Origin of the sequence: Cupriavidus campinensis (assembly GCF_905397395.1) — a bacterium.
Lineage (GTDB): Bacteria > Pseudomonadota > Gammaproteobacteria > Burkholderiales > Burkholderiaceae > Cupriavidus > Cupriavidus campinensis.
Genome location: NZ_CAJPVH010000035.1, coordinates 1 through 55,790 on the forward strand (window position 1 = coordinate 1; position 55,790 = coordinate 55,790).

General features: G+C 65.0%; 56 protein-coding genes and 1 tRNA gene (1 of these 57 running past the window's edge). 4 read left to right on the forward strand and 53 right to left on the reverse strand.

The genetic code is table 11. From position 1 onward, the window contains the following. Positions 1-408: 408 nt before the first annotated feature. Positions 409-1,350 (reverse strand): LysR family transcriptional regulator, encoded by a 942-nt coding sequence (locus KHO18_RS18360; RefSeq protein WP_144201489.1) that lies wholly within the window; start codon positions 1,348-1,350, stop codon positions 409-411. Positions 1,351-1,506: 156 nt separating this feature from the next. Between KHO18_RS18360 and KHO18_RS18365 the strand changes: the two genes are divergently transcribed. Both KHO18_RS18365 and KHO18_RS18370 read left to right on the forward strand, forming a co-directional pair. After that, positions 1,507-2,769, forward strand: a complete 1,263-nt coding sequence (locus KHO18_RS18365; protein WP_211943670.1) for an acyl-CoA dehydrogenase family protein — start codon at positions 1,507-1,509, stop codon at positions 2,767-2,769. Positions 2,770-2,988: 219 nt separating this feature from the next. After that, a complete protein-coding gene (locus KHO18_RS18370) occupies positions 2,989-3,681 on the forward strand; it encodes a glutathione binding-like protein (RefSeq protein WP_144201493.1) in 693 nt (230 codons plus the stop codon). A 22-nt stretch (positions 3,682-3,703) separates the two neighbouring features. Here KHO18_RS18370 and KHO18_RS18375 read toward each other — a convergent pair whose 3' ends face one another. Then, positions 3,704-4,357 carry a hypothetical protein gene (locus KHO18_RS18375; RefSeq protein WP_144201495.1) on the reverse strand — a complete coding sequence of 218 codons (654 nt, stop codon included), beginning with the start codon at positions 4,355-4,357 and terminating at the stop codon, positions 3,704-3,706. A gap of 289 nt (positions 4,358-4,646) precedes the next feature. On the opposite strand from KHO18_RS18375, the gene KHO18_RS18380 reads away from it, so the two are divergent. Further along, positions 4,647-5,027, forward strand: a complete 381-nt coding sequence (locus KHO18_RS18380; RefSeq protein ID WP_092292459.1) for a helix-turn-helix domain-containing protein — start codon at positions 4,647-4,649, stop codon at positions 5,025-5,027. A gap of 21 nt (positions 5,028-5,048) precedes the next feature. Here KHO18_RS18380 and ureG read toward each other — a convergent pair whose 3' ends face one another. From ureG to KHO18_RS18605, 45 genes are all read right to left on the reverse strand, one after another. Further along, entirely contained in the window at positions 5,049-5,672 is a 624-nt protein-coding gene (gene ureG, locus KHO18_RS18385; protein WP_144201497.1) for an urease accessory protein UreG, read from the reverse strand. A 13-nt stretch (positions 5,673-5,685) separates the two neighbouring features. After that, complete coding sequence (locus tag KHO18_RS18390) at positions 5,686-6,378, reverse strand: urease accessory protein UreF (protein ID WP_211943671.1); 693 nt, start codon at positions 6,376-6,378, stop codon at positions 5,686-5,688. Positions 6,379-6,396: 18 nt separating this feature from the next. Further along, the gene (gene ureE / locus KHO18_RS18395; protein WP_211943672.1) at positions 6,397-7,005 is read right to left on the reverse strand and encodes an urease accessory protein UreE; all 609 of its coding nucleotides are present in this window, start codon (positions 7,003-7,005) and stop codon (positions 6,397-6,399) included. A 12-nt stretch (positions 7,006-7,017) separates the two neighbouring features. Further along, entirely contained in the window at positions 7,018-8,736 is a 1,719-nt protein-coding gene (ureC, locus tag KHO18_RS18400) for an urease subunit alpha (RefSeq protein ID WP_144201504.1), read from the reverse strand. After that, on the reverse strand, positions 8,736-9,041 hold the full coding sequence (locus tag KHO18_RS18405) for an urease subunit beta (protein ID WP_144201506.1): 306 nt from the start codon (positions 9,039-9,041) through the stop codon (positions 8,736-8,738). The genes ureC and KHO18_RS18405 overlap by 1 nt, the downstream gene beginning before the upstream one ends. A 31-nt stretch (positions 9,042-9,072) precedes the next feature. Next, a complete protein-coding gene (locus KHO18_RS18410; protein WP_144201508.1) occupies positions 9,073-9,711 on the reverse strand; it encodes a HupE/UreJ family protein in 639 nt (212 codons plus the stop codon). 28 nt (positions 9,712-9,739) lie between these two features. Further along, complete coding sequence (locus KHO18_RS18415) at positions 9,740-10,042, reverse strand: urease subunit gamma (RefSeq protein WP_144201510.1); 303 nt, start codon at positions 10,040-10,042, stop codon at positions 9,740-9,742. 33 nt (positions 10,043-10,075) lie between these two features. Next, complete coding sequence (locus KHO18_RS18420) at positions 10,076-10,948, reverse strand: urease accessory protein UreD (RefSeq protein ID WP_186296951.1); 873 nt, start codon at positions 10,946-10,948, stop codon at positions 10,076-10,078. 9 nt (positions 10,949-10,957) lie between these two features. Next, positions 10,958-11,650, reverse strand: coding sequence for an urea ABC transporter ATP-binding subunit UrtE (gene urtE, locus KHO18_RS18425; protein WP_092292439.1), 693 nt, complete (start codon positions 11,648-11,650; stop codon positions 10,958-10,960). A 2-nt stretch (positions 11,651-11,652) separates the two neighbouring features. Continuing rightward, a complete protein-coding gene (urtD, locus tag KHO18_RS18430) occupies positions 11,653-12,534 on the reverse strand; it encodes an urea ABC transporter ATP-binding protein UrtD (protein WP_144201512.1) in 882 nt (293 codons plus the stop codon). Further along, the gene (gene urtC, locus KHO18_RS18435; RefSeq protein WP_144201514.1) at positions 12,531-13,748 is read right to left on the reverse strand and encodes an urea ABC transporter permease subunit UrtC; all 1,218 of its coding nucleotides are present in this window, start codon (positions 13,746-13,748) and stop codon (positions 12,531-12,533) included. Before urtC ends, urtD begins: the two co-directional genes overlap by 4 nt. Position 13,749: 1 nt before the next feature. Next, positions 13,750-15,393: an urea ABC transporter permease subunit UrtB gene (urtB, locus tag KHO18_RS18440; protein ID WP_144201516.1), complete on the reverse strand. Its 1,644-nt coding sequence runs from the start codon at positions 15,391-15,393 to the stop codon at positions 13,750-13,752. A gap of 117 nt (positions 15,394-15,510) precedes the next feature. Further along, positions 15,511-16,773, reverse strand: a complete 1,263-nt coding sequence (gene urtA, locus KHO18_RS18445; RefSeq protein WP_211943673.1) for an urea ABC transporter substrate-binding protein — start codon at positions 16,771-16,773, stop codon at positions 15,511-15,513. Between the two features lie 304 nt (positions 16,774-17,077). Then, on the reverse strand, positions 17,078-17,425 hold the full coding sequence (cyoD, locus tag KHO18_RS18450; RefSeq protein ID WP_092292429.1) for a cytochrome o ubiquinol oxidase subunit IV: 348 nt from the start codon (positions 17,423-17,425) through the stop codon (positions 17,078-17,080). Next, positions 17,425-18,075 (reverse strand): cytochrome o ubiquinol oxidase subunit III, encoded by a 651-nt coding sequence (gene cyoC, locus KHO18_RS18455; RefSeq protein WP_144201523.1) that lies wholly within the window; start codon positions 18,073-18,075, stop codon positions 17,425-17,427. The genes cyoD and cyoC overlap by 1 nt, the downstream gene beginning before the upstream one ends. Before the next feature lie 5 nt (positions 18,076-18,080). Next, the gene (cyoB, locus tag KHO18_RS18460; protein ID WP_144201711.1) at positions 18,081-20,054 is read right to left on the reverse strand and encodes a cytochrome o ubiquinol oxidase subunit I; all 1,974 of its coding nucleotides are present in this window, start codon (positions 20,052-20,054) and stop codon (positions 18,081-18,083) included. An 8-nt stretch (positions 20,055-20,062) separates the two neighbouring features. Next, complete coding sequence (gene cyoA / locus KHO18_RS18465; RefSeq protein WP_211943674.1) at positions 20,063-21,031, reverse strand: ubiquinol oxidase subunit II; 969 nt, start codon at positions 21,029-21,031, stop codon at positions 20,063-20,065. Between the two features lie 615 nt (positions 21,032-21,646). Further along, complete coding sequence (locus tag KHO18_RS18470; RefSeq protein WP_144201527.1) at positions 21,647-22,120, reverse strand: MaoC family dehydratase; 474 nt, start codon at positions 22,118-22,120, stop codon at positions 21,647-21,649. A gap of 40 nt (positions 22,121-22,160) precedes the next feature. Beyond that, positions 22,161-22,610, reverse strand: coding sequence for a MaoC family dehydratase (locus KHO18_RS18475; RefSeq protein ID WP_149136404.1), 450 nt, complete (start codon positions 22,608-22,610; stop codon positions 22,161-22,163). Positions 22,611-22,689: 79 nt separating this feature from the next. Beyond that, a complete protein-coding gene (locus KHO18_RS18480; protein WP_144201531.1) occupies positions 22,690-23,808 on the reverse strand; it encodes an acyl-CoA dehydrogenase family protein in 1,119 nt (372 codons plus the stop codon). 13 nt (positions 23,809-23,821) lie between these two features. After that, a complete protein-coding gene (locus KHO18_RS18485; protein ID WP_144201533.1) occupies positions 23,822-25,024 on the reverse strand; it encodes an acyl-CoA dehydrogenase family protein in 1,203 nt (400 codons plus the stop codon). 96 nt (positions 25,025-25,120) lie between these two features. Continuing rightward, entirely contained in the window at positions 25,121-25,591 is a 471-nt protein-coding gene (locus tag KHO18_RS18490) for a DUF1178 family protein (RefSeq protein ID WP_144201535.1), read from the reverse strand. A 205-nt stretch (positions 25,592-25,796) separates the two neighbouring features. Next, positions 25,797-26,438: an NUDIX domain-containing protein gene (locus tag KHO18_RS18495; protein ID WP_144201537.1), complete on the reverse strand. Its 642-nt coding sequence runs from the start codon at positions 26,436-26,438 to the stop codon at positions 25,797-25,799. Between the two features lie 44 nt (positions 26,439-26,482). Next, complete coding sequence (locus KHO18_RS18500) at positions 26,483-26,797, reverse strand: DUF2818 family protein (RefSeq protein ID WP_144201539.1); 315 nt, start codon at positions 26,795-26,797, stop codon at positions 26,483-26,485. 28 nt (positions 26,798-26,825) lie between these two features. Continuing rightward, positions 26,826-28,301 (reverse strand): NADH-quinone oxidoreductase subunit NuoN, encoded by a 1,476-nt coding sequence (gene nuoN, locus KHO18_RS18505; RefSeq protein ID WP_211943675.1) that lies wholly within the window; start codon positions 28,299-28,301, stop codon positions 26,826-26,828. Between the two features lie 21 nt (positions 28,302-28,322). Continuing rightward, the gene (locus tag KHO18_RS18510; RefSeq protein WP_149136410.1) at positions 28,323-29,789 is read right to left on the reverse strand and encodes an NADH-quinone oxidoreductase subunit M; all 1,467 of its coding nucleotides are present in this window, start codon (positions 29,787-29,789) and stop codon (positions 28,323-28,325) included. Between the two features lie 27 nt (positions 29,790-29,816). Then, positions 29,817-31,901, reverse strand: coding sequence for an NADH-quinone oxidoreductase subunit L (gene nuoL / locus KHO18_RS18515; protein WP_144201545.1), 2,085 nt, complete (start codon positions 31,899-31,901; stop codon positions 29,817-29,819). Positions 31,902-31,956: 55 nt separating this feature from the next. Further along, the gene (gene nuoK, locus KHO18_RS18520) at positions 31,957-32,262 is read right to left on the reverse strand and encodes an NADH-quinone oxidoreductase subunit NuoK (RefSeq protein ID WP_029050842.1); all 306 of its coding nucleotides are present in this window, start codon (positions 32,260-32,262) and stop codon (positions 31,957-31,959) included. Positions 32,263-32,279: 17 nt separating this feature from the next. After that, a complete protein-coding gene (locus KHO18_RS18525; protein ID WP_144201547.1) occupies positions 32,280-32,921 on the reverse strand; it encodes an NADH-quinone oxidoreductase subunit J in 642 nt (213 codons plus the stop codon). Positions 32,922-33,092: 171 nt separating this feature from the next. Next, positions 33,093-33,581, reverse strand: coding sequence for an NADH-quinone oxidoreductase subunit NuoI (gene nuoI, locus KHO18_RS18530; protein ID WP_186296954.1), 489 nt, complete (start codon positions 33,579-33,581; stop codon positions 33,093-33,095). Between the two features lie 74 nt (positions 33,582-33,655). After that, on the reverse strand, positions 33,656-34,720 hold the full coding sequence (nuoH, locus tag KHO18_RS18535; RefSeq protein WP_144201551.1) for an NADH-quinone oxidoreductase subunit NuoH: 1,065 nt from the start codon (positions 34,718-34,720) through the stop codon (positions 33,656-33,658). Positions 34,721-34,738: 18 nt separating this feature from the next. Then, positions 34,739-37,111, reverse strand: coding sequence for an NADH-quinone oxidoreductase subunit NuoG (gene nuoG, locus KHO18_RS18540; RefSeq protein WP_149136412.1), 2,373 nt, complete (start codon positions 37,109-37,111; stop codon positions 34,739-34,741). A gap of 12 nt (positions 37,112-37,123) precedes the next feature. Then, entirely contained in the window at positions 37,124-38,419 is a 1,296-nt protein-coding gene (gene nuoF, locus KHO18_RS18545) for an NADH-quinone oxidoreductase subunit NuoF (RefSeq protein WP_144201555.1), read from the reverse strand. Position 38,420: 1 nt separating this feature from the next. Further along, the gene (gene nuoE / locus KHO18_RS18550; RefSeq protein WP_144201713.1) at positions 38,421-38,918 is read right to left on the reverse strand and encodes an NADH-quinone oxidoreductase subunit NuoE; all 498 of its coding nucleotides are present in this window, start codon (positions 38,916-38,918) and stop codon (positions 38,421-38,423) included. A gap of 225 nt (positions 38,919-39,143) precedes the next feature. After that, on the reverse strand, positions 39,144-40,397 hold the full coding sequence (locus tag KHO18_RS18555) for an NADH-quinone oxidoreductase subunit D (protein ID WP_144201557.1): 1,254 nt from the start codon (positions 40,395-40,397) through the stop codon (positions 39,144-39,146). A 10-nt stretch (positions 40,398-40,407) separates the two neighbouring features. Then, positions 40,408-41,010 carry an NADH-quinone oxidoreductase subunit C gene (locus KHO18_RS18560; RefSeq protein WP_144201559.1) on the reverse strand — a complete coding sequence of 201 codons (603 nt, stop codon included), beginning with the start codon at positions 41,008-41,010 and terminating at the stop codon, positions 40,408-40,410. A gap of 1 nt (position 41,011) precedes the next feature. Further along, entirely contained in the window at positions 41,012-41,494 is a 483-nt protein-coding gene (locus KHO18_RS18565) for a NuoB/complex I 20 kDa subunit family protein (protein WP_008643342.1), read from the reverse strand. Positions 41,495-41,500: 6 nt separating this feature from the next. Then, on the reverse strand, positions 41,501-41,860 hold the full coding sequence (locus KHO18_RS18570; protein WP_144201561.1) for an NADH-quinone oxidoreductase subunit A: 360 nt from the start codon (positions 41,858-41,860) through the stop codon (positions 41,501-41,503). A gap of 173 nt (positions 41,861-42,033) precedes the next feature. Then, positions 42,034-42,118, reverse strand: a tRNA-Leu gene (locus KHO18_RS18575). 189 nt (positions 42,119-42,307) lie between these two features. Beyond that, positions 42,308-42,673 carry a preprotein translocase subunit SecG gene (gene secG, locus KHO18_RS18580; RefSeq protein WP_144201563.1) on the reverse strand — a complete coding sequence of 122 codons (366 nt, stop codon included), beginning with the start codon at positions 42,671-42,673 and terminating at the stop codon, positions 42,308-42,310. Positions 42,674-42,722: 49 nt separating this feature from the next. Then, positions 42,723-43,460 carry a triose-phosphate isomerase gene (gene tpiA, locus KHO18_RS18585; RefSeq protein ID WP_211943676.1) on the reverse strand — a complete coding sequence of 246 codons (738 nt, stop codon included), beginning with the start codon at positions 43,458-43,460 and terminating at the stop codon, positions 42,723-42,725. A gap of 133 nt (positions 43,461-43,593) precedes the next feature. Beyond that, positions 43,594-44,598: an NAD(P)H-quinone oxidoreductase gene (locus KHO18_RS18590; RefSeq protein ID WP_144201567.1), complete on the reverse strand. Its 1,005-nt coding sequence runs from the start codon at positions 44,596-44,598 to the stop codon at positions 43,594-43,596. Between the two features lie 150 nt (positions 44,599-44,748). Continuing rightward, complete coding sequence (pnp, locus tag KHO18_RS18595) at positions 44,749-46,911, reverse strand: polyribonucleotide nucleotidyltransferase (protein WP_144201569.1); 2,163 nt, start codon at positions 46,909-46,911, stop codon at positions 44,749-44,751. A 442-nt stretch (positions 46,912-47,353) separates the two neighbouring features. Further along, on the reverse strand, positions 47,354-47,617 hold the full coding sequence (gene rpsO / locus KHO18_RS18600; protein ID WP_144201571.1) for a 30S ribosomal protein S15: 264 nt from the start codon (positions 47,615-47,617) through the stop codon (positions 47,354-47,356). Between the two features lie 172 nt (positions 47,618-47,789). Further along, entirely contained in the window at positions 47,790-49,082 is a 1,293-nt protein-coding gene (locus tag KHO18_RS18605) for a branched-chain amino acid ABC transporter substrate-binding protein (protein ID WP_144201573.1), read from the reverse strand. Between the two features lie 156 nt (positions 49,083-49,238). Here KHO18_RS18605 and KHO18_RS18610 point away from each other — a divergent pair, with 156 nt between their 5' ends. Then, on the forward strand, positions 49,239-49,775 hold the full coding sequence (locus KHO18_RS18610; protein WP_211943677.1) for a hypothetical protein: 537 nt from the start codon (positions 49,239-49,241) through the stop codon (positions 49,773-49,775). Positions 49,776-49,901: 126 nt separating this feature from the next. On the opposite strand, the gene KHO18_RS18615 is transcribed toward KHO18_RS18610, so the two are convergent. From KHO18_RS18615 to ilvN, 6 genes are all read right to left on the reverse strand, one after another. Beyond that, positions 49,902-51,440, reverse strand: coding sequence for a 2-isopropylmalate synthase (locus KHO18_RS18615; protein ID WP_144201576.1), 1,539 nt, complete (start codon positions 51,438-51,440; stop codon positions 49,902-49,904). A 316-nt stretch (positions 51,441-51,756) separates the two neighbouring features. Continuing rightward, the gene (gene lysM / locus KHO18_RS18620) at positions 51,757-52,260 is read right to left on the reverse strand and encodes a peptidoglycan-binding protein LysM (protein WP_144201578.1); all 504 of its coding nucleotides are present in this window, start codon (positions 52,258-52,260) and stop codon (positions 51,757-51,759) included. Between the two features lie 106 nt (positions 52,261-52,366). Then, a complete protein-coding gene (pssA, locus tag KHO18_RS18625; protein WP_144201580.1) occupies positions 52,367-53,272 on the reverse strand; it encodes a CDP-diacylglycerol--serine O-phosphatidyltransferase in 906 nt (301 codons plus the stop codon). A 34-nt stretch (positions 53,273-53,306) separates the two neighbouring features. After that, a complete protein-coding gene (locus KHO18_RS18630) occupies positions 53,307-53,969 on the reverse strand; it encodes a phosphatidylserine decarboxylase (protein WP_144201582.1) in 663 nt (220 codons plus the stop codon). 266 nt (positions 53,970-54,235) lie between these two features. Continuing rightward, positions 54,236-55,252 carry a ketol-acid reductoisomerase gene (gene ilvC / locus KHO18_RS18635; RefSeq protein ID WP_144201584.1) on the reverse strand — a complete coding sequence of 339 codons (1,017 nt, stop codon included), beginning with the start codon at positions 55,250-55,252 and terminating at the stop codon, positions 54,236-54,238. Positions 55,253-55,380: 128 nt separating this feature from the next. Next, positions 55,381-55,790 carry the 3' portion of an acetolactate synthase small subunit gene (gene ilvN, locus KHO18_RS18640; protein ID WP_008643328.1) on the reverse strand. It continues 82 nt past the right edge of the window, so the window shows 410 of its 492 coding nt (coding positions 83-492); its start codon lies off the right edge, out of view — the gene reads right to left on this strand; it ends in the stop codon at positions 55,381-55,383.

The following is a 55,790-nucleotide window of genomic DNA, read 5'->3' on the forward strand; positions in this document are numbered from 1 at the left end:
GACGCCGCCTGGCTCGCATTGGCGCCACCGGCTGCCGGAGCGGCGCTGGTACCGGCGCTGGGCGCGCCATCGCCGCCGCCGCCACAGGCACTGAGCGCGAGGGCGGCGCAGGCCGCCAGGATCGTCATCGGCATGGGTCGCGCGAAGGCGTTCGCGCGGGAGGGCATGGAATCGTTACGCAAGTGTTTCCCTGGCATCGGAATGCGGCTCTGTAGTCGTGGATGGAGGGGACTGCCGGGTGTGGACGCGCGCGCGGGGGCGCGGTGTCATGCGGGCATGGGCGTCCGGGGCAGGTGGAACGGGACGATGTTAGGGAGCGCCTCCCGCATCGTCCAGCCTGCTAACAATGCCTTACGTTGTGACCCGCGCGCGGCGCACGGGGGTGCAATAGGCGTTACGCGTTACGCGTTACGCGTCGGCGGGCGGGACGTCGCCCATGCCGTTCCCGAGCGACGTCATCACCGCCATCAGCTGCTCACGCAGCCAGCGGTTGGCGCCGTCGTTCTCGCCGCCGGCATGCCAATAGAGATGCAGTTCCAGCGCCGGCACCTTGAACGGCAGCGCCAGCAGCCGGTTGGCGTAGGGCTCATTGGCGATGCGCGCGTAACGCATCGGCAAGGTGGCGAGCAGGTCCGTGCAGCTGACCACGCGGCAGGCCGCCGCATAGTGCTGGCAACGCAGCCGCACGCGGCGCGTCAGGCCCATTCGGTGCAGCGCCTGATCCTCCAGCCCCGCCCCGCGCCGACGTGACGATACGTGCACATGTTCGGCCGCCAGATAGCGCTCCAGCGTCAGCTCCTTCTTGACCAGCGGATGGTCGCGCCGGGCCAGCACCACCATCGGATCGGACATGAACGCGGCATGGTGAATCGCCGGCGAGACCGGCAGCAGGATGTCGATGGCCGCATCCAGCGTGCCGGCGAGCAGTTCGGACTCCATCTCGCGGCGGTCGAAGCGGATCGCCGCAATCTCCACATGCGGTGCCATGGCCGTCACACGCGCCATCAGCGGCGGCAGCAGCGTAGATTCCAGCGCGTCGCGCATGCCGATGGTGAAGCGGCGCGTGGTGGCGGTGGGGTCGAAGTGCGGCGTATCCTGCAGCGTGCGCGCGAACGACTGCAGCGCGCCGCGCACCTCGCCCGCCAGCGAGCGCGCCAGCGGCGTGGGCGCCATGCCCTGCCCGCGCCGCTCGAACAGCGGATCGTCGAACAGCGTGCGAAGCCGCCCCAGCGCATGGCTGACGGCGGGCTGCGTCAGGTTGAGCTGACGCGCGGCTGCGGTGATGCTGCCTTCGCTGTAGATGGCATCGAACACCACGAAGAGGTTCAGGTCGATCCGGGATAGCTGCATGGCAGGCATTCTGGCATGGAAATGCAGGACATTGATACTGTCCAATCCAGAAAATTCATTTTTCTTATTACGCGCAGTCCGCTAGAGTAGGCCCCAGTCGGCATCCGTCCCAAGCGATGCCTGCCGTCACACCCCCGAATGTAGCGAGGAGACCCCATGCAATTCGAGTACACGCCCAAGGTCAAGGACATGCAGGCCCGGCTGCTGGCCTTTTTCGACAAGCATATCTATCCGAACGAAAAGCGCTTCTACGCCGAGATCCAGGCCAACCGCGAAGCCGGCAACGCCTGGATTCCCACCAAGGTGGTCGAGGAACTGAAGCCGCTGGCGCGCGAGGCCGGGCTGTGGAACCTGTTCCTGCCGCGCTCCAAGCGGGCACCGGAGGGGCTGTCGAACCTCGAATACGCGCCGATGTGCGAGATCATGGGCCGCGCGCCCTGGTCGCCCGAGGTGTTCAACTGCGCCGCGCCGGACACCGGCAACATGGAAACGCTGGAGCGCTACGCCTCCGAAGAACTCAAGGACCAGTGGCTGGAACCGCTGCTGCGCGGCGAGATCCGCTCGGCCTTCCTGATGACGGAGCCGGACGTGGCCTCGTCGGACGCCACCAATATCAGCTGCCGCATCGCGCGCGATGGCGACCATTACGTGATCAACGGCACCAAGTGGTGGTCGTCGGGCGCCGGCGACCCCCGCTGCAAGGTCTACATCGTGATGGGCAAGACCAATCCCGATGCGGGCCGCCACGAGCAGCAGTCGATGATCGTCGTGCCGGCGGACACCCCGGGCATCACGATCAAGCGCTTCCTGCCCGTGTTCGGCTATGACGATGCGCCGCACGGCCATATGGAGATCGAACTCAAGAATGTGCGCGTGCCGGCTGCCAACATCCTGCTGGGCGAAGGGCGCGGCTTCGAGATCGCCCAGGGCCGCCTCGGCCCGGGCCGGATCCACCACTGCATGCGCAGTATCGGCGTGGCCGAGCGCGCGCTGGAACTGATGTGCAAGCGCAGCCTGGACCGCGTGGCCTTCGGCAAGCAGATCGCCCGCCAGGGCGTGACGCAGGAGCGCATCGCCGAAGCCCGTTGCGACATCGAGATGGCACGCCTGCTGACGCTGAAGGCCGCCTACATGATGGACACCGTGGGCAACAAGGTGGCCAAGGCCGAGATCGCCATGATCAAGGTGGTGGCGCCGAACGTGGCGCTGCGCGTGATCGACTGGGCGATCCAGGTGCACGGCGCCGCAGGTGTCTCGGGTGACTTCCCGCTGGCCAACTGGTGGGCGCACCAGCGTACGCTGCGCCTGGCCGATGGTCCGGACGAGGTGCACCGCAACGCCATCGCCAAGCTGGAACTGGCCAAGCACATGAGCCTGAACCCGGACAGCATCCAGATGCCGGTGACACGCGGCTCCTGAGCCACGGCACCCCGGCAACTGCTGGACGTCGTAGTTTGCCGAAGCGCGCGGCCCGTGGGCCGCGCGTTTTTTCATTGGTGCGGCTGCGATGACCGCACCGCCAGCAGGCTTATTTCTTCTGTGCTCTAATCGCTCGGACCCTGGCGACGCTGGTCGCCGGGCCCCTTCCCCATCGGAATTTTCCGAACATTTCCGAAGCAGCCAGGAGAGCGCTCCCTCATGATCGACGTCTACACCTGGGCGACGCCCAACGGTCACAAGGTTCACATCATGCTCGAGGAATGCGGCCTCGAGTACAAGGTCCATCCGATCAACATCGGTGCTGGCGACCAGTTCGGCGAGGACTTCCTCAAGATCAGCCCGAACAACAAGATCCCGGCCATCGTCGATCCCGACGGGCCGGACGGCAAGCCCATCTCGCTGTTCGAGTCGGGCGCCATCCTGCTGTACCTGGCCGGCAAGACCGGCAAGTTCCTGCCCGAGGACGTGCGCGGCAAGTACGAAGCCCTGCAGTGGCTGATGTTCCAGATGGGCGGCGTGGGGCCGATGCTGGGACAGGCGCACCACTTCCGCATCTACGCGCCGGAGAAGATCGAGTACGCGGTGAACCGCTACACCAACGAGGCCAAACGGCTCTATGGCGTGATCGACAAGCAGTTGTCGCAGCACCCCTGGCTGGCCGGCGACAGCTACAGCGTGGCGGACATCGCCACCTTCCCCTGGCTGCGCAGCTGGCAGAACCAGGGCGTGGAGCTGGACGACTATCCGCACCTCAAGCGCTGGTTCAACGAGATTGCCGAGCGCCCCGCCGTGAAGCGCGGCGTGGAAGTGCTCGCCAAGGAGCGCAAGCCGATGCGGACCGATGCGGAGCGCGAGATCCTGTTCGGCGCCACGCAGTACCAGCGCCGCTGATCGCTGGCATCCCGGTCAGCCGTCAGGCCGCCCGGGGCAGCACGAGCGCAGGTTCGGCTTCGCCGACCGGCGAGCGCGCACAGCACAGCAGGCCCGCGCCGGGCACCATGGCATCGATGCAGTAGTCGTCGTAACGCTCCGGCGCGAAGGCCATGCCGGGTTGCAGGTAGACGGTACGCACGCCGGCCGTACCGCGTGTGGCACGCCATTGCAGGCACAGCGTGCCGCGGTAGCAGGTGGCCCATATCGTGTCATGGGCGTGCAGCCGCTGGGCCCAGTCGGGCTCGCCGGGCTCGATCACGACGAAACTCGGGGTGCCGGGCCGGCTGCCGGCCTGCGGCACGGTGCGCACCAGCACGCTGTCCAGCACGGCCTGGAGCATGACCGGCTGCCCAGACTGGGGCGTGAAGACATCGCCCCCGGCCAGCGCGGCCAGTTCCTGGCCGGCGGACAGCACGCGCAGGCCGCCGCGCAGGCAGGCCCACCACTCGGCCGGGGCGGAAACGATGCCGGATTGCATGTCGCCGGCACGCAGGAACACGTGGTGGCAGGCGTGACCGAGCCCGGCCGTTGCCGGAATGACACATAACTGTAAACCGACGCTCAGGTCCGGAAAGTCCGGCAGGGGCGGCGTTGCACCGCACAACCCGGCGTCGAAAAACGAAAAAATCTGCATGGCATTCCCCAAAACGGAGCCTGGGACGCATGGGTCCCACGGAATGCGCAATGTCGGCAGGCCACGATGCGGCGCGGATTTCCGCCCGCCGACCTCCCCCCTCACTGCGCGACTGCCCCGTTTCGGTACGGCTTAAGTGCCGTCCGGTAATACCATCGCTTCCGTACCCGTTTTGGGTACATCCCTTATGATGCGGATCTGGTACCGATAGAACGACGAACTATAGGTTGTCGTGACGCTTGGGTCAAACCCTTAGGCTCTGAGCGACTTAAAATCCACAAAGCAGCATATGACAGGCGACCCTCTCAAGCTGTTCGGGCGACATCTGACCTGGTTGCGCAAGCAGCGCGGCTGGTCTCAGGAAGCCCTGTCGCTGGAAAGCGGTCTGGCAAGATCGTACCTCAGCGGCATCGAACGCGGCACACGTAATGTGGCTCTTTATAACATATGTACTCTAGCTGACACACTCGGCGTGGCACCGCCCGAGATGCTGGATTTTTCGCGCCACGAAACCGCCGCCGCGCCCGTGGAGGCGCCGCGTTCGCCGTATCAGGCCGACACCTCGCCGGCCGTGCAGGCGACGATGCGCTACATGGCCGAACTGAGCGATTTCGAGCGCGACGTGGTGGCCGGCGTAGCCCGCGCGCTGGCCCGCAAGCAGCCGCGCTGAGCCTGCCCCACCCGCCGCACCTTATACCGTCAGCAAGCCCTGGCGTTCGATAAAGGCGATGACCTGATCGAGCCCCTGCCCGGCCTTGACACTCCCCATCACGAATGGCCGCTCCCCGCGCATCTTGCGGGCGTCGGCTTCCATGATCTCGAGTGAGGCACCCACGTACGGCGCCAGATCGGTCTTGTTGATGACCAGCAGGTCAGACTTCGTGATTCCCGGCCCGCCCTTGCGCGGGATCTTCTCCCCGCCGGCCACGTCGATCACGTAGATCGTCAGGTCGGACAATTCCGGGCTGAAGGTGGCGGCCAGATTGTCGCCGCCAGACTCGATGAAGACGATGTCGGCATCGGGGAACTTCGCCAGCATGCGGTCCACGGCCTCGAGGTTGATCGAGGCATCCTCGCGGATCGCCGTGTGCGGGCAGCCGCCCGTCTCCACCCCCATGATCCGCTCCGCCGGCAGCGCGCCGGAGATCGTCAGCAGGCGCTGGTCTTCCTTTGTATAGATGTCATTGGTAATGGCGACCAGGTCATAGCGGTCGCGCATGGCCTTGCAGAGCATTTCCAGCAGCGTGGTCTTGCCGGAGCCCACGGGGCCGCCCACGCCAACGCGCAGGGGCGGATTTTTCTTGGTTCGGGTCATGTTTGTGGCTGGGTCAGGAACGGAACAGCCGGGAGTACTGCGTCTCGTGGCGTGCAGAGAGCAGCCCCAGCATTGGGGAAAACGTGGACAGGCGGGGCGGATCGGCGTCGGCGCGTTGCACCGCTTCATCGACCACGGCCAGCACGGCCGGGTGCAGCCCGCGCAGGATGTGCTGGCCGGCCACCTGGCCGAGCGGCACCGCCTTGATCGCGGCGGCGACCTGGTTTTCGGTCCAGTTGAAAGCATAGGCCGCCAGGCCGTCACGCGCGTCCACGCCCAGCGCCACGCAGGCGGCCGTGAACGCGGTGGGCAGGCAGATTGGCGCCAATTCGGACAAGTCCGATGCCATGGCGGCACCGCCCCACCCCATCTGGCCGATCAGCTTCGACAGCGACCAGCCCATCTGCTCGGTTTCGAGCCGAAGCTCGGCCGTCTCGCGCGTGGCGTGGAACCAGTCGTTCCAGTGCCGCACGGCGGCCAGGTCGCGCGCCAGCCAGGCACGATGAAGCAGCAGCCAGACCGGCGCCTCGCAGTGCGCCTGCACATGCGTGAGGTTGTCCCGGATCCACCGCTCGGCGCTGGCCGCATCGGTCACCAGCCCGCAGTCGATGGCCGCCTCGAGCCCCTGCGAATAGCTGAAACCGCCAATCGGCAACGCCGGCGACGCCAGATGCAGCAGCGAGATCAGTTGGGGGAGCGCGGTCATGGGGCGGTTGGGGCGGATTCAGTGCTTGTGGCCACAGTGCTCATCATGAACGTGGCCATGGTCATGCCCGTGGTCATGGCTGTGACCGTGGTCATGCCCGTGGTCATGCCCATGATGGTCATGGAACACCGCCTGCGCCGCCGCGTAATCCTCAGCGAAGGTGGCGTCGTGGCCGTGTTTGTGGCCGCCGCCGTAGGCACCGGCCTCGGGCTCGAAGGGTAGTTCGGCGCGGGTGGCCTGCACGCCGAGGCGGGCCAGCATGTCCGCCAGCACGGCGTCGAATTCCAGCCGCAGGTAGTCGCGGCCGACTTCCACCGGGGTGTGGCGGTTGCCCAGGTGGTAGGCGGCGCGCATCAGGGCCAGCGGATCGGTTGCCGTCACTTCCAGTACGGACTCGGGGGCCGCCTGCACCTCGACGAAGGTACCGTCCTCGGCCACCAGCAGGTCGCCGCCACGCAGCACGGTGCCGCGCGGCAGGAACAGCGCGGCTTCCGCCCCGTTGTCTAGCACGGCGCGCAGGCGGCTCTTGCTGCGCTCGCCGAACGGCAGCACGAGCTTGGGGGCGCGCCGCACCAGCACCGGCGCAATGCCGTGCGGGGCGGGGAGGAGTTTGTCGATCTTGATCACAATCAGGGGCCGTCAGAACAGGAAATAGCGCTGCGCCATCGGCAGCACGGTGGCGGGTTCGCACATCAGCAGCTGGCCATCGGCGACTACCTGATAGGTCTCCGGGTCCACGGTGACGTGCGGCTGCCAGTCATTGTGGACCATATCGCGCTTGCTCACCGTACGCGTGCCGCGCACCGCCGCCAGCGTCTTGGCCAGCCCGTAGCGCCCGCCCACGTCCGCCGCCAGCGCGGCCTGCGACACGAAGGTCAGCGACGAGCGCGGCAGCGCCCCGCCCGCCGAGGCGAACATCGGCCGGTAGTGCACCGGCTGCGGCGTGGGGATGGACGCGTTGGGGTCGCCCATCGCCGCCGCCGCGATCATCCCGCCCTTCAGGATCAGGCTCGGCTTCACGCCGAAGAAGGCCGGCTTCCACAGCACCAGATCGGCCCATTTGCCCACCTCGATCGAGCCCACCTCGTGCGCGATGCCATGCGTCAGCGCCGGGTTGATCGTGTACTTGGCGATGTAGCGCTTCACACGGAAGTTGTCGTGGCCGCCGCGCGCGTCGTGCGGGTCGCCCGGCAGCTTGCCGCGCTGCGCCGCCATCTTGTGCGCGGTCTGCCAGGTGCGGATGATGACTTCGCCCACGCGGCCCATGGCCTGCGAATCGCTCGAGATCATCGAGAAGGCGCCCAGGTCGTGGAGGATGTCCTCGGCCGCGATGGTCTCGCGGCGGATGCGCGACTCCGCGAAGGCGATGTCCTCGGCAATCGCCGGGTCCAGGTGATGGCACACCATCAGCATGTCCAGGTGCTCGTCCAGCGTGTTCACGGTGTACGGGCGCGTGGGATTGGTCGACGACGGCAGCACGTTGGCCTCGCCGCAGACCTTGATGATGTCCGGCGCGTGGCCGCCGCCGGCGCCCTCCGTGTGATAGGTGTGGATCGTGCGCCCCTTGAAGGCGGCGATGGTGGCCTCCACGAAGCCGCCCTCGTTGAGCGTGTCCGTGTGGATGGCCACCTGGGTGTCGGTGGCATCCGCCACGGTCAGGCAGGTGTCGATGGCCTGCGGCGTGGTGCCCCAGTCCTCGTGCAGCTTCAGGCCGATGGCGCCCGCCTCGACCTGCTCGGTCAGCGGGCCGGCCTGGCTGGCATTGCCCTTGCCGAGGAAGCCGATGTTCATCGGGTAGGCGTCGGCCGCCTGCAGCATGCGCTCCATGTACCACGGCCCCGGCGTGACGGTGGTGGCGAAAGTGCCCGTGGCCGGGCCGGTGCCGCCGCCGATCATCGTCGTCACGCCACTCATCAGCGCTTCCTCGATCTGCTGCGGGCAGATGAAGTGGATGTGGCTGTCGATGCCGCCGGCGGTGACGATCATGCCCTCGCCCGCGATGACCTCCGTGCCGGGCCCCACGACGATGGTCACGCCGGGCTGGATGTCCGGATTGCCGGCCTTGCCGATCGATGCGATGCGGCCGTGCTTGAGGCCGATGTCGGCCTTGACGATGCCCCAGTGGTCCACGATCAGCGCGTTGGTGATGACGGTATCGACGCAATCCTTGGCCATGCGCTGGCTCTGGCCCATGCCGTCGCGGATCACCTTGCCGCCGCCGAACTTCACTTCCTCGCCGTAGATCGTGTAGTCACGTTCGACCTCGATCACCAGCCCGGTGTCGGCCAGCCGCAGGCGGTCGCCGGTGGTGGGGCCGAACATCTCGGCATAGGCCTGCCTGGAGATTTTCACGCTCATCACAGCGCTCCCATGATCTTGCCGTTGAAGCCGTAGACGATGCGGTCGCCGGCGAGCGCCACCAGTTGCACCGTGCGCGACTGGCCGGGCTCGAAGCGCACCGCCGTGCCGGCGGCGATATCCAGCCGGAAGCCGCGCGCGGCCTCGCGGTCGAAGTCGAGCGCGGCATTGGTTTCGTAGAAGTGGAAGTGCGAACCCACCTGCACGGGGCGGTCGCCGGTGTTGGCCACCGTGACGTTCACCGTGGCGCGGCCCGCGTTCAGTTCGATTTCGCCGTCGAGCGGCATCAGTTCACCGGGAATCATCGCAAGGCTCCTTGAGGGTGACGTCCGCCGCTCAGGCGACCAGCAGGCCGGCGCCGTACAGCGCCACGCCAGCCCCGGCCACGCGGGCGATCCAGCCCGCATGGCGGCGCAGGAACAGGCCCGCGCCGATGCCCAGGCCGTGCAGCACCATCGTCGCCACCGCGAAGCCGCCCACGTAGGCCAGCACCGCGGGCATGGCGCCAGCCGTGGCCGGCAGCTCGGCGCCGTGCGCGTAGCCGTGGAACAGCGCGAAGCCGCCGACGACGGCCATCCCGGCCATGGCCGACAGGCGCGCCCGCACGGCCACCAGCAGGCCGATCACCAGCAGCGACACCGCGATCATCGGCTCCACGGCCGGCAGCGTCACGCCGGCAAGACCCAGCGCCGCGCCCACCAGCATCATGGCGACGAAGGCCAGCGGCAGGCGCAGCAGGTCGGCCTTGGCCGGCGCGCCTTGCCCGAAGGCGCCGCGTGAACTGGTGGCGAGCGCGCTCCACACGCCCACGGCGGCCATCGCCAGCAGGTGGTCCGCGCCGGTGAACGGGTGCAGCAGGCCGGCCCAGAGGCTGGCGCCTACGGTGGCGGCGTCATGGCCGGGATGGGCGAAGGCGGACGCGGTGGCCAGGGTCAGCACGGTGCCCGTGGCGGCGCGATGGAGGAATCGGTGCATGGTTGCTCTCTTGTTGTGGAATCGGGTGTCAGACGATGGGATGGTGCACGGTGACGAGCTTGGTGCCGTCCGGGAAGGTGGCCTCGACCTGGATCTCGGGGATCAGTTCGGCCACGCCATCCATGACGTCCTCGCGGCTGAGCACGGTGGTGCCCTCGTGCATCAGGTCGGCCACGGTGCGGCCGTCGCGCGCGCCTTCCATGATCGCGGCGGTGATCAGGGCCACGGCCTCGGGATAGTTGAGCTTGAGCCCGCGTGCGCGGCGGCGCTCGGCCAGCAGGGCGGCGGTGAAGATCAGCAGCTTGTCCTTCTCGCGCGGCGTCAGTTCCATCGTTCTGTTCCTCGTTCTTTGCTTGTCTTGTTGTCAGGTGGCCCAGAGGCGCAGCGGCCGGGCCGCCACGCCGTGGATCGGCGCGCGCAGCGCGGACCAGGCGCCGGTCATCACGCGCCGCACGGCTTCCATGTCACGCCCCAGGACGCGCAGGAGCAGCATGGACTGCCCTGCAGACCCGGCAAGGCAGGTCACGCCGGCGCGCAGGTCCGGCGCGTAGGGTAATGGTTCGGCCAGGGTTTCGGCCAGTGCCGGCGTGGCGCCCTGCCCCACCGCCCAGAGCGTGCCGAGGATGTGCAGGCCGTCCATGCCCGCCACGGCGGGGCGCAGCGGCGAGGTGGCATCGACCTGCGATTGCTCGATCCACAGCGCGCGGTCCGGGCCGGCCACGCGGGTGTCCAGCCACAGCGCGCCGCTCGACCAGCGCTCGCCCGAGGCCTGCCGGCCCAGCACCACGGCATCCCAGCCGATGGCGCTGCCGGTGGGCGCCACGACGACGTCCGTGGCAATGCGGGCGCGCGCATCGTCGAACACGATGTTCTCCTGCGGCAGCCAGTCCAGCCGGGCGCCGTCGGCCACATCGATGCGCACCTGCTGGGCGGCCTCGCGGCCGAGCGACTTGTACCATTTGGTGGCGCCCGGCGTGGCCAGCACGGCATGGGCGCCGGCTTCCACGGCGATGTCGATGTCGAGCCTGTCACCGCCGGCCACGCCGGCGGGCGGATGCAGCACCACCACGTGGCAGATGTCGCCCTCCGGATAGAGGGGCTTCTGCACCAGCAGCGGCCCCTGATGGCGGCGCTCGACCAAGGCGGTGCGGCCCGCGCGCGCGGCGAAGCGCAGGCGCAGGCTGGCATGCCAGGCGGCGGGCATGGCGAGTTGGGATGGGAAATCGGGGTGACGCATGGGCGAAGATTACACCGCGATCAGCTCCCGCACACCATCCTGTTCCATGGTGGCGCCCTCGCCCCGGGCCACCACCTCGCCCCGGCTCATCACGACGTAGTGATCGGCCAGATGACGGGCGAACTCGTAGTACTGCTCCACCAGCAGCACCGTCATGCCGAACTCGTCCACCAGCAGGCGCAGTGCGCGGCCGATGTCCTGGATGATGGACGGCTGGATGCCTTCGGTGGGCTCGTCGAGGATCAGCAGCTGCGGCTCGCTCATCAGCGCCCGGCCGATGGCCAGTTGCTGCTGCTGGCCGCCGGAGAGGTCGCCGCCGCGGCGCGAGCGCATCGTGCGCAGCACCGGGAACAGCTGGTAGATGCGGTCCGGCACGCCGTTCGGGCGCGCGCGGCTGGCGGCGCCGATCAGCAGGTTCTCCTCGACGGTCAGGCGCGGGAAGATCTCGCGGCCCTGCGGCACGTAGGCGAGCCCGGCCGAGACGCGCTCGTACGGGGCCTTCTTCTCGAGGGCCTTGCCCTCCCAGCTGATGTGGCCGCTACGCGTGGGCACCACGCCCATCAGGCATTTGAGCAGCGTGCTCTTGCCCACGCCGTTACGGCCGAGCAGCGTGGTCAGCTTGCCCTGGGGCACCTCGAACGAGATGTCGCGCAGGATGTGGCTGCCGCCGTAGAACTGGTTCAGTGCATTGACCTGCAGCATGGTTACCTTCCCAGATAGGACTCGATCACGCGCTCGTCGCGCTTCACGGCGTCTAGCGTGCCTTCGGCCAGCAGGCTGCCCTCGGCCAGCACCGAGACCTTGCCGGACGGTCCGGCCAGCGCCGCCACGAATTCCATGTCGTGCTCCACGACCATCATCGAGCAACTGCCGCGCAGGCTGTTCAGCAGGCCGGCCAGCTGCATCGTCTCTTCGTCCGTCATGCCGGCCACGGGTTCATCGAGCAGCAGCAGTTGCGGCTGCTGCATCAGCAACATGCCGATCTCCAGCCGCTGCTTCTGGCCGTGGGACAGCAGGCCGGCCGGGCGATACGCCTCGTCTTCGAGCCCGGTCAGCGCCAGCGTTTCCTCGATGCGGCGATGGCCCTCGCCGGTCAGCCGCGCGCGCAGCGACGACCACCAGCGCTTGTCCGCCTTCATCGCCAGTTCCAGGTTCTCCCATACTTCGTGCTGCTCGAACACCGTGGGCTTCTGGAACTTGCGGCCGATGCCGACCTGCGCGATGCGCGGTTCGGTCATCCGCATCAGGTCGATGGACTGCCCGAGGAAGACGCGCCCGCTGACGTTGGCGTTGCGCGGGCCGGTCTTGCCGGTGATGACGTCCATCATCGTGGTCTTGCCGGCGCCGTTCGGGCCGATCACGCAGCGCAGCTCGCCGTGATCGATGGACAGCGACAGCTTGTTGAGCGCGCGGAAACCGTCGAACTGCACGGTCAGGTCCTCCAGGTAGAGGATGGGACCGTGCGAGGTGTCGATGACGCCGGGCTCCAGCACGCGGCCCAGGCCGGTGGCGTCGCCGCTCTCCGCCTGATCCGCGCCGCGCTGTGCACTGTGTTGTGCGCCAGGTTGTGAGGTGGCCGCGTTCATGCCTCGCTCCCTTGTTGCGGGGTCACGGCGGCCGGGTTCACCGCCTCGCCCGTGGCCGCCTGGATCTTCTGGGCGGCCGTGCGCTTGCCGCGCAGGCGGCGCCACAGGCCCACCACGCCATCGGGCAGGTACAGCGTCACGAGCACGAACATCGCGCCAAGCAGGAACAGCCAGTACTCGGCGAAGTAGGCCGTGAACATGGTCTTGGCACCGTTGACCAGGAAGGCGCCGACGATCGGCCCGATCAGCGTGCCGCGGCCGCCCACGGCCACCCAGACCGCCATCTCGATGGAGTTGGCTGGCGACATCTCGCCCGGGTTGATGATGCCCACCTGCGGCACGTAGAGCGCGCCGGCAATCCCGCACAGCACGGCCGAGAAGGTCCAGACGAACAGCTTGTAGCCGAGCGGGTTGTAGCCGGAGAACATCACACGCATCTCGGCATCCCGCACGGCGGTGACCACCCGGCCCAGCTTCGACGTGACGATGTAGCGGCACGCCACGAACCCGGCCAGCAGCGCCAGGAAGGTCAGCACGAACAGCGCGGCGCGGGTTTCCGGCGCGGCCACGGCGTAGCCGGCGATGCGCTTGAAGTCCGTGAAGCCGTTGTTGCCGCCGAAGCCGGTCTCGTTGCGGAAGAACAGCAGCATCGCCGCGTAAGTCATGGCCTGCGTGATGATCGACAGGTACACGCCCTTGATGCGCGAGCGGAACGCGAAGAAGCCGAACAGCCACGCCAGCACGCCCGGCACCAGCACCACCAGCAGCAGCGCGTACGGCAGGTGCTCGGTGCCGTGCCAGAACCAGGGCAGTTCCTTCCAGTCGAGGAACACCATGAAGTCGGGCAGGTCGCTCTTGTACACGCCTTCACGGCCGATCGACCGCATCAGGTACATGCCCATCGCATAGCCGCCCAGCGCGAAGAACAGGCCGTGGCCGAGGCTCAGGATGCCGCAGTAGCCCCACACCAGGTCCAGCGCAATGGCCGCCAGCGCGAAGCACATGATCTTGCCGATCAGCGTCAGCGCGTAGGCCGACAGGTGCAGCGGGTGGCCCTCCGGAATCACCAGCGCGCAGATCGGCACGCCGACCGCGACCACCAGCGTGAGGATGACCAGCGCCAGCCACACCTTGCGCGAGAAGAGCGGCTGGCGCTCGGGAACCGAGAGGCGGAACGGCGCCCCGTTCGAGGAGTTCGATTGAAAGCTACGCATGTCATGCCTCCGCGCTGCGCCCTTTGAGCGCGAACAGGCCCTGCGGGCGTTTCTGGATAAACAGCACGATCAGCACCAGGACGAAGATCTTGGCCAGCACCGCGCCGTAGAACGGCTCGATGAACTTGTTGATGAGGCCGAGCCCGAAGGCGCCGACGATGGTGCCGGCCAGCTGGCCTACACCGCCGAGCACCACCACCATGAACGAATCGATGATGTAGGCCTGCCCGAGGTCCGGCCCTACGTTGCCGATCTGGGACAGCGCGCAGCCGCCCAGCCCGGCGATGCCGGCACCGAACGCGAAGGCGTAGCTGTCCACCTTCCACGTGCGCACACCCACGCAGGCCGCCATGGTGCGGTTCTGCGTGGTGGCGCGCACGAACAGGCCGAGCCGGGTGCGGTTCAGCACGGCCCACGCCACGGCCACCACGGCCAGCGCGAAGGCGATGATGACGATGCGGTTGTACGGAATCACGAGGCCGGCCATCGCGGTGACGCCTCCGCTCATCCAGTTGGGATTGGCCACTTCCACGTTCTGGGCGCCGAAGATGGTGCGCACGGCCTGCATCAGCAGCAGGCTGATACCGAAGGTGGCCAGCAGCGTCTCGAGCGGGCGGCCGTACAGGTGGCGCAGCACAATCCGCTCGATGGCGAAGCCGACGACGCCCGCCGCCAGGAACGACGCCGGCAGCGCCGCCAGCAGGTACCAGTCGAACGCGTTGGGCGCATAGGCGCGGAACAGCGTCTGCACCACGTAGGTGGCGTAGGCGCCGATCATCAGGAACTCCCCGTGCGCCATGTTGATGACGCCGATCAGCCCATAGGTGATGGCCAGGCCCAGCGCGGCCAGCAGCAGCACGCTGCCAAGGCTCAGGCCGGCAAACAGGTTGCCGAGCAGCTCGGCGCGACCCTGCTCGCCACGCATCTTGTCGATGGCCTGCTGCGCGGCGGCGCGTACATCGGCATCGGGCTCCTTGAACTTGCCCGCTTCATCGCGCTCCACCAGCGGCGTCAGCTTCTGGCGGATCTGCGGATTGCTGTCCTGGCCGAGGATGCGGATGGCTTCCAGCCGCGCGTCGCGCGTGGCGTCGGTGCCCTGCGCCAGCACGGTGCTGGCCCAGATCACGTCGAGCCGGGCGCGCAGGCCGGCGTCGGCCTCGGCCTTGCGGGCCGCTTCCACGGCTTCACGCGAGGCATTCTCGGGTTGATCGGACAAGGTGTTGATGGCCTGCGTGCGCACCGCGATGTCCGGCGATTGCAGCAGCAGGCTGCTCGCGGCGCTATCGACGATGGCCCGCAGGCTGTTGTTCAGCGTGAGCGACTCGAGTTCATCGGCCTTCACGGTCACCGGCTTGCCGGTGACGGCATCGACGGTTTTGCCATCGTCCTGGCGCACCATGCCCACTGATGGCGCATATTGCAGCGTGTCGTCCTGGAGCGCGCGCAGGATCGGCCCAGCCTGTTCGGGCGGCGCCTGCGTCAGCGCGGCGAGCGCAGCCGTCTTGGCGTCGAAGTCGTCTTCAACCAACGGCTTGAGGTCAGCCTGCGTGAGCGGTGCCGCCCACAGCGGCGCGGCGGCCAGCAACAGCACAGCCAGCATGGCGCGCAGCCACGGCAAGGCGGACGGGAATGGAGATCGGTGCATAGGGCTGGCTGGCGTCTGATATGGCGCGATGGTTCGCGTCTTTTATGCGTGGAACGACCGAGGGAGGGCTCCCCTCCCCCAAGGGAGAGGGGCAAAACACCATGGATACGCTGAAGATCAGCGGCCGGCGACAACCTTGTCCGGCTTGCCTTCGTTACCCGCGATGAACGGGCTCCACGGCTGCGCGCGCACCGGCTTCGCCGTCTTCCACACCACGGAGAACTGGCCGTCGCCCTTCACTTCGCCGATCATCACCGGCTTGTACAGGTGGTGGTTCTCGCCCATGGTCAGCGTGAAGCCGTCCGGCGACTTGAAGGTCTGGCCGTACATGGCCTGGCGCACCTTGTCCGCATCGGTGGTGCCGGCCTTCTTGACCGCCTGCGCCCACATGTGGATGCCGACGTAGGTGGCTTCCATCGGGTCGTTGGTCACACGCTTGTCGCCGCCGGGCAGGTTGTTGGCCTTGACCCACGCCGCCCATTGCTTCTTGAACGCGTCGTTCTCGGGGTTCTTCACGGACATGAAGTAGTTCCAGGCGGCCAGATGGCCGACCAGCGGCTTGGTGTCGATGCCGCGCAGTTCTTCCTCGCCCACGGAGAAGGCCACCACCGGCACGTCCTTGGCCTTCAGGCCGGCGTTGCCCAGTTCCTTGTAGAACGGCACGTTGGAGTCGCCGTTGATCGTCGAGATCACGGCCGTCTTGCCGCCTTGCGAGAACTTCTTGATGTTGGCGACGATGGTCTGGTAGTCGCTATGTCCGAACGGGGTGTAGACCTCCTCGATGTCCTTGTCGGCCACGCCCTTGCTCTTCAGGAACGCGCGCAGGATCTTGTTGGTCGTGCGCGGGTACACGTAGTCGGTGCCGAGCAGGAAGAAGCGCTTGGCGCCGCCGCCTTCCTTGCTCATCAGGTATTCCACGGCCGGGATGGCCTGCTGGTTAGGCGCGGCACCGGTGTAGAACACGTTTTTCGACATCTCCTCGCCCTCGTACTGCACCGGGTAGAACAGCAGCGAGTTCAGTTCCTCGTAGACCGGGAGCACGGACTTGCGCGATACCGAGGTCCAGCACCCAAACGTGACGGCGACCTTGTCCTGCGTGATCAGCTGACGCGCCTTTTCGGCGAACAGCGGCCAGTTGGAGGCGGGGTCCACCACCACCGGCTCGAGCTTGCGGCCGAGCACGCCGCCGCTCTTGTTGATCTCGTCGATGGTCATCAGCGCCACATCCTTGAGCGAGGTCTCGGAGATGGCCATCGTGCCCGACAGCGAATGCAGGATGCCGACCTTGATCGGATCCTTCGACTGCGCCAGCAGCGGGCTGGTACCGATCATCGCCGCGGCGGCTACCGCCGACAGCTTCAGCATGTCACGTCGTTTCATTGCAGCTCCCAGTTTGTCGTATATGGTCAGGGACTCTACGCACCCCGGGTGATCCTTCTGCAACTAGCGTGCCATGGACTGCCAGGCCGGGAACGATCAAAGGTGGGAGGAAACGTCACGGCGGGTGATGCCGACGCACCATTGCGGTGCCAACCGGGCCGCCGGTGCCGCGCCCGGCGCCGCACCGGCATCGTGCACGGCCGCAAATCAGTGCAGGATGCAGGCCGGCGGCAGTGCATCGCGCACCGTCGGCAATAAAAAACGGGGCCCGAGGGCCCCGTCTTCGCTGCATGCCTGACGATGCTTACTTCATCATCGGCATCATGTTGGCATTCATGTTGTGCATGATCCAGAGGGAACCGGCCAGCACGATGAACAGGATCAGCAGCGTGAACAGAAACGCCATGACGTTCCAGCGCTGACCCTTGGAGCCATCCATATGGAGGAAGTACTTCAGGTGGACCACGATCTGGACCACGGCCATGCCGAGGATGATCCAGAGGATCGTGCCGCGGTCCATGGTGCCGTCCATCACGATCTTGAACGGGATCACCGTCAGGATCACGGCCAGCACGAAGCCGATCACATACGACTTGACGCTGCTGTGGCCGTGCGACTCGCCGTGGGCAGCCGTTGCATGTTGTTGTGCCATTACAGTGCTCCCATCAGGTAGACCACGGTGAAGACGCCAATCCAGACGATGTCCAAGAAGTGCCAGAACAGGCTCAGGCAGTTCAGGCGCTTTTCCATCGTCGCGGTCATGCCCTTCTTGTTCAGCTGCCACATCAGCACGAGCATCCAGACCATGCCGCTGGCCACGTGCAGCCCGTGGGTACCCACGAGCGTGAAGAACGACGACAGGAACGCGCTGCGGCCGGGGCCGGCGCCTTCGTGGATCAGGTGATGGAACTCATAGATTTCCATCGACATGAACGCGGCACCCAGCAGGAACGTCACGCCGAGCCAGAACAGCACGCGACCCTTGCTGCGGTTCTGCAGCGAGATCATGGCGAAGCCGTACGTGATCGACGAGAACAGCAGGATGAACGTCTCGACCAGCACGAAGTTGAGCTCGAACAGCTCCTTGCCCGACGGGCCGCCCGCCACTTCGCCGCGCAGCACGGCGTAGGCGGCGAACAGGCACGCGAACAAGATGCAGTCGCTCATCAGGTACAGCCAGAAACCGAAGACGGTGTTCTCGCTGGTGTCGTGATGGGCGTGGTCGTGGTCATGCGCGGCATCGTGCGCGTGGCCGTGGGCGGGGGCTTGCGCCCCGAAACGGTCTAGAACTTCAGTCGACATGATGATCAGCCCTGCGTGGCGATGCGCTGCTGGTGCAGCGTTTCGATCTGCTCGACCTGCTTGGCCGGCACGTAGTAATCGATATGGTCGTCGTTGGCGCGGCGGATGAACGCCACCACCATGCCAACCAGGCCCACGGCGGCAAGCCACCAGATATGCCAGGTCAGCGCGAAGCCCAGCACGAGGCTGAAGGCACCCATGTAGAAGCCTGCGCCAGTGTTCTTCGGCATGTGGATCTGCTCGTAGCCGTCCGTGCGGATGGTCTCGCCACGGGCCTTCATGTCGGCAAACGCGTCCAGGTCACGCACCACCGGGGTGTGCGCGAAGTTGTAGAACGCGGGCGGCGACGACGTGGCCCACTCCAGCGTACGGCCACCCCACGGATCGCCCGTGACGTCGGCCAGCGCCTTGCGGTTGCGGATCGACACGACGATCTGCAGCACCTGGAAGCCGATACCCATGGCGATGAACACCACGCCAATCACGGCCGCGTACAGGAACGGGGTCCAGGCCGGGTTGTCGGTATGGTTCAGGCGGCGGGTCATGCCCATCAGGCCCAGCACGTACAACGGCATGAACGCGAAGTAGAAGCCAACCAGCCAGCACCAGAACGCGCACTTGCCCAGACGCTCGTCCAGCTTGAAGCCGAACGCCTTCGGCCACCAGTAGGTCACGCCGGCCAGGTAGCCGAACAGCACGCCACCGATGATCACGTTGTGGAAGTGGGCAATCAGGAACAGGCTGTTATGCAGCACGAAATCGGCTGCCGGCACGGCCATCAGCACCCCGGTCATGCCGCCGATCACGAAGGTGATCATGAAGCCCAGCGTCCACAGCACCGGCGACGTGAACTGCACGCGGCCACGGTACATCGTGAACAGCCAGTTGAAGATCTTCACCCCGGTGGGGATGGAGATGATCATCGTGGTGATGCCGAAGAACGCATTCACGCTGGCGCCGGAGCCCATCGTGAAGAAGTGGTGCAGCCAGACGATGAACGACAGCACCATGATGGCGGCGGTGGCGTAGACCATGCCCTTGTAGCCGAACAGCTTCTTGCCCGAAAACGTCGAGATGATCTCCGAGAAGATACCGAACGCCGGCAGGATCAGGATGTACACCTCGGGGTGGCCCCAGATCCAGATCAGGTTCACGTACATCATGGCGTTGCCGCCACCGTCGTTCGTGAAGAAGTGCATGCCGAAGTAACGGTCCAGGCCCAGCAGCGCCAGCGACACCGTCAGCACCGGGAAGGCAGCCACGATCAGCACGTTGGTGCACAGGGCGGTCCAGGTGAACACCGGCATGCGCATCAGGGTCATGCCTGGGGCGCGCATCTTGAGGATGGTCACGAGGAAGTTCACGCCGGTCAGCAGCGTGCCCAGCCCTGATATCTGCAAGGACCAGAGGTAGTAGTCCACCCCTACGCCAGGACTGTAGTCGATGCCCGACAGCGGCGGATAGGCCAGCCAGCCGGTACGCGCGAATTCACCAACGCCCAGGGAGATGTTGACCAGCATCGCGCCGGCCACGAACAGCCAGAAGCTCAGCGTGTTCAGGAACGGGAACGCCACGTCGCGCGCGCCGATCTGCAGCGGCACCACAAGGTTCATCAGGCCCGTCATCAGCGGCATGGCCACGAAGAAGATCATGATCACGCCGTGGGCGGTGAAGATCTGGTCGTAGTGCTCAGGGGGCAGGATGCCGGGGTCGCCATTGGTGGCTAGCGCCAGCTGGGTACGCATCATGATGGCGTCGGCGAAGCCGCGCAGCAGCATGATCAGCGCCACCAGCGAGTACATCACGCCGATACGCTTGTGGTCGACGGACGTGATCCACTCGCTCCACAGGTAGTTCCACTTCTTGAAGTACGTGATCCCGCCGAGCAGCGCCAGCCCGCCAAGGGCCACGCAGCTCAGCGTGATCATGATGATCGGCTCATGAAACGGAATCGCCGACAAAGTCAATTTGCCAAACATCATTGCTCCTAGGATTGCGCGCCCAGCGCCGGCTTGGCCGGCGTGGTCATGGACACCCGCTCTTCGCCGAGCGTGTTACGCGACGTGCAGACCGGGCCACCATCGAAGCCCTCGCGGGCCATGGCGCGGCCGTCGGCGCCCATGTACTGATGCAGGATGCCGGTGTACAGGCCGTCTTCGACCTTGCCGTAGAGGGCAACCGGCTCCGCTTCGCTCGGCTTGGCCAGGACCTTGTAGTCCGCAGCGTCGAGCTGGCGGTCAGACGCGCGCACCTTGGCCACCCACGCGTCGAAGTCGAAGTTCGACATCGCAACGGCCTTGAACTTCATGCCCGAGAAGCCGCCGCCGCTATAGTTGGCGGACATGCCGTCATACGTGCCGGCTTCGTTGGCGATGAGGTGCAGCTTGGTCTCCATCCCGGCCATGGCGTACACCTGGCTGCCCAGCTGGGGGATGAAGAACGAATTCATGATCGAATCCGAGGTGATCTTGAAGTTCACCGGGGTACCCACCGGCAGCGCCAGCTGGTTGACCGTGGCGATCTTCAGTTCCGGATAGATGAACAGCCATTTCCAGTTCAGCGCGACCGCTTCCACGGTAATCGGCTTGACGCTCGATTCCAGCGGCTTGTACGGGTCCAGGTCGTGCGACGACTTCCAGGTGATGTAGCCCAGCACCGCGATGATGATGCAGGGGATCAGCCAGACCACCACCTCGATCTTGGTCGAGTGCGACCAGTCCGGCTCGTACCGGGCAGCCTTGTTGGTGGCGCGGTACTTCCAGGCGAAGACCAGCGTCAGGACGATCACCGGCACCACCACCAGCAGCATGAGCCAGGTAGCGATCAGGATGATGCCCTTGATGTCGACACCGACCTGACCCTTCGGGTCGAGCAGCGTCATGTTGCAGCCGGCCAGCAACAGCAAGCCAAGGCTAGGCAGGAACCGCGTCCAGCGCGGCATTATGGGTTTTTTCATGTCACGACGGTCTGGTTGGGCCGCTCCCGACATGCAGGCGCGGCACCGCCATCCGCTGCACGGGGCAACTGGCTGGCTGGGCTGGGAAAAACCGGAGGACGTGTCCAAAGCTGGCGTTGCGGAACTGGCGATGCAAGCGCCTGCGGACCATGCGGCCGGGCAACGCCATGAACGCGGCTGGACAGCAACTGACGACTGCGTGCGCGGGATGCCGGAGGGGGCGGTGCGTGCGCTGAGGTAACCGACTGCCTGAACTGCGATCGATCCCGGCTCAAGACTGCCGCCGGGACGAGCGTTGTGTCACGATGCTCACGCGATTTCCACCGGTTTCGACCACCCCGCCAGCGCAGCGGGCACGGTCTTCGCGCGGATACCGCATAACATAAAACATCGTGGGCGCGACTGTACCGCAACGCAACATTAGGGGTAAACCCACGGGGTGCGGAAACACTGTTCGGAAAATCGGACAATGACATCGGCCGCCCGAAAGTGTCGCGCGCAGGGGACAGCCATGTCGTGATGGATCGTTTTTCAACGATTCCACTGGACAAACGACGAGGGCCGCGTTCTAGCGGCCCTCGTATTTTTCCGATTCAGATCGGAACTGGCTGGCGCTCAGGAGTAGCGTCGGCTGATCGATTCTGCCACGCAGACCGGGCGGTCGCTGCCCTCCCGCTCCACCGTCACCTCCCAGGTGGACTGGGCGCCGATCAGGCCGTTGGGCATCGGGTCGAGCCGCTCCACCTTGAGCAGCTTCACGCGGGCGCGCAGGCGACTGCCCACCGGCACCGGCGAGGTGAACCGCACCCGGTTCAGGCCATAGTTGACACCCATCTTGACGCCTTCCATGTGGATCGCGTTCTGCATGAACTGCGGCAGCAGCGACAGGGTCAGGAAGCCATGGGCCACCGGGGCGCCGAACGGCGACTCGCGCTTGGCGCGCTCCACGTCGATGTGGATCCACTGGTGGTCGCCAGTGGCCTCGGCAAACAGGTTGACCTGCTGCTGCGTGATCTCGGTCCAGTCGCTGACGGCCACTTCCTGGCCTTGCAGGCTTTCCAGCTCTTCCAGCGATGCGATGGTGCGCATGGTGTCTCCTCTTTTGCGTCGTCTCGATTCGGGGTTCGTATTATGCCGGCCGCCGGCCGTACATGCCCATGCCCTTGACCGTGCAGACCAGCTCGCCGTGCTGGTTGGTGGCTTGCCACTGGGTCAGCACCACGCCGCGGTCCGGCTTGGACGAGGACGGGCGCGTCTCCAGCACCTTCAGCACGGCCGTCAGCGTGTCGCCCGCATAGACGGGCTTGATCCAGCGGATCTCGTCCACGCCCGGCGAGCCCATGCTGCTGCTCCGGTCGCCCATGGACTTCACCAGCAGCTTCATCATGATCGCGCAGGTCATCCACCCGCTCGAAATCAGCCCGCCGTAGATGCTCTTGGCGGCGGCGTCCTTGTCGATATGGAACGGCTGCGGGTCGTACTGGCTCGCAAACGCCACGATCTCCGCCTCGGTGACCGTGTAGCTGCCCAGCGGATGCTCGCTGCCAACCTGGTAATCCTCGAAATACATCTTTGACATGTTCGCTCCGTAGATGGCGTTACCAGAAGCAAAAAACCGCGCCGGGGACAACGGGCGCGGTTTCTGTACAACGTGGGGCTCAGGCGGCTGCCTGGAAGCCCGGCTGGCTGGCGAAGCGGCCCAGGTGGTGGTCCACATCGCCAAACGTGGTGTTGATCAGCGTCAGCCGCTTGAACATGTGCGCGGCCGGCAGTTCGTCCGTCACGCCCATGCCGCCGTGGATCTGCACCGCCTCCTGGCCAACCGTGCGGGCGGCCTGCCCCACGCGCGCCTTGGCGGCGGACACGTAGCGGCGGCGCTCCTCGGGGTTCGACTCCTCGAAGCGGGCCGCAGCCAGCAGCGTGATCGAACGAGCCTGCTCGGCATGGATGAACATCTCGACCATGCGGTGCTGGAGCGCCTGGAAGCGGGCGATGGGCATGCCAAACTGCTGGCGCGTCTTGGCGTACTCGAGCGTGGCGGCGTTCAGCGTGTCGATCACGCCCACGGCTTCGGCGCACAGCAGCACCGCGCCGTAGTCGGCCGTGGCTTCGAGCACGTCCCAGCCCTGCCCCTCGGCGCCCAGCAGCGTGGCCGGGGCGTCCTGGAAGGTCACGTCAGCAGCGCGCAGATTGTCGATGGTGCGGTAGTCGGTCACGCTCACGCCGGCGCCGTTCGTATCGACCAGGAACAGCGAGATGCCAATCGTGTCGGCATCGGCGCCGCTGGTGCGGGCGGACACCACGAGCTTATCGGCCTGTGCACCGTGGATCACCACCACCTTGCGGCCGTTCAGCTTGCCACCCTTGGCCGTCACGCGCACATCATTCAGCGCGTAGCGCGACTGCGGCTCGTTGAACGCCGTGGCCAGCTTGACCTCACCGCCAGCTACCTGCTCGAGCAGGGCGTCCTGGCCGCCGGCCAGCTTCAGCGCATGCGCGGCGACCACGGTGGCGAAGTACGGCTCCACCACCAGGCCACGGCCCAGTTCCTGCTGCACCACCATCATGTCGACGGCCGTGCCCGAGAAGCCGCCCTGCGCTTCCGGCACCGGCAGCGCGGTCAGGCCCAGTTCGACCAGCGCGCCCCAGGTGCCCTCGCCGTAACCAGCCTCGGCCTTGATGTTTTTCTTGCGCGACTCGAAGTCGTAGCTCTTGTCGATGAAGCGGCGGACGGCGTCGGCCAGTTGCTTCTGTTCGTCGCTGAGATTGAAGTTCATGTTGCGTGTCTCCTCACAGCCCCAGAATCATCTGGCTGATGATGTTCTTCTGAATTTCGTTGGACCCGCCGTAGATGGAGGTCTTGCGATAGTTGAAGTAGTACGCGGCCAGCGGCGCGGCGTCGTCGAAACCGGTCACCGCGTGCGGCTGCTCGCACTCGAGGTAGGCCGTATCGAACGGCTGTGCGTACGGGCCGACGGCTTCCACCATCAGTTCGGTCAGCATCTGCTGGATCTCGGTGCCCTTGATCTTGAGCATCGATGCCTCAGGGCCGGGACCCTTCCCTGCCGCCTCGCTGGACACCACGCGCAGCACGGTCAACTCCAGCGCCATCAGTTCGATCTCGAGCGCAGCCACCTTGGCGCCGAATACCGGATCTTCCAGCAGCGGCTTGCCGTTCTTCTGCTGCTGGCGCGCCACGCGCTTCAGGAAGCCCAGTTCGCGCTTGGAGTTGCCCACGCGGGCAATGCCGGTGCGCTCATGGCCGAGCAGGTACTTGGCGTAGGTCCAGCCACGGTTTTCCTCGCCCACGCGGTTCTCGACGGGCACCTTCACGTTGTCGAAGAAGACCTCGTTCACTTCGTGCTCTTCGTCGAGCATGATGATCGGGCGCACGGTAATGCCGGGCGTCTTCATGTCGATCAGCAGGAACGAGATGCCTTCCTGCTTCTTGGCCTCGGGGTCCGTGCGGACCAGGCAGAAAATCATGTCGGCGTGCTGGCCGAGCGTGGTCCAGGTCTTCTGGCCGTTGACGATGTAGTGCTTGCCGTCCGACGTCAGTTCGGCGCGCGTCTTCAGCGAGGCGAGGTCCGAACCCGAACCTGGCTCGGAGTAGCCCTGGCACCACCAGTCCGTGCAATCGAGGATACGCGGCAGGTAGTAGGACTTCTGCTCGGCATTGCCGTACTTCATGATCACGGGCGCGACCATCGCCACGCCGAACGGCAGCACGCCGGGCGCGCCGACGCGGGCATTTTCCTCGTCCCAGATATGGCGCTGCGTGGCGTTCCAGCCCGTGCCGCCGAACTCCACCGGCCAGTGCGGGGCCGACCAGCCCTTGCCGGCCAGCAGCTTGTGCCACGTCTTGAAGTCATCGCGGTTGGGGCGGCGATGATTGAGAACCTTCTCGCGGATTTGCGCCGGCAGGTTGGCTTCGAGCCAGCTACGCACTTCCTGCCGGAAGGCGTTGTCGGCCGCCGAGTAGTTGAGATCCATGCCCGTCTCCAGTGGTGCCGGCTCCCTAGTTGAGCGCGCGGCGAGTTGTTTTACCTGCGCATCGCTGCGCGGGAAAACCGGGCACAGGATGCTTGTTCAGTGGGCCGTCTGCTTCAGTGCGTCCGGCACGATGAGCGGAAAGGTCTCGATGCCCTCCTCGGCCAGCGCCTGCACATCCTCCGCCGAGGCCGAACCGCGAATACCGCGTTCCGGTGCCTCTTCGTAGTGCATGCGCCGCGCCTCCTCGGCAAAGCGATCGCCCACGTCCTCGGTCTGTGCCAGCACCTGCCGTACCGCCGACAGGTAGCGTGCCTGCAGCGCCTGCAACGCCTGCTGGACTTCGGCGTTCACCGCGCCCGGCGCATTGGCCGGCTTGGGTGTCTCCTGCCTGGCGGTGGCGCCCGAGAGATTCAGGCGCGGCGCGCTCGGCAGGCGACTGACCGCGTGGTCGCCACAGACCGGGCATTGGACGAGGTCGCGCGAGAACTGCGATTGCGCATCTTCCTCCGAGGCGAACCAGCCCTCGAAACGATGGTCTTGCGCACAGCGCAGGTCGAGCACCTTCATGATCTTTCCAGCCCGTCGGGCAAATATTAGCCGTGAATCGAAATTTTGTGAACGGTCGTGCTAATTTTTTCTGTGACCGTTTCGCCTAGCAGGATGCGTGGGAAACACAAACTGCCAAGGCGGGCCCGCGAGACTGGGAAAACCAAGGGAAAACCCCGGGATGTCCGCCTCGCGGCCGCCGCAAGCTTAACAGTAATGTGCGAATTCAGCCGACGCCACTGAGCGGGAACGGTGGCTCGGCTTGCTCGCCCGGCTGCCACGCGCCCGAGAGGATTTTTTCAAGCCAGAACGCGCCGATGATCGTCTTGACGTCGGTGATCCGGCCCTGCCGGACCCAGTCGATGACCTGGCCCGCCGGCGTGATGAACGTCTCGAGGAATTCGCCGTCATCGAGCTTCGATTCGCCGGCCGTGAGGTCGCGTGCCAGGAACAGGTCGATGAATTCGGTGGAGTAGGAGATGACCGGGTGGATCCGGGTCAGATAGTCCCAGCGCTGGGCGGTATAGCCGGTCTCCTCGAGCAGCTCGCGCTGGCCGCAACGCAGCGCGCCCTCCTCCGGATCGAGCTTGCCGGCCGGAAACTCGAGCATGACCTCGCCCACCGGATAGCGGAACTGGCGTTCCATCAACACGGTGCCGTCATCGAACAGCGGGATCATCATGACCGCACCCGGATGCAGCACGTACTCCCGCCCGGCCTGCTTGCCATCTGGCAGCCTGACGATGTCTTGCTTGAGGGTGAGAAATTTACCGCGATGGAGGGTGGCGGACGCCACGCAGGTTTCGCTGAGATGCTCGTCGGCACCGCTTGCGGGCGCCGGGGGGGCCTTGTGGGTCTTGTCCGTCATGAACGCTCCGGTGAGGAAAGCACGGCCGGGGCGCAGGCAAGCCGTCAGGCCGTGCGATGTTTGACCAGGTATTGCCAGGTGAAGCCGGGGAAGGCAAACACCAGCATCATGCAAGCCGTGATGGCGTAGAACTGCCAGCCCTGCGGGAAGGTGTTGCCGAGGCCGGCCTCCACCGCGAAACCGGCGGCACCGGCCACCGCGTACCACACGATCAGTTCCGCCACCCGCACCCACAGCGGCTTGCGGGCATCCTTCCAGCGAAGGCCCACCGCCGCAAACAGGCGCTGGTTGACGAACGGCAGGTTGGCACACACCAGTGCCAGCAAGATGACAAACCAACCGCCCGCCGAGGAACTCATGATCCGGTGCCTATTCTATGGGTGACGATCAGGACGCCAGCGTGGCGCGGATTGCCTGGTAGCACAGGTTCATCAGCGCTGCCGGGAAGAGACCCAGCAGGATGATGGCCAGGCCATTCAGGCTCAGCACCGAGCGCAGGCCAACCGATGCTTCCAGTGGCTCTTCACCCACCGGCGCATCGAAGTACATCAGCTTGATCACGCGCAGGTAGTAGAACGCGCCGATCAGCGAGAACAGCACCGCGACGATCGCCAGCCAGCTCATGCCTGCCGCAACCACCGCCTCCAGCACGGCCAGCTTGGCGTAGAAGCCAACGGTCGGCGGAATGCCGCTCATCGAGAACATCATCACCAGCATCAGCAGCGCAAACCACGGATGACGGCGCGACATACCCTTCAGGTCATCGAGCGTCTCGGCCTCGAAGCCCTTGCGGGTGCGGACCAGGATCAGGCCGAACGTGCCAAGCGTGGTCAGCATGTACGTCACCGAGTAGAACATCGACGCGCTGTACGCATCAGCGGCGCCATCCGTCTTGTTCGCCACCACGCCGGACAGCAGGCCCAGCAGGATGAAACCCATGTGCGAGATGGTCGAGTACGCCAGCATCCGCTTCAGGTTGGTCTGCACGATGGCGGTCAGATTACCGATCGCCAGCGACAGCACCGACAGCACGACCAGCATCATCTGCCAGTCGTTGGCCAGCGGCAGCAGGCCCTCGACCAGCACGCGCATGAACAGCGCGAAGGCCGCGACCTTCGGGCCGGCCGCGATCAGCAGCGTCACGGCAGTCGGCGAACCCTGATAGATGTCCGGAATCCACATGTGGAACGGGGCGGCGCCGAGCTTGAACGACAGGCCGGCAACAATGAACACCACGCCGAAGGCCAGCATCGTCGTATTGATGCGACCCGATTCCACGGCACGGAACACCTCGCCCAGGTTCAGCGAACCGGTGGCACCGTACATCATCGACACGCCGTAGAGCAGGAAGCCAGAAGCCAGCGCGCCCAGCACGAAGTACTTCATCGCCGACTCCGACGTCACGCGCGACTCGCGGCGCAGGGCCACCAGCGCATAGGACGACAGCGACAGCAGTTCCAGACCCAGGTACAGGGTCAGGAAGTTGTTGCCTGTGATCATGACGATCTGGCCGCCCAGCGTGAACAGCGCGAGCATGTAGAACTCGCCCGCGAACATGTCGCGCTCGCCGAGGTAGCTGCGCGTATAGACCAGTGTCAGGAACATGCCGGCTGCGCAGAACGCCGACAGCACGTTGGCCATCGGGTCGATCACGACCATGTTGGCAAACGCGTAGTGCGTTTCGCCGGCGGCGGCGTTCATGCCGAACCAGACGGTGAGGACCAGCGTGGTCAGCAGCGACAGCGGGTACGCCACGCTCTTGCTGCCCTTGCCGCGGGCAAGGTCGATCCAGTTGATCGCCGCGACGGCAATCGCCAGGAAGATGATTGGCGCCACCGGAGCCAGGCTAGAAGACGGTTGCATGTTGATTTCTCTCCCCCGCTGTTACAGCTTGGACTGCGCCACGTGGGACAGCAGGTTCGCGACCGACGCGTGCATCACATCGGTAAAGGGTTTCGGGTACAGGCCCATGTACAGCGTCATGATGGCCAGCAGGCCCAGCATGAAGAACTCGCGCTTGTTCAGGTCGATCAGTTCGCGCACGTGCTGGTGCACGATGTCGCCAAAGATCACGCGCTTGACCATCCACAGCGAGTACGCCGCGCCAAGGATCAGGGCCGTGGCGGCCAGCAGGCCAATCCAGAAGTTGTACTTCACGGCACCCAGGATGACCATGAACTCGCCCACGAAGCCCGACGTGGCCGGCAGGCCGCAGTTGGCCATCGCGAAGAACACCGAGAGTGCTGCGAACTTCGGCATGGTATTCACCACGCCGCCGTAGTCGGCGATCTGGCGCGAGTGCACGCGGTCGTAGAGCACGCCGATGCACAGGAACATGGCGCCGGAGATGAAGCCGTGCGAGATCATCTGGATGATGCCCCCTTCCACGCCGATGTCGTTGAAGATGAAGAAGCCCAGCGTCACGAAACCCATGTGGGCAATCGACGAGTACGCCACCAGCTTCTTCATGTCAGCCTGCACCAGCGCCACGAGGCCGATGTAGATCACCGCGATCAGCGAGATGGTGATGATGAACGGGGCGAGCGTGTGGCTGGCATCCGGGGCGATCGGCAGCGAGAACCGCAGGAAGCCGTAGGCACCGAGCTTCAGCATGATCGCGGCCAGCACCACGGAACCGCCGGTCGGTGCTTCCACGTGGGCGTCCGGCAGCCAGGTGTGGACCGGCCACATCGGCACCTTGACCGCGAAGGCCATGAAGAACGCCAGGAACAGCGCGATCTGCTCGTTCATCGACAGCTTGGCCTGGTGCCAGGACAGGATGTCGAAGGTACCGGTCTTGCTGTAAAGGTACAGCAGCGCAACCAGCGTCAGCAGCGAGCCGAGCAGTGTATAGAGGAAGAACTTGAAGGCCGCGTAGACGCGGTTCGGGCCGCCCCAGACGCCGATGATGATGTACATCGGAATCAGCGTGGCTTCGAAGAACACGTAGAACAGCATGCCGTCGAGCGCGCAGAACACGCCGACCATCAGGCCGGACAGGATCAGGAACGCGGCCATGTACTCGGCCACACGCTCGGTGATCACTTCCCAGGCCGAGATCACGACGATCACGGTGATGAACGAGGTCAGCACCACGAACCACATCGAGATCCCGTCCACGCCGAGGTGGTAGTTGATCTTGAAGCGCTCGATCCAGCTCGCGTTCTCGACGAACTGCATGGCCGCCGAGGCGGTATCGAAGTGAAATACGAGCGGCAGCGTGACGACGAAGCTGGCCAGCGCGCCGAACAGCGACATCCAGCGCACGTAGCACTTGCTGCGATCAGAGCCCGAGGCGAGGACCAGCAAGCCGAAGAAGATAGGCAGCCAGATTGCGAAAGACAGAACCATTTCTTTGTTTTCCTTACTTGGTGCCTATCACTTGGTGCCTATCACGCCAGTGATCGTCAGCGTCAGGAGCACCAGCATGCCGAGGATCATCGCGAACGCGTAATGGTAGATGTAGCCGGACTGCAGGTAGCGGCTGGCAGCGGCAAACGATGCCACCACGCGGGCCGAACCGTTGACGAACAGACCGTCGATCAGGCCCTGGTCGCCGCCCTTCCACAGGCCGGTGCCCAGCAGGCGCGCACCGCGTGCGAACACTGCCTGGTTGAACGCGTCCATGTAGTACTTGTTGTCGAGCAGCTTGTAGAGGCCCGAGAAGCGTTGCTGGATCGCGGCCGGGATGTCCGGGCGCTTCATGTAGAAGAACCACGACAGCACCACACCGGCAATGGCCAGCCACAGCACCGGGGTCGTCAGCGAATGGATCGCCATCGGCACCCAGCCGTGGAATGCTTCACGCAGTTCTTCCATTGCATGGTGGTTCTCGCCCACGAAGATCACGTCCTTGAACGCAACGCCGTGCTTGAAGAACTCGCCGAACAGCATCGGCTCGATGGCGATGGCGCCGATGATCACCGACGGAATCGCCAGCAGCACCAGCGGCAGCGTCACCACCCACGGCGATTCGTGCGGCTTCTCGCCCGGGGCCAGGCCATGGTGATGGTCGTCGCCGTGCGATTCATCTTCTTCCTCGTGGTGGTCGTGGTGGGCGTGCGGCTTGCCGAAACGCTCTTCACCGTGGAACACCAGGAAGTACATGCGGAACGAGTAGAACGCGGTCACGAACACACCGGCCAGCACGGCGAAGTACGCAAAGCCCGAACCGGCGATATGCGACTCGGCCACGGCCTCGATGATCGAGTCCTTGGAATAGAAGCCCGCGAAGAACGGCGTGCCGATCAGGGCCAGCGAGCCCACCAGCGACGTGATCCAGGTGATCGGCATGTACTTGCGCAGGCCGCCCATGTTGCGGATGTCCTGGTCGTGGTGCATGCCGATGATGACCGAACCGGCTCCAAGGAACAGCAGTGCCTTGAAGAACGCGTGCGTCATCAGGTGGAACACCGCCACCGAGTAGGCCGAAGCACCCAGCGCCACGGTCATGTAGCCCAGCTGCGACAGCGTGGAGTACGCCACCACACGCTTGATGTCGTTCTGGATGATGCCCAGGAAGCCCATGAACAGCGCGGTGATCGCGCCGATCACCAGCACGAAGGACAGCGCGGTGTCCGACAGTTCGAACAGCGGCGACATGCGTGCCACCATGAAGATACCGGCGGTCACCATGGTTGCCGCGTGGATCAGTGCCGAGATCGGGGTCGGGCCTTCCATCGAATCAGGCAGCCACACGTGCAGCGGGAACTGTGCCGACTTGCCCATCGCGCCGATGAACAGGCAGATGCAGGCCACGGTCAACATCATCCAGTCGGTGCCCGGGAAGGTCACGGCGGCCAGTGCCTCGCGCTTGGCGAACACGGCGCTGTAGTCCATGCTGCCGCTGTAGGCCAGCAGCAGGCCGATACCGAGGATGAAGCCGAAGTCACCCACGCGGTTGACCAGGAACGCCTTCATATTGGCGAAGATCGCCGTCGGACGCGTGTACCAGAAACCGATCAGCAGGTACGAGACGAGGCCCACCGCTTCCCAGCCGAAGAACAGCTGCAGGAAGTTATTGCTCATCACCAGCATCAGCATCGAGAAGGTGAACAGCGAGATGTAGGCAAAGAAGCGGTTGTAGCCGGCGTCGCCCTGCATGTAGCCCACGGTGTAGATGTGCACCATCAGCGACACGAAGGTCACGACCACCATCATCATCGCGGTCAGCGAATCCACCAGGAAGCCGACTTCCATCTTCAGGCTGCCGATGGCCATCCATTCGTACACGGTGCCGTTGTAGCCGGCGCCGTCCATCACGTCGCGCAGCACCAGCAGCGAGAGGACGAAGGCGATGGCGACACCGAGGATCGTGGCGGTGTGGGCCACGATGCGGCCGCCGCGCGTATCCGAGGAGAACGTGCCGAAGAACTTGGTGCCGAACAGGCCGGCTATCGCGGCGCCGGCGAGCGGCGCCAGCGGAATCGCCAGCAGCAGGTTGGGGTTGAGCGTGGTTGCCATAGGACGCTTATTGGTGTGCGGTCGGGGAGCAGTCTTGGGTCATGGAGGTCATGGATCAGCCCTTGAGCGTATCCATGTCATCCACGTTGATCGTGTCCAGGTTACGGAACAGCACGACCAGGATTGCCAGACCGATTGCCGACTCGGCAGCGGCCACCGTGAGGATGAAGAAAACGAAAACCTGTCCGGCCAGGTCGCCCATATAGTGCGAGAAGGCGACGAAGTTCATATTGACCGCAAGCAGCATCAGCTCGAGCGCCATCAGCAGCACGATCACGTTCTTGCGGTTCAGGAAAATGCCAACGATGCTGATTGCGAAGAGGATCGCACCGAGCACGAGGAAGTGGGCGAGAGAGAGCACAGCGTTATTCTCCGGGCTTAGTTCTTATTGGCGGCTGCGTTCGCATCCGCTCCGGCCCGGCCCTCGGCCGGCATGTTCACCAGGCGCACGCGGTCATCGCGGCGGGTACGCAGCTGGTTCGACACATCCTGTGCCTTGACGTCCTTGCGGCGGCGCAGCGTCAGTGCCACGGCGGCGACGATGGCCACGAGCAGGATGATGCCGGCCACTTCGAACGCGAAGATGTAGTCCGTGTAGATCAGCTTGCCGAGCGCGCCGGTGTTCGAGTAGTTGGGGTCCTGCGAGCCGGGCGGCAGCACAGCGGCCGTGGTGCCGATGAAGTTGCGCACCAGCACGATCGCCATTTCGGCGATGATCAGCGCGCCCACCACCGAAGCCAGCGGCACGTAGGTCCAGAAGTCGCGGCGCAGGTGCTCGATATCGATATCGATCATCATCACCACGAACAGGAACAGCACCATCACGGCGCCCACGTAGACGAGCACGAGCAGGATGGCGAGGAACTCCGCCTTCAGGATCATCCAGATCGCCGCGGCGGTGAAGAACGCCAGGACGAGGAACAGTGCGGAATGCACCGGGTTCTTTGCCGTGATGACTTTCAGTGCGGAGAGCACCAGCACCAGCGCAAAGACGTAGAAGATGGCGGTCGTGAGTTCCATGGTCCCTATCGGATCCTCTTTGGGCCACGCGGCACGAACCACCCCCGGGGTGGTCCGCGCCATGCGCGGCATCCTTCTGGTGGCCCCTGTTCAGGGCCGATTCAAATTCAAATTCACTTCAGGTCCAGGCGCTGTTTCCGGCACCCGCCCTGTTCAGCGATGCTGGCCTGCTTAGCGGTACTTGGCGTCCGCAGCCTTGTTCGCCGCGATCTGCGGTTCGTAGCGGTCGCCCACGGCCAGCAGCATGTCCTTGGTGAAGTACAGGTCGCCGCGCTTCTCGCCGTGATACTCGAGAATATGCGTCTCGACGATTGCATCGACCGGGCAGGCTTCCTCGCAGAAACCACAGAAAATGCACTTGGTCAGGTCGATGTCGTAGCGCGTGGTGCGGCGCGTGCCGTCCGTACGCTGGTCCGACTCGATCGAGATGGCCACGGCCGGGCACACGGCTTCACACAGCTTGCAGGCGATGCAGCGCTCTTCCCCGTTCGGGTAGCGGCGCAGCGCGTGCAGGCCGCGGAAGCGCGGCGACATCGGCGTTTTCTCTTCCGGGAACTGGACGGTGATCTTGCGCGCGAAGAGATAGCGGCCGGTCAGCGCCATGCCCTTGAAGAGTTCCTTCAGGAGCAGGCTGTTGAAGAAGTCCTTGATGGCGAGCAGCATGACGATTGCTTCCTATTTATTTCCGCGCGGCGCGCCCTGCCACTTGCAGCGGCGCGCCGTCGCCGGGCACATCAGTGCCAGATGTTCCACGGCGACTTGATCCAGATCGCCACGATGATCAGCCAGCCCACGGTCAGCGGAATGAAGATCTTCCAACCCAGGCGCATGATCTGGTCATAGCGGTAGCGCGGGAACGATGCACGGATCCAGATAAATACCGACAGCAGCAGGAAAACCTTGATCAGCAGCCAGAAGAAGCCCGGGATCATGTTGGTCAGCGCGCTCGAGAACGGGGGCGCCCAGCCACCGAGGAACATCAGCGCGGTCATCGTCGAGATGACTATCATGTTGATGTATTCGGCCAGGAAGAACAGCGCGAAGCCCATGCCCGAGTATTCGATCATGTGACCCGCCACGATTTCCGACTCGCCTTCCACCACGTCGAACGGGTGACGGTTCGTTTCCGCCACGCCCGAGATGAAGTAGACGCCGAACATCGGCAGCAGCGGCAGCCAGTTCCACGAGAGTACGTTGATGCCCATGTTGGCGAAGTAGCCGGTGTTCTGGCCGTTCACAATGGCCGACAGGTTCAGGCTGCCCGACACCATCAGCACCGTCACGAGCGCGAAGCCCATGGCGATTTCATACGACACCATCTGCGCAGCGGCGCGCATCCCGCCGATGAACGCATACTTCGAGTTCGAGGCCCAGCCGGCCAGGATCACGCCGTAGACGCCCACCGAGCTGATCGCCATCACATAGAGCAGGCCGGCGTTCACGTCCGCCATCACCACCTCGGCCTGGAACGGAATCACCGCCCAGATTGCCACGGCCGGCATCAGCACCATCAGCGGGGCCACCAGGTACATGCCCCGGCTGACCTGCGACGGCATCATGACTTCCTTGAGCAGCAGCTTCAGCACGTCGGCAATCGGCTGCAGCAGGCCGAGCGGGCCCACGCGGTTCGGGCCGATCCGCACGTGCATCCAGCCAATCAGCTTGCGCTCCCAGAGAATCAGGTAGGCCACGCACAGCAGCAGCGGCACCACAATGACCACCGCGCGGATGAGAATCCACAGCGGCGTCCACGCGCCACCGAACACAGCCTGGCCTTGCGAGGTAATCCAATCGATCATGTTGCGTTCTCGCTCTTCTTATGCGGTGGCCGCCGGCGTTGCCTTGGCCTGCTGGCCCGGCAGCTCGATGGCTTTCTCGACGGTGACGTTGCCGTACAGCGCACCCAGCGTCGCGGCGGCCACGGTAGCGGCCGGCACGCGCACGGTGTTGGCCGGCAGCGTGATTTCCAGCGCGGCCGGCAGCACCACGCTACCCTCGCCCTGCGTCACGCGCACCGGGTCGCCCACCTGCACGCCCAGCTTGTCGAACAGGTCGGACGACAGCGCCACCTGCATCGCACGGCGCGCGGCCGCGGTCAGCTGCAGCGAGTCGGCACGGCGCACGATCGGGTCGGCATGGTAGATCGGCACATCGGCAATGCGCTCGATACCGTTGGCGGCAGCAGCCGTCACGCGGATCGGGGCATCGGTGGTGTTGTTCAGTTGCGGTGCCACCGGCTTGGCCAGCACTTCCTCGCGTACGGCTTCGGCCGTGTCGAAGTCGAAGCCCGGCACATCCAGCAGGTTGCCCAGCACGCGCAGCACCTTCCAGGCGGGACGCGATTCGCCCAGCGCGCGCACCACGCCGTTAAAGCTCTGCGGCACGCCTTCGGCATTGACGAAGGTACCGGCGGTTTCCGTGAACGGCGTCACCGGCAGGATCACGTCGGCGTACTGCATGGCCGCTTCCGAGCGGAACGGCGACAGCACCACGACCGTACCGGCCTGGTTCAGCGCGGCCAGCGCCTTGCGGGCGTCGGCGGTATCGAACTCGGGTTCGGCGTTCAGCACGATGTAGGCCTTGCGCGGCGCGTCGAGCATCGCCTGCGCATTGGCGCCGCCTTGCTGCGGCAGCGCGCCGGCGATGTAGCCGCCGACCGTATTGGCCGCTTCGGTCAGGAAGCCCAGCGTCGCGCCCGTTTCCGTGGCGATCCACTGTGCCAGCGCGTGCAGCGCCGAGAATTGCGGATGGCGCACAGCCTCGTTGCCGAGGAACACCGCACGGCGTTCGCCGGACAGCAGCGCTTCGGCCACCTTGGCCGCGGCGTCGCCGCCATCGAAACCCTCGGTACCGGCGGGAGCCGCCACACCCTTGGCAGACGCCACGGCGCGGGCCACACCGGCCAGCGCGGCGGTCCAGGCGGACGGGGCCACGTCGATGCGCGTCGCCGGCATCAGCAGGTCTTCACCGCCAGCACCCAGCACCGTCACGCGGGCGCCCTTCTTGCCGGCCTGACGCAGACGCGAGGCCAGCAGCGGGTGATCCTTGCGCAGCGACGAACCAATCACGAGCACGCGTTGCAGCGTGGTCACATCGGCCACCGGCATGCCGAGCCACGGCGCGCCCTTCAGGGCCGCCGAGAAATCGGTCTGGCGCAGGCGGAAGTCGATGTTGTCGCTGCCGAGGCCACGCACCAGCTTGCCGAGCAGGTACAGCTCTTCGAGCGTGCTGTGCGGACTGGCCAGCGCGGCGATCTGGTCGGCGCCATGGTCGCGCTTGATGCTCGCGAGGCCGTTGGCGACGTATTCCAGCGCGGTCTGCCAGTCGGTTTCCATCCATTCGCCGCCCTGCTTCAGCAGCGGACGCACCAGGCGGTCCGGGCTGTTCAGGCCTTCATAGGCGAAGCGGTCCTTGTCCGACAGCCAGCACTCGTTGATCTCTTCGTTTTCCAGCGGCAGCACGCGCATGACGCGCTGGTTCTTGGTCTGGATAACCAGGTTCGCGCCCAGGCCGTCGTGCGGCGACACCGACTTGCGACGCGCCAGTTCCCACGTACGGGCCGAGTAGCGGAACGGCTTGCTCGTCAGCGCGCCAACCGGGCACAGGTCGATCATGTTGCCGGACAGTTCCGAATCCACGGTCTGGCCAACGAAGGTCGTGATTTCCGAGTGCTCGCCACGGTTCAACATGCCCAGTTCCATCACGCCGGCCACTTCCTGGCCGAAGCGCACGCAACGGGTGCAGTGGATGCAGCGGGTCATCTCCTCCATGGAGATCAGCGGGCCCACGTTCTTGTGGAACACCACGCGCTTCTCTTCCTTGTAGCGCGACTCCGACGCACCGTAGCCCACCGCCAGATCCTGGAGCTGGCATTCGCCGCCCTGATCGCAGATCGGGCAGTCGAGCGGGTGGTTGATCAGCAGGAATTCCATCACGGACTTCTGGGCCTTGACGGCCTTTTCCGAGTTCGTGAAGACCTTCATGCCAGGCGTCACCGGCGTGGCGCAGGCGGGCAGCGCCTTGGGCGCCTTCTCCACCTCCACCAGGCACATGCGGCAGTTCGCCGCGATGGAGAGTTTGCGGTGGTAGCAGAAATGCGGGATGTAGGTGCCCAGCTTGCGGGCGGCTTCCATCACGAGGCTGCCTTCCGCAACCTCTACCTTCTTGCCGTCGATCTCGAGTTCAACCATGTTCTGCCACGCTTAAGAATGGGCCGGGACCATGCACTGCTTGTGTTCGACGTGATACTCGAACTCTTTCCAGTAGTGCTTGAGCATGCCGCGTACCGGCATCGCCGCAGCATCGCCGAGCGCGCAGATCGTGCGCCCCATGATGTTTTCCGCGACGTTGTTGAGCAGGTCCAGGTCTTCCTGGCGCCCTTCTCCGTGTTCAATGCGATTGACCATGCGATAGAGCCAGCCGGTGCCTTCGCGGCACGGCGTGCACTGGCCGCACGATTCTTCAAAATAGAAATACGACAGACGCAGCAGCGAGCGCACCATGCAGCGGGTCTCGTCCATGACGATCACGGCGCCCGAGCCCAGCATCGAGCCGGCCTTGGCGATCGAGTCGTAGTCCATGTCCGACGCCATCATCAGGTCGCCCGGCACCACCGGGGCAGACGAGCCACCCGGAATCACCGCCTTGATGCGCTTGCCGCCGCGCATGCCGCCGGCCAGCTCGAGCAGCGTCGAGAACGGCGTGCCCAGGGGGATCTCGTAGTTGCCCGGACGCTCGATGTCGCCCGAGATCGAGAAGATCTTGGTGCCGCCGTTGTTCGGCTTGCCCAGCTTGAGATAGTTTTCCGGGCCCACTTCCAGCAGGAAGGGCACCGCGGCAAACGTCTCGGTGTTGTTGATCGTGGTCGGCTTGCCGTACAGGCCGAAGCTCGCAGGGAAAGGCGGCTTGAAGCGCGGCTGGCCCTTCTTGCCTTCGAGCGACTCCAGCAGCGCCGTTTCCTCGCCGCAGATGTACGCGCCGTAGCCATGGTGCGCATGGAGCTGGAAGTTGAAGTCCGAGCCCATGATCTTGTCGCCGAGGAACCCGGCCGCACGCGCTTCCTCGAGGGCTTCCTCGAAGATCTTGTACTCGTTCCAGATCTCGCCGTGGATGTAGTTGTAGCCCACGGTGATGCCCATCGCATACGCGCCGATGGCCATGCCCTCGATCAGCGAATGCGGGTTGTAGCGGATGATGTCGCGGTCCTTGAACGTGCCCGGCTCGCCCTCGTCCGTATTGCAGACCAGGTACTTCTGGCCCGGGAACGTACGCGGCATGAAGCTCCACTTCAGGCCCGTGGGGAAGCCAGCGCCGCCACGGCCGCGCAGGCCGGACGCCTTGACGTCGGCAATCACCTGCTCGGGCGGAATCTTCTCGGTCAGAATCCGGCGCAGCTGCTTGTAGCCGCCGCGCTTGACGTAGTCTTCGAGGTGCCAGTTCTTGCCGTCGAGGCCAGCCAGGATCAGCGGCTTGATGTGACGGTCGTGCAGAGAGGTCATGTTACTTGGCTCCCTTGGCGGCTTCGGTCTTCAGCTCGTCGACCAGCGCGTCGAGCTTGTCGTTGCTCATGAAGCTGCACATACGGGTGTTGTTCACGATCATCACCGGTGCATCGCCGCAGGCGCCCATGCACTCACCCTCTTTCAGGGTGAAGCAGCCGTCGGCGGTGGTCTCGTTGTAGTCGATGCCGAGCTTGCGCTTCAGGTAGTCGCCCGCGCGGTCGCCGCCGGACAGTGCGCACGGCAGGTTGGTGCAGACGGTGAGCTTGTACTTGCCCACCGGCTTGGTGTCATACATGTTGTAGAACGTGGCCACCTCTTCCACCCACACGGGCGGCATGTCGAGGTAGCTGGCGACGAACTGCATGACTTCGGGGGAAACCCAGCCCACCTCGCCCTGTGCCACGGCGAGTGCCGCCATCACGGCCGACTGTTTCTGGTCGGCCGGATACTTCGCGATCGCGCGATCGATTTCCTTGAGAGCTTCTGCTGATAGCATGGTCATTGCAGTAATACGGCGAAAGCCGGCTCGCGGCCTCCGCTGGTTTGCAGCCGTCGCTGCCATGTTCCGCCGGCCAGGTCGCTCTGCGCCCCGCCGGTCCGTCGCAGGCATCGCCTGCCGCCCCCGACACTCGCGGGGCCGGCCGCATGAACCCGAATCGTCGTCCGGGTGACGGCCTTTACGCCTGGGTGGAGACTCCCCGTCTCCGGATTCTCGATCGACTTAGCGGTCGATCTCGCCGAACACGATGTCCTGCGTCCCGATGATCGTCACGGCATCGGCGATCATGTGTCCCTTGGCCATTTCGTCCAGCGCGGCCAGGTGGGCAAAGCCAGGTGCACGGATCTTCAGGCGGTACGGCTTGTTCGCGCCGTCCGAGATCGCGTAGATGCCGAACTCGCCCTTCGGGTGCTCCACCGCCGCGTAAGCCTCTCCAGCCGGCACGTGAATGCCTTCGGTGAACAGCTTGAAGTGGTGGATCAGCTCTTCCATGTTGGACTTCATGTCCACGCGCGAGGGCGGTGCCACCTTGTGGTTCTCGGTGATCACCGGGCCCGGGTTGCGGCGCAGCCAGTCCACGCACTGCTTGATGATCCGGTTCGACTGGCGCATCTCTTCCACGCGCACCAGGTAGCGCGCGTAGCAGTCGCCGCCGTTGCCGACGGGGATGTCGAAGTCGAGCTGGTCGTACACCTCGTAGGGCTGCTTCTTGCGCAGGTCCCACTCGATGCCCGAGCCGCGCAGCATCGGGCCGGTAAAGCCCATCTGCAGTGCCCGCTCCGGGCTGACCACGCCGATGTCCACCAGACGCTGCTTCCAGATACGGTTATCGGTCAGCAGCGTCTCATATTCATCCACGTACGTCGGAAAACGGTTCGTGAAGTCTTCGATGAAGTCCAGCAGCGAGCCCGAACGGGCTTCGTTCATCACCTTGATGGCACGCTCGTTGTGGATCTTCGACGCCCGGTATTGCGGCATCGTGTCAGGCAGGTCGCGGTAGACGCCGCCCGGACGGTAGTAGGCCGCGTGCATGCGCGCGCCCGACACCGCCTCGTACATGTCGAACATGTCCTCGCGCTCACGGAACGCGTAGAGGAACACCGCCATCGCACCCACGTCGAGCGCGTGCGAGCCGATCCACATCAGGTGGTTCAGCAGGCGGGTGATTTCGTCGAACATCACGCGGATGTACTGCGCACGCACCGGCACCTCGAGGCCCAGCAGGCGCTCGATGGCCATCACGTAGGCGTGTTCGTTGACCATCATCGACACGTAGTCGAGACGGTCCATGTACGGCACGCTCTGGATCCAGGTCTTCTGTTCGGCCAGCTTCTCGGTGGCACGGTGCAGCAGGCCGATGTGGGGGTCGGCACGCTGGATGACTTCGCCGTCCAGCTCGAGCACCAGGCGCAGCACGCCGTGCGCTGCCGGGTGTTGCGGGCCGAAGTTCAGGGTGTAGTTCTTGATATCTGCCATGACGTCGATCTCAGTGCTGCACGCCGCCGTAGTTTTCCTCGCGAATCACGCGAGGCGTGACTTCGCGCGGCTCGATCGTCACCGGCTGGTAGATCACCCGTTTCTGTTCCGGGTCGTAGCGCATCTCCACGAAGCCGGAAACCGGGAAATCCTTGCGGAACGGGTGGCCGACGAAACCGTAGTCGGTCAGGATGCGGCGCAGGTCCGGGTGGCCTTCGAACACGATGCCGTAGAAATCGAAGGCTTCGCGCTCGAACCAGTTGGCCGAATTCCACACGTCGATCAGCGACGGCACCACGGGCAGGTCATCATCCGGCGCGAACACGCGCAGGCGCAGGCGCCAGTTGTGCGTGATCGAGATCAGGTGCGACACGGCCGCGAAGCGCAGGCCGTCCCAGGCGCCATCGGCGTAGTCGGAGTAGTCGACGCCGCAGATGTCCAGCAGTTGCTCGAAGCGCAGCGACGGCTCGTCGCGCAGCAGGCGGGCCACTTCGAGGTAGTCGTCGGCCTTGACGATCAGCGTCAGCTCGCCAACCGCTTCGACCAGGCTCTGCACGCGCTTGCCGAGAACCTTTTCGAGCGCAGTCTTGAGGGTGTCCAGGTTATTCGCCATGTCAGCCCTTGCGCGCGATGGTGTTGGTACGCTTGATCTTGTTCTGCAGCTGGATCACGCCGTAGATCAGCGCTTCCGCCGTCGGCGGGCAGCCCGGAACATAGATATCGACCGGCACGATGCGGTCGCAGCCACGCACCACCGAGTACGAGTAGTGGTAGTAGCCGCCGCCATTGGCGCACGAGCCCATCGAGATCACCCAGCGCGGCTCGGCCATCTGGTCATAGACCTTGCGGAGCGCGGGGGCCATCTTGTTGCACAGCGTGCCGGCCACGATCATCACGTCCGACTGACGCGGCGACGGGCGAAAAATCACGCCGAAGCGGTCCATGTCGTAGCGCGCGGCGCCGGCATGCATCATTTCCACGGCACAGCACGCCAGGCCGAACGTCATCGGCCAGAGCGAGCCCGTGCGGGTCCAGTTGATCAGCTTGTCAGCGGTAGTCGTGACGAAGCCTTCATTGAGAACGCCTTCGATTGCCATTTCACATCACTCCCAATCGAGCGCGCCCTTTTTCCAGATGTAGACGAAGCCCACGATGAATTCCAGCAGAAACACGCCCATGGCGATGAATCCCGGCCAGCCGATATCCTTGAGGGCGACACCCCACGGAAACAGGAAGGCAGTTTCGAGATCGAACAGGATAAAGAGGATGGCGATGAGGTAGTAGCGCACGTCGAACTTCATGCGCGCGTCCTCGAACGCTTCGAAGCCGCACTCGTAGGGCGACAGCTTCGCGGTATCAGGATTGTTGGGACCGAGTATCCGACCAATGGACATCAGTGCCACACCGAGCACGACGCCAAAGAGGATGAAGATGAGGACGGGGAAGTAGGCTTCGAGAGTCAAGATACGGCCAGCCTTATCTGGAATGTTGTCAACAGCACCAGCTGAAGCGGCGTCCTGTTGCCCACCCCAAGCGCCATCCCGTCTTAGCTACGGCGCCGCCTTGCGGACTGCCGGCGCCGCAATCCAAAGCATGGCCCGAGGGCCGGCTCCGGACGGACGCCGATCAAGTTGTTTGGTGCCGACGGCGAGACTCGAACTCGCACAGCTTTCGCCACTACCCCCTCAAGATAGCGTGTCTACCAATTTCACCACGTCGGCTGGGGGAGAAACAATATTGCCTTGCGCCGGGTTTTTACACCCTCCGAAGCCCGTGTGGAAGAGTCTGTCTTCCGCCTTGAGCCCCGTCGCTGGGGAATCGTTTCAAGCCTTGCATTCTAACCCAAGATCCCTGATTTGTTCAATGCACAACTTTAAAAAAACTCAGGAATCAGCCAGATCGCAGGCGGATTATTTCGGTACAGCAGGACCTGCCGGGGCCGAGGCCGCAGCGGCCGCGGGCGCCGACGCACCAGCCGGCGCGGAGGCCGGCGTGGGCTGCTGCGCGGCACCCATCACGCCCAGCGAAGCGGTGGGCTTGTAGTTGCCCAGCAGCGTCAGGCCCAGCGTGCAGACAAAGAACAACGATGCGAGCACGGCCGTGGTACGCGACAGGAAGTTCGCGGAGCCCGAGGCGCCGAACAGGCTGCCCGATGCACCGGAGCCGAACGCCGCGCCCACATCGGCGCCCTTGCCGTGCTGCAGCAGGACCAGTGCGATCACGCCCAGCGCGGACAGGACCTGCACGATTACCAACAAAGTCTTGAAGATTGCCATTTGGTTGAATTCGTTTCGAACTTGCCTGATCAGACGATCGGAACCGGCATCAGGCGTTGCCGATCGCGAGGAAATCATCCGCCTTCAGCGAGGCGCCACCAATCAGGCCCCCGTCGATGTCGGACATGGAAAACAGTTCGGCCGCATTGTCCGGCTTTACGCTGCCGCCGTACAGGATGGCCATGCGCGATGCCACGCCAGCATCCTTGCCCGCCACCTGCGCGCGCAGGACGGCATGCACGGCCTGCGCCTGGGCACTGGAGGCGGTCTTGCCGGTGCCGATCGCCCAGACAGGCTCATAGGCCAGAACAATCCGACCAAGCTGCTCGATAGACAACGCATCCAGCACGGCTTGCAACTGACGACCGACCACGGCTTCGGTCTGCCTGGCTTCGCGCTCGGCGAGCGTCTCGCCTACGCAGACCACGGGCACGATGCCAAATTCCAGGGCCCGCAGCGCCTTGGCCGCCACGGTGGCGTTGGTTTCGCCGTGATAGGTGCGGCGCTCGGAATGGCCGACCAGTGCGTAGCTCACACCAAACTCGGCCAGCATCGAGGCAGCCACCTCGCCCGTGAAGGCACCACGTGCCTCAGCCGACACATCCTGGGCACCCCAGGCCACTTGCGAGCCCGACAACAGCGTCTGGCACTGGGCAAGATAGGGGAACGGTGCGCAAACAGCCAGCGTCGCGCGGGCCGAAGCCGCCTTGATACCGTCGAGCAGCGCCGCATTGGCGGCCAGGCTGCCGTGCATCTTCCAGTTGCCGATGACCAGCTTTTGTCTCACAAGTGCCCCCTCTGAAATAAACCCACTATTGTAGCGTGGCCGGAAGGGGTCCGCCACAACGGGCGGACAATTGCATACACCGAGCCGATCCGGCGCAGCAGGACGCCCGGCGGGCGTCCTCAGCCGCCCGTTATTACCAGGCCAGCACGATCTTGCCGATGTGCTCGCTCGACTCCATCAGCCGATGGGCGTCGGCAGCCTGCGCGGCCGGGAAGACCTGATGGATCACCGGCTTGATCTTGCCGGCCGCCAGCAGCGGCCACACCTGCTGGTGCAGCGCCTCGGCGATCTTGCCCTTGAACGACGACGGACGGGGCCGCAGCGTCGAGCCCGTCACGGTAATCCGGCGGCGCAGGATGTCGCCCAGCGGAATCTCGGCTTTGCCGCCGCCCAGCAGGGCGATGATGACGATGCGGCCGTCATCGGCGATGCAAGACAGCTCGCGCGCCAGGTACGAGCCGGCCACCATGTCGAGGATCACGTCCACACCCTTGCCCTCGGTCAGCGCCTTGACCTCGGCCACGAAGTCCTGGGTCTTGTAGTTGATCGCCCGATCGGCGCCCAGCTGCTCGCAGGCCTTGCACTTCTCGTCGCTGCCGGCCGTCACGAAGACCTTGAAGCCAAGCGCCTTGGCGATCTGGATGGCGGTCGTGCCGATGCCGCTCGAGCCGCCCTGGATCAGCAGCGTCTCGTCCTTGCCGCGCGGGCCTTTGCCCAGCAGGCCACGGTCGAACACATTGCTCCAGACTGTGAAGAAGGTCTCGGGCAGCGCAGCGGCCTCGATATCGGACAAACCCGCCGGCACCGGCAGGCATTGCGCCACCGGGGCCGTGCACAGCTCGGCGTAGCCGCCGCCCTGCACCAGCGCGCAGACGCGGTCGCCCACCTTCAGGCCAAAGCGGTTGTCGGCGTGCGACAGGTCGCCGCCCACCACCACCCCCGCCACTTCCAGGCCGGGCAGGTCCGAGGCACCCGGCGGCACCGGGTAGTTGCCGGTGCGCTGGAACACATCGGGACGATTGATGCCGGCCGCCGCCACGCGGATCAGGATCTCGCCCGCCTTCGGCTCCGGATCGGGGCGCTCGGCAAGTTGCAGGACTTCGGGCGCGCCGTATTCACGGATCTCGATGGCTTTCATGATCGTTCCTCATCAGTGTGTCGTGCGTGGCATGCAGGCCGGGCAAACCCCATCCGCATGGAATGACCGGCAGTGTAAACAAAAAAGCGGCTGGACATCGCCAGCCGCTTTTTTTGGTACTACGAGGACTACGGGTACTGCGGAACCGGCTTACTGCTGGTCGGGCGAGGCCGGAGCCGCCGGGGCGTCGCTCTGGACGATCGGGCTGATGCTGCCGCCCTCTTCCGCCAGCGCTGCCTTCAGCGACAGGCGCAGACGACCCTTCTCGTCGGCCTGGATCAGCTTCACGCGCACCTGCTGGCCTTCCTTCAGCCAGTCCTTGATGTCCTTCACGCGCTCGTTGACGATCTCGCTGATGTGCAGCAGGCCGTCCTTGCCCGGCAGGATGTTCACGATGGCACCGAAGTCCAGCAGCTTCAGCACGGTACCGGCGTAGATCTTGCCCACTTCGGCTTCCGCGGTGATGCCCTCGATGCGGCGCTTGGCTTCCGCCATACCTTCCGTCGAGGTCGACGCGATCGTGATCGTGCCGTCTTCGCCGATGTCGATGGTGGTGCCGGTCTCCTTGGTCAGGGCCTGGATGGTCGAGCCGCCCTTGCCGATGACTTCGCGGATCTTGTCCGGATGGATCTTCATCGTGATCATGCGCGGTGCGTGTGCCGACAGCTCGGTACGCGCATGGCCCATCGCGCCCTGCATGTTCTGCAGGATGTGGATGCGGCCTTCGCGGGCTTGCGCCAGCGCCACCTGCATGATTTCCTTCGTGATGCCCTGGACCTTGATGTCCATCTGCAGCGCGGTGATGCCCGCGTCGGTGCCGGCCACCTTGAAGTCCATGTCGCCCAGGTGATCTTCATCGCCCAGGATGTCGGTCAGCACGGCAAACTTGTTGCCTTCCAGGATCAGGCCCATGGCCACACCGGCCACGTGCGCCTTGACCGGAACGCCGGCGTCCATCAGCGCCAGGCAGCCGCCGCAGACCGAAGCCATCGACGACGAACCGTTCGATTCGGTGATTTCCGACACCAGGCGGATCGTGTACGCGAACTCGTCGTCCTTCGGCAGGACCGGGATCAGCGCGCGCTTGGCCAGACGGCCGTGACCAATTTCACGACGCTTCGGGCTGCCCACGCGGCCCGTCTCGCCAGTGGCGAACGGGGGCATGTTGTAGTGGAGCATGAAGCGGTCGCGGTATTCGCCGGCCAGCGCGTCGATAATCTGCTCGTCGCTCTTGGTACCCAGCGTGGCCACCACCAGCGCCTGGGTTTCCCCACGCGTGAACAGGGCCGAACCGTGCGCGCGCGGCAGCACCGACGAGCGGATCTCGATCGGGCGCACGGTGCGCGTGTCGCGGCCGTCGATGCGCGGCTCGCCGGCCAGGATCTGGCCACGGACGATCTTCGCTTCGAGGTCGAACAGGATGTTGCCGACTTCCACCTTCTCGGCTTCCACGCCAGCTTCGGCCAGACCGGCGGTCACTGCGGCGTAGACTTCCTTCAGCTTCTGGCTGCGGGCCGACTTCTGGCGCAACTGGTAGGCTTCCTGCAGCAGCGGCAGGCCGATCTCGCCAACCTTGGCGATCAGCGGCTCGTTCTTGGCTGCCGGGGCCCAGTCCCACTCGGGCTTGCCGCCGTCGCGCACCAGGTCGTGGATCGCGTTGATGGCGATCTGCATCTGCTCATGGCCGTACACCACGGCACCCAGCATCACGTCTTCCGACAGCTGTTGGGCTTCCGATTCCACCATCAGCACGGCGCGCTCGGTACCGGCCACCACCAGGTCCAGGTCGGACGTGGCGATCTGCGAGCGGGTCGGGTTCAGCAGGTACTGGCCATCCTTGTAACCCACGCGGGCGGCACCCACCGGGCCGTTGAACGGAATGCCCGACACGGCCAGCGCGGCGGACGCGCCGATCAGCGCAGGGATGTCGGCCGGCACTTCCGGGTTGATCGACAGCACGTGGATCACCACCTGCACGTCGTTGTAGAAGCCTTCCGGGAACAGCGGGCGCAGCGGACGGTCGATCAGGCGCGAGGTCAGCGTCTCGTTTTCCGACGGACGGCCTTCACGCTTGAAGAAGCCACCGGGGATCTTGCCGGCAGCGTAGGTCTTTTCGATGTAGTCGACGGTCAGCGGGAAGAAGTCCTGGCCCGCCTTCGGGCTCTTGGCTGCCACCACGGTGGCCAGCACCACGGTGTCTTCCACGTCGACGATTACGGCACCGCCAGCCTGGCGGGCGACTTCGCCGGTTTCCATACGGACCGTGTGCTGGCCCCATTGGAATTCCTTGACGATCTTGTTGAACATGGTCATGAGCGTTTCCTTGATACATGCATGCGGGGCGCACACACGCGCGTCCCGCGACGCCTGCGCTCACAGCGGCAGGCGAACTGCCGGATTCATGCCGGTCGCAGTCTCAGGGAAGTGCTATGCCATTCCATCGCAACACCACCAGGCTGGCGATGCGGCGATGGAATGACACAAAACCCCGGTTCCTTGGCCGGCTCCGGTCACAGAGCAATATAAAGAGCGAGGTAACTTACTCCGTTACACGTCTTGGCGCAACGGGCGCCCGGGCTGCTTGGCCAGGACGACTTAGTGAAGCAAACATCACAATCAATGCCGGCCCGGCGGGGATGCCGCCGGACCAGAAAAGCAAAATGCCTGCCTCAGCAAAGCTGACGCAGGCATCGCGGCCTCACGTGAAATCGTGCAGGAACAACTTGTGCAGGATTCGTGCTGCCATCCGCAGACCTTACTTACGCAGGCCCAGCTTTTCGATCAGGGCACGGTAACGGTCAGCGTCGCTGGCCTTGAGGTAGTCCAGCAGGCGGCGACGACGGCTCACCATGCGCAGCAGACCGCGGCGGCTGTGGTGATCCTTCATGTTGGCCTTGAAGTGGGGGGTCAGTTCGTTGATGCGGGTGGTCAGCAGGGCGACCTGAACTTCGGGGCTACCCGTGTCGTTGGTGCCGCGGGCGAACTGCTTGATAACTTCGGACTTGTTGGCGATTGCCATGATGATTTCCTTTCACTTGCGAACGCTGCAGCGCGGGATGCGCCACCTGCGTCGTGCCTTGAAGCCTGGTATGGACTGAGGCATGCGCCGTGCGCAGGGGTCCTTGCACGACAGCCGCGGATTATAGCCGAATTTGCCGGCGCGGCGAAATCCGTCCGCGCGGCCTGCCCGGTCAGCTCGCCGGGCGCTCCATGCGGCACGTGGTGGGCAGGGTTGTCTGGGCGGTCTTGAGCTTCTTCACAGTGCGGAAGCCGTAGCCAGACCCTTCGTTGTCGAAGCGCACGTCCCCGCCCTGCTTCGCCATGACCGAAACATAGAGCGGCTGCAGCACCTGGTGGTCGTCCGCACGCACGGTGGCGTCGTGGAAATCGTTGGTGAAGCGCATGTTCTCGAGCGCCAGCGCCACCTTGACGGCATCCGTGGAGCCGGCCTGGGTGATGGCCCGCGCCAGCATTTCCACCATCATCTGCATGCGCAGGTGCACGTAGTCGTCGCGCGGCTCGGGGTAGCGGGTGCGGAATGCCTGGTAGAAGGCGTCGGACGCTGCGCCGCCCACGTTCGGGTGCCACTCGGCCACCGCCAGCACGCGGCCCACGCCGGCATCGCCCATCGCCGCCGGCGCGCCCAGCCCGTTGCCGTAGAACGTATAGAAGCGGGCGCCCAGCCCGCCCTCGCGCGCGGCCTTGACCATCAGCGTCAGGTCGTTGCCCCAGTTGCCGGTGATCACAGCGTCAGCGCCGCTGGCCTTGATCTTGGCGATGTACGGCGCGAAATCCTTGATCTTGCCGATCGGGTGGAATTCGTCGCCCACGATCTGGATGTCCGGCCGCTTGGCCGCCAGCATCTCACGTGCCGATTTCGCCACTTGGTGACCAAAGCTGTAGTCCTGGTCGATCAGGTAGACCTTGCGGACAGTGTGTTCGCCGCGAATCGCCTCGGTCAGCGCCTGCATGCGCATGTCCGAACTCGCGTCGAAGCGGAAATGCCAGAAACTGCAATTCTCGTTGGTCAGCGCCGGATCGACGGCCGAGTAGTTGAGGAACAGCACGCGCGCCTCCGGCTGGCGCATGTTGTGGCGATTGATCGCCGCCACCAGCGCCCCGGCCACGGCCGAGCTGTTGCCCTGCAAAACGAAGGGGATGCGCTTGTCCACCAGCGCGCGGAACTGGATCAGGCTTTCATCGACATTGCCCTTGCTGTCGAACGTGACCAGTTCCAGCGGACGGGCGCCCTCGGCGGTCTTCACGCCGCCGCGCGCGTTGACGCGGTCGATGGCAATGCGCAGGTTGCGCGCCACGGCGTCCCCGGCATTGGCGAACGGGCCGGACAGCCCCTCGATCATGCCCAGCCGGATCGGCGCGCCAGCCTCGCCCTGGGCATGCGCGCTCCCCGCCAGGCACAGCAGCGTCGCCGCCAGCCATGCACACCACGGGCCGCGCCGCCACCCCTTTTCCGCTCCGGACATCCTCACTCCCCTTCTACATCGCACGACGAAGGCGTGGATGGTACGGCAGCCGGGGCGATGGGGGCAATCCCATGAAAAAAGCAGCGTCCGATGCACATCGGCGCCGGACCGGACTACACTTCCAGCATTCGTACGATCGCCAGTCGAGAAATCCCCATGACCTCCCCCCTCCGATATTCCGGCCGCCGGTTGGCCCAGACCGTGGCTCTGGGCCTGGGCGCCGCCCTGCTTAGCGCCTGTACCGCCCTGGCCCCGGTGGATACCGGCCTGAAACTGGTCGGCCAGCCCGAGAGCGCCGTGATGGCCACCTTCGGCAAGCCCACCGACGTCTACAAGCTCGACGACGGCACCGTGCGCTGGTTCTATTCGAAACAGCCGCTGGGCCAGGAATCGTACGCCGCCGACTTCGACAAGAATGGCAATCTGACGAATTTCCGGCAGATGCTCCGGACGCCGGAACTGTACAAGGCGCAGGTCAATGTCTGGACCAAGAAAGACGTGCTGGAGCACTTCGGTGCCCCGCGCGAGCCAAATCAGTACTTTCCATTGATGAAACGCGAGGTGTGGAGCTACCGCTTCCGCCACGAAGACCAGTGGTACTCGCTGTTCAATTTCTATTTCGATGACGCCGGCTTGCTGCGCCAGACCCAGATCACGCCAGATCCACTGTACGACCGCTCCGATCGCCCGTAGCCGTATCGATTGCGAGACATCGCCATCCAACGAAAAACCGCCCGTCGTCGCGGGATACGCGACTGACGGGCGGCTGATGGTCGCGGGGGCCTTGTGGGCCCCCGGCGCCGGTACGCGGATCGGAGGTCAGATCTGCGGGTTGATCTTCTGTACGGCCTTGTCGTGCAGCTTGTTCAACGCGGCCAGGTAGGCCTTGGCCGATGCCGCGACGATGTCCGGATCGGTGCCCACGCCGTTGACGATGCGGCCGGCCTTCGACAGCCGCACGGTCACTTCGCCCTGCGCCTGTGTGCCGGTGGTGATGGCGTTCACCGAGTACAGCACCAGTTCCGCGCCGCTGTTGACCTTGCCTTCGATGGCATGCATGGTGGCGTCGACGGGACCATTGCCCTCGGCTTCACCAGTCTGCTCGCTGCCATCCATATTGAAAACCACGCGCGCATGCGGGCGCTCGCCGGTCTCGGAGCGCTGCGACAGCGACACGAAGCGGTAGTGCTCGTTCACGTCGTGCGCCTCATCCGAAACGATGGCCATGATGTCTTCGTCGAAGATCTCGGCCTTCTGGTCGGCCAGTTCCTTGAAGCGGCCGAAGGCGGCGTTGACTTCGCTCTCGCTCTCGAGTTCGATGCCCAGCTCCTGCAGGCGCTGCTTGAACGCATTGCGGCCCGAGAGCTTGCCGAGCACGATCTTGTTGGCGGTCCAGCCCACGTCTTCCGCGCGCATGATCTCGTAGGTGTCACGTGCCTTGAGCACGCCGTCCTGATGGATGCCAGAGGCGTGCGCGAAGGCGTTGGCGCCCACCACGGCCTTGTTCGGCTGCACCACGAAACCGGTGATCTGCGAGACCAGCTTGGAGGCCGGCACGATCTGCGTGGTGTCGATGTTCACGTCCATGTTGAAGTAGTCGCGGCGCGTCTTCACGGCCATCACCACCTCTTCCAGGCTCGTGTTGCCGGCCCGCTCGCCGAGACCGTTGATCGTGCACTCGATCTGGCGCGCGCCGCCCAGCTTCACGGCGGCCAGCGAGTTGGCCACGGCCATGCCCAGGTCATTGTGGCAGTGCACCGACCAGACCGCCTTGTCCGAGTTGGGGATACGCTCACGCACGGAGCGGATCAGGTCCGCGTAGCCTTCGGGCACCGCGTAGCCAACCGTATCGGGCAGGTTGATCGTGGTCGCGCCTTCGGCAATCACGCCCTCAAGCACGCGGCAGAGGAAGTCCATGTCCGAACGGCTGCCGTCTTCTGGCGAAAATTCGATGTCGTCAGTGAACTGGCGCGCGAAGCGCACGGCCAGGCGCGCCTGCTCGTACACCTGGTCCGGCGTCATGCGCAGCTTCTTCTCCATGTGCAGCGCCGAGGTGGCGATGAACGTATGGATCCGGAACGAGTTGGCCGGCTTGAGCGCCTCCGCCGCGCGGGCGATGTCCTTGTCGTTGGCGCGCGCCAGCGAGCAGATCGTCGAATCCTTGACCACCTGGGCGATCGAGCGAATGGCTTCGAAGTCACCATTGGAGCTGGCCGCAAAGCCGGCCTCGATCACATCGACCCTCAGCCGTTCCAGCTGGCGCGCGATGCGAATCTTCTCTTCGCGGGTCATCGAGGCACCGGGCGACTGCTCGCCATCACGCAAGGTGGTATCGAAAATGATGAGTTTGTCAGACATTTTGTGGAGCTCCTGGGCTGTACCTTGTTGTGTGCCGTGCCGTCCCGTCCTTGGTGCCGCCGGGCGTCGCAGTCCTCGAAATCGAATGCAAAACGCCCCGGCGTGCATGGGTGCAGGCCGGGGCGTTTGAAAACTAGGAAAATTCCTGGTGATTCCGCGCTAGGGCGATAGCGTCCCTCAGCGCGCGCGCGTCCCGACCCGATGGCCTAGTAGGCCACCTAGAGTGGTGCGGGCGAGTAGGGACTGGCGCGAAATCATGTCGGGGACTATATCCGGTTTGGCGCGCGCGTGCAAGGCGGGCCGACCCGGGCCGATTTCAGCCCTTCGGCGGAATCCGCAGCTTCTGACCCGGATAGATCTTGTCCGGGTGCGAAAGCATCGGCTTGTTCGCTTCGAAGATCTTGTTGTACTCGGCACCATTGCCGTAGGCCACCTGGGCGATGGCCCAGAGCGTGTCGCCCTTGACCACGGTATGCCATTGCGATTCAGTGGACTCCACGTTGACGGACATCTTGTCCTCCACCGACTCCACGCCTTCCACATTGCCGGCACAGAGGATGATCTTCTCCCGGGTTGCCTGGTCCGGCGCCACGCCGAACACCGTCGCCTTGCCCTGCGAGCCGTCCACCTGGACCATCAGCCCGGTGGCGTCGAGCCCCATCTGCTTGATGTAGGCCTCGATGGCGTCGCCGGCGGCGCGGTTGGCGGCCTCCACCTTCTCTGCCGAGGCGTCCGCCTTGGCCGCTTCCTGCGCAGCCTTGGCCTCGCCCTTGCCGAACAGCTTTTCGCCCGCTTCCTTGATGAAGTCAAACATGCCCATGACATTCTCCTGACGGTGAGTGGAACGTAATGCGACCCGCGTGATGCGGATTGAAATGCCGCCGAAACGACACAGGGCGCCCGAAGACGCCCTGTTGCCATGCTTGCTAGTTACCGCCGCCGAGCCCGTCGGGTCCGCCGGCGCGTGCCTTGCGTACCCCGCCTGGCTCGCCGTGCAGCGCGCGCCAGGCCCACAGCAGGTAGCCTGACACCGCGTAGGCCACAAACAGCCCGAACAGCGCCACCGGCGGATCGGTGGAAACCACCACGAACAGCACCAGCACGAGCACCATCATGCCGAAGGGCACGCGGTAGCGCACGTCCAGCGCCTTGCCGCTGTAAAACGGGGCGTTCGAGACCATCGACAGGCCCGCATAGAGCGTAATCGCAAAAGCGACCCACGGCATCCACAGCTCCCTGACCGGCAGCTTGTTGTCGATGACCAGCCAGACGAAGCCGGCCACCAGTGCCGCCGCGGCCGGGCTTGGCAGGCCCTGGAAGAAACGCTTGTCCACCACGCCGATATTGGCGTTGAAGCGCGCCAGACGCAGCGCTGCGCAGGTGCAGTAGACGAACGCGGCGATCCAGCCCCATTTGCCGAGATCGCGCAGGATCCAGGTGTACATGACCAGCGCCGGCGCCACGCCGAACGACGTCATGTCCGAAAGCGAATCGTACTGCTCGCCGAATGCGCTCTGCGTGTTGGTGATGCGCGCCACGCGGCCGTCCATGCCGTCCAGCACCATGGCCGCGAAGATGGCGATGGCGGCCGAGTCGAAGTGGCCGTTCATCGCCGCCACGATGGCGTAGAAGCCGGCGAACAGCGCGGCGGTGGTGAACGCGTTGGGCAGCAGGTAGATGCCGCGCCGGCGCGGGCGCACGTACTCGATGTCGGGCCCTTCCTCGGCCTCGTCGTAGCCGGGGTCGTTGCGCAACTGGTTGCGGCGGAACGGTCGCAGATGCGTCACGTTGCCGATGCTGACGCGCTTGTTCCGTCGATTGAAGGCACCCATGCCAGCCTCTCCTATCAGTGTGGACGGCGGCGGCTTACTGCTGCGCGCCCTGCACGTCCAGTTCGGCCAGCACGGTCGACGAGGCGGACACCTTCTCGCCAATCGTCACGCGCGGGCGCGCATCGACGGGCAGGTACACGTCCACGCGCGAGCCGAAGCGGATGAAGCCGTAACGCTGGCCACGCGAGAGTGTGTCGCCCACCTTGGTGTAGCACAGGATACGGCGCGCCACCAGCCCGGCCACCTGGACCAGCGTGACCACCTTGCCGTCCTGCGCGCGGCGAATCACGATGGCGTTGCGCTCGTTTTCCACCGACGCCTTGTCCAGATCGGCATTGACGAACTTGCCCGGGAAGTATTCGAGCTTCTCGACCTTGCCGTCCACCGAAACGCGGTTCGAATGCACGTTGAACACGTTCATGAACACGCTGATCTTGAGCGCCTCGCGCCCGGCGTACGGGTCCTGGGTCTTCTCCACCACGACGATGCGGCCGTCGGCGGGCGCCAGCACCGCGTTCGGCGCCGACGGAATCGGCCGGGGCGGATCGCGGAAGAACTGGAGCACGAAGATCGTGAGAATCCACAGCGGCAGCGCCCACCAGAAACCTGCGCTGACATGCACCAGCAGCGAGATGACGAATGCGCCGGCCAGGAATGGCCAGCCTTCACGGGCGATCAGCGGATGAGGATAGTTCATGCAAGACTTGGTCTGAAGTTCAGGTAGAAACGATACGCCGTGCCGGGTCGGCGCCATGGACTGGCCGCCGTCGGGGCTTTGTAGGGGTATCGCCGCGAATAATAAGAAAGATTCGAGCCAGCGCCCGAATAAAGTCCGACAAGGATAACAAAAAGCCGTCCAGCCTCCGCCAAAATGCCTCACGCAACACTGCGCGGGGCCGGCGGCGGGCTGGACGGCCGAGGGCGGCGGGCCCCGGGGGCCCCGCCCTGCCAGCTGTCGTCAGCTTAGTTCTTCGACTGGTCGACCAGCTTGTTCTTGGCAATCCACGGCATCATCGCGCGCAGCTTGGCACCCACTTCCTCGATCTGATGCTCGGACGTCAGGCGACGGCGCGAGATCAGGGTCGGGGCGCCGGCCTTGTTCTCGAGCAGGAAGCTCTTGGCGTACTCGCCGGTCTGGATGTCCGTCAGGCACTGCTTCATGGCCTTCTTGGTCTCTTCCGTCACGACGCGCGGGCCGGTGACGTATTCGCCATATTCGGCGTTGTTCGAGATCGAGTAGTTCATGTTGGCGATGCCGCCTTCGTAGATCAGGTCGACGATCAGCTTCAGCTCGTGCAGGCACTCGAAGTAGGCCATTTCCGGCGCGTAGCCGGCTTCCACCAGCGTCTCGAAGCCAGCCTTGATCAGCTCGACGGTACCGCCGCACAGCACGGCCTGCTCGCCGAACAGGTCGGTTTCGGTTTCTTCGCGGAAGTTGGTCTCGATGATGCCGGCACGGCCGCCGCCGTTGGCGGTGGCGTACGACAGCGCGATGTCACGGGCGGCGCCGGACTTGTTCTGATGCACGGCGATCAGGTGCGGCACGCCGCCACCCTGCGAGTACGTCGAGCGCACCGTGTGGCCCGGGGCCTTCGGGGCGATCATGATCACGTCCAGGTCGGCGCGCGGGATCACGGCGCCGTAGTGCACGTTGAAGCCGTGCGCGAAGGCCAGCGCGGCGCCTTCCTTGATGTTGTCGTGCACTTCGTTCTTGTACACGTCGGCGATCTGCTCGTCCGGCAGCAGGATCATGACCACGTCGGCGTTCTTGACAGCCTCGCCCACTTCCTTGACCTGCAGACCGGCGTTGACGGCCTTGTTCCACGACGCACCGCTCTTGCGCAGACCAACCGTCACGTTCACGCCCGAGTCCTTCAGGTTCAGTGCGTGGGCGTGGCCTTGCGAGCCGTAACCGATGATGGTGACGTTCTTGCCCTTGATCAGGGAGAGGTCGGCGTCCTTGTCGTAAAACACTTTCATGATGATTCCTTCGATTTTCTAAGTCTGCGTATAAGGGGTGGCGGCGTGGCACGGGCGTTGGTTCCGATTCACGCGTCGCGCCGCCGGGGATACTGCGATTGGCTTGTGGCCGCTGCCGGGTGCGCCGGTCAGACCTTCAGGATGCGTTCGCCGCGGCCGATGCCGGAGCCGCCCGTACGGACGGTCTCCAGGATCGCGGTGCGGTCGATGGCATCGAGGAACGCATCCAGCTTGCCGCCGTTGCCGGTCAGCTCGATGGTGTACGTCTTCTCGGTCACGTCGATGATGCGGCCCCGGAAGATGTCGGCGGTGCGCTTCATTTCCTCGCGCTCCTTGCCCACCGCGCGCACCTTCACGAGCATCAGCTCGCGCTCGATGTGCGCGCCTTCCGTCAGGTCCACCACCTTGACCACTTCCACCAGGCGGTTCAGGTGCTTGGTGATCTGCTCGATCACGTCGTCCGAGCCGGTGGTGACGATGGTCATCCGCGACAGCGACGCATCCTCGGTGGGGGCCACCGTGAGCGTCTCGATGTTGT

What these genes read in the sequence shown, in the direction of transcription:
- KHO18_RS18360 (WP_144201489.1), bottom strand. Translation starts at nt 1,350, where the DNA reads ATGCAGCTATCCCGGATCGACCTGAACCTCTTCGTGGTGTTCGATGCC.
- KHO18_RS18365 (WP_211943670.1), top strand. Translation starts at nt 1,507, where the DNA reads ATGCAATTCGAGTACACGCCCAAGGTCAAGGACATGCAGGCCCGGCTG.
- KHO18_RS18370 (WP_144201493.1), top strand. Translation starts at nt 2,989, where the DNA reads ATGATCGACGTCTACACCTGGGCGACGCCCAACGGTCACAAGGTTCAC.
- KHO18_RS18375 (WP_144201495.1), bottom strand. Translation starts at nt 4,357, where the DNA reads ATGCAGATTTTTTCGTTTTTCGACGCCGGGTTGTGCGGTGCAACGCCG.
- KHO18_RS18380 (WP_092292459.1), top strand. Translation starts at nt 4,647, where the DNA reads ATGACAGGCGACCCTCTCAAGCTGTTCGGGCGACATCTGACCTGGTTG.
- ureG (WP_144201497.1), bottom strand. Translation starts at nt 5,672, where the DNA reads ATGACCCGAACCAAGAAAAATCCGCCCCTGCGCGTTGGCGTGGGCGGC.
- KHO18_RS18390 (WP_211943671.1), bottom strand. Translation starts at nt 6,378, where the DNA reads ATGACCGCGCTCCCCCAACTGATCTCGCTGCTGCATCTGGCGTCGCCG.
- ureC (WP_144201504.1), bottom strand. Translation starts at nt 8,736, where the DNA reads ATGAGCGTGAAAATCTCCAGGCAGGCCTATGCCGAGATGTTCGGCCCC.
- KHO18_RS18405 (WP_144201506.1), bottom strand. Translation starts at nt 9,041, where the DNA reads ATGATTCCCGGTGAACTGATGCCGCTCGACGGCGAAATCGAACTGAAC.
- KHO18_RS18410 (WP_144201508.1), bottom strand. Translation starts at nt 9,711, where the DNA reads ATGCACCGATTCCTCCATCGCGCCGCCACGGGCACCGTGCTGACCCTG.
- KHO18_RS18415 (WP_144201510.1), bottom strand. Translation starts at nt 10,042, where the DNA reads ATGGAACTGACGCCGCGCGAGAAGGACAAGCTGCTGATCTTCACCGCC.
- KHO18_RS18420 (WP_186296951.1), bottom strand. Translation starts at nt 10,948, where the DNA reads ATGCGTCACCCCGATTTCCCATCCCAACTCGCCATGCCCGCCGCCTGG.
- urtE (WP_092292439.1), bottom strand. Translation starts at nt 11,650, where the DNA reads ATGCTGCAGGTCAATGCACTGAACCAGTTCTACGGCGGCAGCCACATC.
- urtD (WP_144201512.1), bottom strand. Translation starts at nt 12,534, where the DNA reads ATGAACGCGGCCACCTCACAACCTGGCGCACAACACAGTGCACAGCGC.
- urtC (WP_144201514.1), bottom strand. Translation starts at nt 13,748, where the DNA reads ATGCGTAGCTTTCAATCGAACTCCTCGAACGGGGCGCCGTTCCGCCTC.
- urtB (WP_144201516.1), bottom strand. Translation starts at nt 15,393, where the DNA reads ATGCACCGATCTCCATTCCCGTCCGCCTTGCCGTGGCTGCGCGCCATG.
- urtA (WP_211943673.1), bottom strand. Translation starts at nt 16,773, where the DNA reads ATGAAACGACGTGACATGCTGAAGCTGTCGGCGGTAGCCGCCGCGGCG.
- cyoD (WP_092292429.1), bottom strand. Translation starts at nt 17,425, where the DNA reads ATGGCACAACAACATGCAACGGCTGCCCACGGCGAGTCGCACGGCCAC.
- cyoC (WP_144201523.1), bottom strand. Translation starts at nt 18,075, where the DNA reads ATGTCGACTGAAGTTCTAGACCGTTTCGGGGCGCAAGCCCCCGCCCAC.
- cyoB (WP_144201711.1), bottom strand. Translation starts at nt 20,054, where the DNA reads ATGTTTGGCAAATTGACTTTGTCGGCGATTCCGTTTCATGAGCCGATC.
- cyoA (WP_211943674.1), bottom strand. Translation starts at nt 21,031, where the DNA reads ATGAAAAAACCCATAATGCCGCGCTGGACGCGGTTCCTGCCTAGCCTT.
- KHO18_RS18470 (WP_144201527.1), bottom strand. Translation starts at nt 22,120, where the DNA reads ATGCGCACCATCGCATCGCTGGAAGAGCTGGAAAGCCTGCAAGGCCAG.
- KHO18_RS18475 (WP_149136404.1), bottom strand. Translation starts at nt 22,610, where the DNA reads ATGTCAAAGATGTATTTCGAGGATTACCAGGTTGGCAGCGAGCATCCG.
- KHO18_RS18480 (WP_144201531.1), bottom strand. Translation starts at nt 23,808, where the DNA reads ATGAACTTCAATCTCAGCGACGAACAGAAGCAACTGGCCGACGCCGTC.
- KHO18_RS18485 (WP_144201533.1), bottom strand. Translation starts at nt 25,024, where the DNA reads ATGGATCTCAACTACTCGGCGGCCGACAACGCCTTCCGGCAGGAAGTG.
- KHO18_RS18490 (WP_144201535.1), bottom strand. Translation starts at nt 25,591, where the DNA reads ATGAAGGTGCTCGACCTGCGCTGTGCGCAAGACCATCGTTTCGAGGGC.
- KHO18_RS18495 (WP_144201537.1), bottom strand. Translation starts at nt 26,438, where the DNA reads ATGACGGACAAGACCCACAAGGCCCCCCCGGCGCCCGCAAGCGGTGCC.
- KHO18_RS18500 (WP_144201539.1), bottom strand. Translation starts at nt 26,797, where the DNA reads ATGAGTTCCTCGGCGGGCGGTTGGTTTGTCATCTTGCTGGCACTGGTG.
- nuoN (WP_211943675.1), bottom strand. Translation starts at nt 28,301, where the DNA reads ATGCAACCGTCTTCTAGCCTGGCTCCGGTGGCGCCAATCATCTTCCTG.
- KHO18_RS18510 (WP_149136410.1), bottom strand. Translation starts at nt 29,789, where the DNA reads ATGGTTCTGTCTTTCGCAATCTGGCTGCCTATCTTCTTCGGCTTGCTG.
- nuoL (WP_144201545.1), bottom strand. Translation starts at nt 31,901, where the DNA reads ATGGCAACCACGCTCAACCCCAACCTGCTGCTGGCGATTCCGCTGGCG.
- KHO18_RS18525 (WP_144201547.1), bottom strand. Translation starts at nt 32,921, where the DNA reads ATGGAACTCACGACCGCCATCTTCTACGTCTTTGCGCTGGTGCTGGTG.
- nuoH (WP_144201551.1), bottom strand. Translation starts at nt 34,720, where the DNA reads ATGATCGATTGGATTACCTCGCAAGGCCAGGCTGTGTTCGGTGGCGCG.
- nuoG (WP_149136412.1), bottom strand. Translation starts at nt 37,111, where the DNA reads ATGGTTGAACTCGAGATCGACGGCAAGAAGGTAGAGGTTGCGGAAGGC.
- nuoF (WP_144201555.1), bottom strand. Translation starts at nt 38,419, where the DNA reads ATGACCTCTCTGCACGACCGTCACATCAAGCCGCTGATCCTGGCTGGC.
- nuoE (WP_144201713.1), bottom strand. Translation starts at nt 38,918, where the DNA reads ATGCTATCAGCAGAAGCTCTCAAGGAAATCGATCGCGCGATCGCGAAG.
- KHO18_RS18555 (WP_144201557.1), bottom strand. Translation starts at nt 40,397, where the DNA reads ATGGCAGATATCAAGAACTACACCCTGAACTTCGGCCCGCAACACCCG.
- KHO18_RS18560 (WP_144201559.1), bottom strand. Translation starts at nt 41,010, where the DNA reads ATGGCGAATAACCTGGACACCCTCAAGACTGCGCTCGAAAAGGTTCTC.
- KHO18_RS18565 (WP_008643342.1), bottom strand. Translation starts at nt 41,494, where the DNA reads ATGGCAATCGAAGGCGTTCTCAATGAAGGCTTCGTCACGACTACCGCT.
- secG (WP_144201563.1), bottom strand. Translation starts at nt 42,673, where the DNA reads ATGGCAATCTTCAAGACTTTGTTGGTAATCGTGCAGGTCCTGTCCGCG.
- KHO18_RS18590 (WP_144201567.1), bottom strand. Translation starts at nt 44,598, where the DNA reads ATGAAAGCCATCGAGATCCGTGAATACGGCGCGCCCGAAGTCCTGCAA.
- pnp (WP_144201569.1), bottom strand. Translation starts at nt 46,911, where the DNA reads ATGACCATGTTCAACAAGATCGTCAAGGAATTCCAATGGGGCCAGCAC.
- rpsO (WP_144201571.1), bottom strand. Translation starts at nt 47,617, where the DNA reads ATGGCAATCGCCAACAAGTCCGAAGTTATCAAGCAGTTCGCCCGCGGC.
- KHO18_RS18605 (WP_144201573.1), bottom strand. Translation starts at nt 49,082, where the DNA reads ATGTCCGGAGCGGAAAAGGGGTGGCGGCGCGGCCCGTGGTGTGCATGG.
- KHO18_RS18610 (WP_211943677.1), top strand. Translation starts at nt 49,239, where the DNA reads ATGACCTCCCCCCTCCGATATTCCGGCCGCCGGTTGGCCCAGACCGTG.
- KHO18_RS18615 (WP_144201576.1), bottom strand. Translation starts at nt 51,440, where the DNA reads ATGTCTGACAAACTCATCATTTTCGATACCACCTTGCGTGATGGCGAG.
- lysM (WP_144201578.1), bottom strand. Translation starts at nt 52,260, where the DNA reads ATGGGCATGTTTGACTTCATCAAGGAAGCGGGCGAAAAGCTGTTCGGC.
- pssA (WP_144201580.1), bottom strand. Translation starts at nt 53,272, where the DNA reads ATGGGTGCCTTCAATCGACGGAACAAGCGCGTCAGCATCGGCAACGTG.
- KHO18_RS18630 (WP_144201582.1), bottom strand. Translation starts at nt 53,969, where the DNA reads ATGAACTATCCTCATCCGCTGATCGCCCGTGAAGGCTGGCCATTCCTG.
- ilvC (WP_144201584.1), bottom strand. Translation starts at nt 55,252, where the DNA reads ATGAAAGTGTTTTACGACAAGGACGCCGACCTCTCCCTGATCAAGGGC.